This window comes from Vibrio sp. A37, from assembly GCF_059777565.1.
This window is the reverse complement of the sequence record NZ_JBLNLI010000017.1, coordinates 1-57279: the sequence shown is the minus strand read 5'-3', so window position 1 is coordinate 57279 and position 57279 is coordinate 1. Positions and strand designations below refer to the sequence as shown.

Sequence of the window (57279 nt, the reverse complement as noted above, 5' to 3'; positions counted from 1 at the left end):
CAGTAAACTGCGTAGGTACTGACTCTGTAAACGCAGTACTAGAAGCCGCTGCTAAAGTTAAATCACCAGTTATCGTTCAGTTCTCTAACGGTGGTGCAGCATTCTTCGCAGGTAAAGGTCTAAAACTTGAAGGTCAAGGTTCTCAAGTTCTTGGTGCTGTTGCTGGTGCTAAATACGTTCACGCAGTTGCTGAGTCTTACGGTGTACCAGTAATTCTTCACACTGACCACGCTGCTAAGAAACTACTTCCTTGGATCGACGGTCTACTAGACGCAGGTGAAGAGTTCTTCGCTAAAACTGGTAAGCCACTATTCTCTTCTCACATGATAGACCTTTCTGAAGAGTCTCTAGAAGAGAACATCGAAATCTGTGCTAAGTACCTAGAGCGCATGGCTAAAATGAACATGACTCTAGAAATCGAACTAGGTTGTACTGGTGGTGAAGAAGACGGCGTAGATAACTCTGATATGGACGCATCTGAGCTTTACACTTCTCCAGAAGACGTTGCATACGCATACGAGAAACTAAGCGCTGTTAGCCCACGTTTCACTATCGCAGCTTCTTTCGGCAACGTACACGGTGTTTACAAGCCAGGTAACGTTGTCCTAACTCCAACTATTCTGCGTGATTCTCAAGCGTACGTTTCTGAGAAGTTCGGCCTAGAAGCTAACTCTCTAGACTTCGTATTCCACGGCGGTTCTGGTTCTTCCGAAGCAGAAATCCAAGAGTCTATTTCTTACGGTGTTATCAAAATGAACATCGATACTGATACTCAGTGGGCAACTTGGGACGGTATCCGTAGCTACGAAGCTGAAAATCACGATTACCTACAAGGTCAAATCGGTAACCCAACTGGTGAAGATGCGCCAAACAAGAAGTACTACGATCCTCGCGTATGGCTACGTGCTGGTCAAGCTTCAATGGTTACTCGTCTTGAGCAAGCGTTCAAAGACCTTAACGCAATCGACGTTCTTTAATTAAACGTTAATAACTAGATTGTTAAGCCCGCTCAATTGAGCGGGCTTTTTTATATCTTGAAGACAACTATTTAGCTTATGAGAGCAACTTTCACTCGCAATTCGTGGTTTGATTCACAATCCCAACCATCACTCTCTCTTCTAAGTTCCTGTTCATTCTATTATTTCTCATATTGTTTCTTTATCTAGCCCCTAAATCTAATAAGCTCACTCATGGCCAGTAGGTAAGCTGTCTTATGTACGCATGTGAGCCTTACAATATGGAGAGCAAAATCATGTCTACAGAATCGGTTGGCAAAGCCGCAACGCTAGCGGATGGTTTAACGCATGCTGAAAACTGGCTTTTGGATCACTCAGATCTGCTGGTGCAGTATGGCGTGAATATTATTTCCGCAATCCTGATCCTAATCATTGGTAACTTGGTGGTGAAAGCCATTGCGAAAAGTGTTTCCAAAGTTCTCAACAATAAAAATATGGATAAGGCCGTCGTTGAGTTCATTTGTGCGATAGTCAGGTATCTGTTGTTTGTTATTGTATTGATTGCCGCTCTAAGTAGGATTGGCGTTCAGACTGCTTCAGTGGTTGCAGTTATAGGTGCTGCTGGATTAGCGATTGGTTTAGCCTTGCAAGGATCACTCTCTAATTTTGCAGCAGGGGTATTAATCGTAGCCTTTAGGCCATTTAAGTCTGGTGATTATGTTGAAGTCGGTGGTGTAGCGGGTTCCGTAGAAGCGATTCATATTTTCCAAACAATCTTAACGACCCCAGACAACAAAATGGTAGTTGTGCCGAATTCATCTGTGATTGGCGGCCCGATAACCAACTATTCGAAACATGATACTAGGCGGGTTGATCTTACCGTAGGTGTCTCATACAGCTCAGATCTTCAGTTAACTAAGAAAGTGATCAGAGAAACGCTGGAAAAAGATTTGCGGATTTTGAAAGATCCAGACATGACCATTGGCGTACTAGCTTTGGCAGATTCTTCTGTTAATTTTGTCGTGCGCCCATGGTGTAAAACTTCTGACTACTGGGCCGTGTATTACGATTCAATTCAAGCGATTAAAGAAGCCTTGGACGAAAATGGGATCGAAATACCATTTCCTCAAATGGATATTCATATGAGCAAATCTTAACTTAACAGTGGCATTCATCTGAAAGGGTAGTTGTACTGTAAAAGTTTTGTTATCCACGGAAATTATTTCCTATTTTTGTATCTAACTTATACCGAACTCGTCTTTTCACTTTTCAATCTGGAAAGACGAGCAACAAGCATGTATTAAGGTGAAAAAGGATGAAGAAGCTAGTCAGCGTGTTAATTTTTTTATCGGGTTTTATCAGTGCCAACGTTATGGCAGATTCACTCGATTTTCCTCATTTGGTGACCACAGGGTATGGAGAAGTTACAGCTAAGCCAGATATGGCAGAGTTTTCCGTCAAAGTATTGGAAACTGCACTCACTGCAGAGCAGGCAAAACAGGCCGCCGACAAAGTGGTAGAGAAGTATGTTAGTGGCTTAAAGAAAGCGGGTGTGAAAGCGGAAAATATCCATAGCTCAAACCTATATCTTGCACCGCAATATCACTACCCTAAAGACGGTAAACCTGAGCTTACCGGTTATCGGGCAAATAGAACGGTGAATGTTGTCGTCGATGATCTACCTAAGCTAAATAACTATCTGGACTTAGCGTTGAAAGATGGAATAAATCAAGTAAACAACATTCAACTAAAAGTAAAAGACGAAGCCAAGTTCAAGCGACAAGCACGCATGGCAGCGATTCGAGATGCCAACAACAAAGCTAAATCGCTAGCAAAAGGGTTTAAAATGCAGCTTGGAAATGTTTGGCAAATCAGCTACAACGCACCGAATACTCAGCCTGTCGTCATGCGTCCAATGGTATTGGATGCGCGTAAAGAATCAAATAGCTACCAAGATTCGAGCTTGGTCATTCGTGATAGGGTAGATGTCATCTATAAACTAAAAAATTAACACTGCTAGCAGTTTTTGGTAACCTATAGCCCAAAGCTCCTGATCACTTAGTGAGCAGGTTTTAGAGTAGATATAGGTTATCAAACGAGTCAAAAGAAAGCGGATTTCATTTAACTTGATGTTGTGAGGTATAAAATGATTAACCGTTTTCTTGTGCGAGGCTCAGTGGCAGCCTTGGCTGTGTTGAGTATTAAAGTGAGTGCAATTTACTTTTTGCTAATGGTGATATTACTCGTTACACATGGCAAAGATTTTATCGGATAAGTGTCCAGATACAAAAAAGGAGAGCAATTTGCTCTCCTTTTTACTTTGTACAGTAAGAATAATCTTATAGAACGTGTACAGATGCAGTGTTAGTTGTACCTGATGGAACTAGTGCGCCAGATACCATAACCACGATGTCACCTTTCTTGCCTAAGCCTGATTCTAGAGCAAGCTCTTTACCGCTTACGTAGAATGCGTCAGTGTTATCGATAGAATCTACAACAACTGGGCGAACACCTTTAGTCAATACTAGTTGAGCTGCAGTTTTCTTGTTTGTAGTAAGAGCAAGAATGTTTGCAGTCGGGAAGTATTTACGTACTGAACGAGCAGATTTACCACCTTCAGTTGCAACAACGATAAGTGGAGCTGCTAGTTTCTCAGCCGTATCAACCGCACCTTTACATACCGCTTCAGTGATACGTAGGCGTGGGCTGTCTAGACGTGAACCTAGTTCCGCTTTTAGCGCAGAGTCAGTGCGGTTCGCGATTTGAGCCATGATAGTTACTGCTTCAACTGGGTATTTACCTTTAGCAGTTTCGCCAGAAAGCATCACAGCGTCAGTGCCGTCCATGATTGCGTTTGCAACATCACCCGCTTCTGCACGAGTTGGACGTGGATTCTTGATCATAGAATCTAGCATTTGAGTGGCAGTAATAACTACTTTGCGCGCACGGTTACACTTCTCGATCATCATTTTCTGAGCGAAAATAACTTCTTCGGCTGGGATTTCAACACCTAGGTCGCCACGAGCAACCATGATGCCATCAGAAAGCTCTAGGATTTCGTCAAAGTTATCTACACCTTCTTGGTTCTCAATTTTTGAGATGATGTGGATGTCACTGCCGCCGTTAGCGTTTAGAAGCTCACGGATTTCACGAACGTCGTCTGCTTTACGGATGAAAGAAGCCGCAACGAAGTCAACGCCTTGCTCACAGCCAAATTTAAGATCTGCTTTATCTTTTTCAGAAAGTGCAGGTAGGTTTACTGAAACGCCAGGAAGGTTAACACCTTTGTTTTCGCCTAGTGCACCGTTGTTAAGAACTTTACACTTAACTTCAGTTGCAGAAGTCTCTAGTACTTCCATTTCAATAAGACCATCATCAACAAGGATAGTGTTACCAGCAGTTAGGTCGCCAGCAAAACCAGCGTAAGTCACTGCTACACGATCTTTAGTGCCGATAATGCTAGCGTCAGTTGTGAAAGTAAATTCTTGACCAGCAACTAGATCAACGTCTTCACCGCCTTCTAGTTTGATAGTACGGATTTCTGGTCCTTTAGTGTCCAAAAGGATAGCAAGCTCTTTGCCTGTTTCTTCCATAACTTTGCGGAAGTTCGCGATACGAGTACCGTGCTCATCAAAATCTCCGTGAGAGAAGTTAAGACGCATCACGTTCATTCCAGCTTTTACTAGTTCTGATAGTTTTTCTACAGATTCAGTTTTAGGTCCAATCGTACATACGATTTTGGTTTTTTTCATGGAAGATAATCTCCGGTAAATATAGTTACAATTCAAAATTTGGTTGCTGAGATAAAGTTAAAACTTTTGTTGCAGGTTTTTCTCTTCCACAATCGCTCAATTTTAACTCACTCAAAGCTGTAACTCTTTCACAAAATTTAGTCATTTAATAACCAAATGCATTGGCTCAAATGACTAAATTCTGTGAACAAACCCACTTATGTAGGGGTTGAAAAGAAAACTATACGATAAATTCTGTAATTTTTTTTCTTTTCGGGAACGGATTCTACCACCTAATTCACTCAATATCACGGTCTAAGATTTGTTTTAGGACAAGGTTTTGTACCGAATTTTTTATTTTTTGCTTCAAAATAAATTGAACTTAAGTTTCAGTTCGATTAAATTATCTTTCGTTTCGAAATGTCAAAATGAAAGAAAATGTCAAAGCGTAATACGCAATATAGAAGACACGCTATATCAAACCTTGTGAGTGAGCAGGGGGAAGTTAGTGTCGAAAAGCTCGCCTCGTTGTTTGAAACTTCCGAAGTCACTATTAGAAAAGATCTAGCCTCACTAGAGGAAAATGGTCTTTTGCTGCGTCGGTATGGCGGTGCAGTCGCCTTACCTAAAGATGTCGTCAGTGAAGAGCTAGGCCAGAAAGTTTCGTCACGAAAGTTAGCACTCGGTAAAACGGCAGTAAATTTGATCCGAGATCACAATCGCATTGTCATTGATAGTGGCAGTACGACCGGAGCGTTGATCCAGCAACTGAATCATAAACAAGGTTTGGTTGTGATGACTAACTCCTTGAACGTTGCGAACGCCTTAAACGATCTTGAAAACGAGCCAACGATCCTAATGACAGGAGGCACTTGGGACAAGCGTTCAGAAGCTTTTCAAGGCCTTGTCGCAGAGACAGTGCTTCGCTCATACGACTTTGACCAATTGTTTATTGGTGCAGACGGCATCGACCTTGCAAGAGGGACTACGACTTTCAATGAAATGTTAGGGCTGAGCAAAGTGATGGCGGAAGTTTCGAGAGAAGTGATCGTTATGATCGAATCGAAAAAGGTGGGACGTAAAATTCCTAACATGGAGCTTAGCTGGGACAGTATAGATGTTGTGATAACGGATTCTGATCTAGCCCACCAAGATAGAGAATTAATAGAATCGCATGATGTGAAAGTCATTTGCGTTTAGTGAAAAACAAAAAACTCTCGATTCTCAAATTAACATTCAAATCGAGAACGAAAATAGAATTTGAACGGAGTGTAGATTATGTGTGGGATTGTTGGAGCTGTTGCTCAGCGAGATATAGCAGAGATTTTAGTTGAAGGGTTACGCCGCCTTGAATATCGTGGTTATGATTCTGCGGGATTGGCAATTGTAGACTCGAATTGCGAGCTAACGCGCATTCGTCGCTTGGGCAAGGTACAAGAGTTGGCAGATGCAACAGAGCAGCAAGAAGTTGTGGGTGGAACGGGTATTGCTCACACGCGTTGGGCGACGCATGGAGAACCTTCAGAAGTAAATGCTCACCCACATATATCTGGTGATATTTCAGTAGTTCACAACGGTATCATTGAAAACCATGAAGAACTTAGACAGCTTTTAAAAGATAGAGGCTATATTTTTGAGTCGCAAACTGACACAGAAGTCATCGCCCATTTAGTTGAGTGGGAAATGCGTGAAGCGAAGTCATTAGTCAAGGCATTTCAAAATACAGTTAAGCAATTAGAAGGAGCATATGGCACGGTAGTGATGGATCGCAAAGATCCAAGTCGCTTAGTCGTCGCTCGTTCAGGTAGTCCTATCGTAATTGGTTATGGTGTCGGTGAAAACTTCTTGGCATCCGATCAATTAGCGTTGCTTAATGTCACACGTCGCTTTAGCTATTTGGAAGAAGGGGATGTCGCTGAGATCACTCGCCGTAAAGTAAATATTTTTGATCTAACTGGAAATCCAGTCGAGCGTGAAATTGTTGAATCTAACGCAGAGCACGATGCCGGAGATAAAGGTAAATATCGCCACTTCATGCAAAAAGAGATCTTTGAGCAGCCGACAGCGTTAATTAACACAGTAGAAGGGCGTTTAACTAAAGATGCAGTGATTACTGAAAGCATTGGCGTCAATGCCGCTGAGATCCTAGAGAAAGTTGAACATGTTCAGATTGTCGCTTGTGGCACTTCATATAATGCAGGTATGGTTGCGCGTTACTGGTTTGAAAGTCTTGCAGGGGTTAGCTGCGATGTAGAGATAGCCTCTGAGTTTCGTTATCGTAAATTTGTCACTCGACCAAACAGCTTGTTGATCACACTGTCTCAATCCGGTGAAACCGCAGATACACTAGCAGCTTTGAGATTAGCAAAAGAAAAAGGTTACATGTCGGCTATGACTATTTGTAATGTGGCGGGCTCTTCTTTAGTTCGTGAATCCGATTTTGCCTTTATGACTCGCGCAGGTGCTGAAATTGGTGTGGCTTCAACGAAAGCATTTACTACGCAACTTTCTGCTCTTCTTATGTTAGTAACTGCGCTTGGTAAACAAAAGCAGTACATCGACTCAGCGAAAGAAGCAGAGATCGTTCAAGCGCTGCATGAGCTGCCTAAGCAAATTAACTCAGCGCTAAGCTATGACAAACAAATAGAAGCACTAGCGGAAGACTTCGCCGACAAGCACCACACTCTATTTTTAGGCCGTGGTGAGTTTTACCCAATTGCGATGGAAGCATCTCTTAAGCTTAAAGAAATTTCTTACATTCATGCAGAAGCCTATGCCGCTGGTGAGCTAAAGCATGGTCCACTTGCTTTGATTGATGCCGACATGCCAGTTGTTGTGGTTGCACCAAATAATGAGCTGCTAGAAAAGCTAAAATCGAACATTGAAGAGGTACGTGCTCGCGGTGGATTACTTTATGTCTTTGCAGATGAGAACGCTGGTTTTGAAGCTGATGAAAGCATGAAGATCATTACTCTTCCGCACGTCAGTGAGATAACTGCTCCAATTTATTACACCATCCCGATGCAGCTGCTGTCTTACTACGTTGCTCTGATTAAAGGCACTGATGTAGACCAACCAAGGAACCTAGCTAAGTCTGTTACGGTGGAATAAAGGTTCGGTACGGCGACGAAAAATGTGTCGGAGAGAGGTAACGTCTCTCATACTGAACAATGAAAAATGGCAGCGTTGGAATCGAAACGTTGCCATTTTTATTTACTTAGTAAGTCGTTTCTCTTTTAAAGGTTTACTCAGCTGGCATGACTATTTTTCCTTTAAAAGAAACTACCTTCTTTGAGGTTTTCGAGCATTAACTTTAGTTAGTTAGTTGGTGCTTCGCTATTGCATCTGTTTGCATCGTAATTTCGAGCGGACTGACCTTGAGTGTATATGCTAACTACCATGCCACTATCGACAAAATGGCGTAAATCTTGGCAGGAAATTTTATAATCAAGTTGATTGATACTAACCGTTGTCCACCTTATGCCGGGGGGCGTTATAATGGTGTATGAGATGACGCCGTTATCAAGAACTTCGAGATTTCTTATCCCTTTCAACTCTTTTTTGGCTGTATTGATTGTTTCTTTTGATGCCGTTGTATGAATATTGTGAGGATCTAGTGTTTGACAGCCAGATAATAGAGCCACACCACTTGCTAATGCCAAAAGATATTTCAATTTTTTCACTATTATTATTCCAAAACGTTAGAGGCATTCCTTTATCTACATTGTTAGTTGCTACCCTGCGTTCGCGAGGGATTATAAATTACATTACTAGGAGTTCAAGCTTCGATCGCATTGGCAACTTTAGTGACATACCTTACCAAATTAAAGTATGACGTTTGTAATTAACCTCAGGTTTATTAAGCAGGAACAAGCCCTAAGAAGCTTGGACACTGCTTATATCTCTCGTTAAGATGAAGTTAGCTAATCGGCTTTTCTCAGCTGGCGGAAAAGCTCCTGATCAGAGTGCAATCATTGATAATACAAATGTCAGTAATTAAGTGATCAGACATTGCTGGAATTGAAATAAATATAAACCTATTACAGGCGTGACTAACATTGGTTATGTATGGCAACAATTAACGATATTTGCAAAAAAGTGGGAGTGTCAAAAGCGACGGTTTCCCGTGCTATTAGTGGGAAAGGGCTGGTTAAAGACTCAACACGTGAAGCAATCTTTAAAGCGATGGAAGAGCTAAACTTTCGTCCTAACTCTTTTGCTCAAGCTCTTGCAACTAATCGCTCAAACAGTATTGGATTAGTATTACCGGACTTTGATGGACACTATTTTGGTAGCTTGTTAAAACAAGCGACGCTTGCGGCAGAAAAAACGGGTAAGCAGCTTATTGTCACCGATGGGCATGACGACGCAGAACAAGAAAAACAAGCGGTGCATTTCTTATCTGATAGGCGTTGTGATGTCATTATTTTGTATTCGCGCAAATTATCTGTCGAAGACATTATCGCCCTAAAGAATTCAGTGGCACCGCCAATCATTGTTGTGGGGCAGAGCTTGCCAGATGATGCTGGTTACTCCATCTCGTTTGATCATAGCCAAGCTGCAGCACTCGCAGTGGAACATCTGATCTCGCAAGGACATCGACAGATTGCTTATTTAGGCCCGCATAAAAAAACGCCGACAACCCAATTGCGCTGTGCTGCTTACCAAGAAACCCTTGCAAAACATGGCTTAGATTTAAATAAAGATTTGCACTTTTATTGTGAGAATTTCAAATTGGAACATGGCTACCACCGAGCGAAAGATATAGTCGCAGCGAACTTGCCAATTACGGCAGTATTTGCGGCTAGTGATGACATCGCTATTGGCGCAATGAAAGCATTTCGAGAGGCTGGTTATAAGATCCCCGATGATATTTCTATAATAGGGATAGATAATGAGGACGTCAGCACATATGTTGTACCTGCCTTAACAACGGTTGACCTTCCTATTCAAGAGATGACACTTCAAGCGCTCGCATCCGCTCAAGACTTGCTGGAAAAGCGGCAGTTAACACAGAAGTCACAGACATTTTCTGGTCGTTTAATACTGAGAGATTCGGTAAAACCGGTAAATTAAATAATACGGGCGCTGATGGAGACACCCTGTAAGCAATTATGCGGATATATTCTCGGTTTTTATATTTAAATCAATCTTTTAAATAACAATTTCTTTTGCGATCATGGCGGTCACAATATGGTCTTGAGCATTAAGCATGATTAGACGTACAGGCTTTCTTCCCCTTCATCCAAACCAATAACAGAAGTTTTAACATCACGAGCTTTGTTATCCATCTTAAATAGCCACACTGAGTTGTTTCACTTTATATCCAATTGATCTGGGCTCTAGTAGGTTTGCTAACTCTTGAAGTTGATTTCTGTGAAAGTTTACATAATGGTGAAATATTTCCTCTTCATGCATATAACTTGAGCGACTATACGACGAGTTTTTGTGATCGGATTAACCTATCATTACAAAAATGTAACCGGTTTCCTTTCTGGCTTTTGTCTAAATTCTTCGTTTAACTGCATGATAGAGAATGATTTAGCATGAGATAAAAACAGAAACACTTGTTAGTACTGTCTATCAGCTCAATCACGATGTGAATTGCCATAGAACTTTCAGCTCTTTCATTTCTTAGTATGTCTGCGACATAAAAAATACATATTAAGAACTAGGGGCGTAAAAATGAAAAGCTCGAAGCTATTACCAGTGGTGCTGTCGTTATCTACAGCAATCCTTTCTATTCCTTCGTATGCAGATAATGAAGATATTGACGACTTGAGTCGCCGTCTTCAGGAGTTAGAAACCAAGTTTGATAAAGAGTACAGCGAGAAGGAATCACAGCAGCCAGAAGTATTGAGTGATAAATCAGATGATACCTATGGTATTCATTTCAGCGGTTATGCTCGCTATGGTGCCGCATACCAAGCAGGAGACTCGAAGCTTGTTTCTACAAATGGCAGTCTGAACGGCAACGCTACCGGGCGGTTAGGAAATGAGGGGAATGGCGGGGAGTTCCAGTTTGGCAAAACATTCAGTAATGCATCTGGTGCAATCTGGAATATCGACGTGATGTTCAACCATTGGGGAAATAATGTCGAAGTGCCAAAAGCTTATGCTGGTGTCACCAATTTATATGAGTCCCAACGTAACTTATATATTTGGGCGGGTCGCAATTTTAACCAAAGAATACAGACCGATATTAACGACTATTACTGGATGACGACCGATGGTCAAGGCGCTGGTTTTAATAACTTAGAATTGCCTGGCAACCTAAAGTTTGATGCCAGTTTTGTTAGTGCAGTTGATAGTGGCCCTGATGACAGTGCAAATGGCGATTATGCGATAACCACGACTCTTCATGGCATCACTTTTTCTGAAAATAGTGGTGTGACTTTTTATGCCAACTGGGGGTTTGATGATAAATCAACAGCTAACTCTGGCAATCGTATTAACGCGTATCAAGTGGCAGCAAAATTCAATTTCGATAACAACAATGTAGTGGTTCGCTATTCAGACAATGCGAAAGACAAAGTGCTGGATAAAACCGAAGGTCAGAAGGCACTGTTATTGAGTTTTGATGGTAGTTACGACGTTAACCAAAGTATGTCAGTTGCTTATCTAACTGCTTATCAAACCTATAAAGACGGCACTTATTCGCAGTACGACCGTAAGGGATATAATGCAATTGTCCGCCCTATGTATTTCTGGGATGATGTCAACTCGACTTGGTTGGAGTTTGGCTATGATAGAGTCGATTTTGACAACGAAGCGATAACCAACCGCTCTTGGAAAGTCACAGTATCGCAGAATATCTCATTTGGAAAAGGCAGCGATAAACGGCCAATGTTGCGCTTTTATACTACGGTTGGAGATGCAAACGATGACCAATCTATCGGTACAAATGGGGCATTCACCAGTGCAACTAAGCAAGACACCCTGACATTTGGAGCAATGTGGGAAGCATGGTGGTAACGGTAATACGCCTAGATTTGTGTTGATAGCTAACTCAGCCTAACTGTTAGGCTGAGTTAGCTAGAACGCATTGACCTTTTAGGTTGAATATTGCTCGAATTCCAAGCCTTTTTAATCACCCTTGCTATTCCACCTTATCCGTTACATTCGTCACTTTTCTCATCAAATTATGAATTATTCATATTAAAAATGTGATCTCCTCCCATACAAATTGTCCGTTATTCCTTATTATCAGCAAAAATGAAACCGGTTACATTTTGTTTCCAAAGTTTCTAATGGATAAATGGAAGGGGGGTTTGTGACGACAATTAAAGATATATCCGAATTAGCTGGAGTTTCTCAAGCCACCGTGTCTAGGGTGATCAATGGAACTCGTCGCGTTGGATATGACAAAAAGCTTAAAGTCGAGAAAGCCATTGAATCCCTTTGTTATCGAAAGAAAGCAATGAGAACACCCACATCAATCATTGGCAGCGGCTGTATTGGTGTTGTTGTGCCGGATTTTTCTGAGCAGATCTATGCGGAAGCCCTGAAGAATATCGAAGATAAACTGCGCCAGTTTAATTATCATGTACTGGCCTCGGCGGGCTCAATCACAGAAGACAGCCAACGCCGCTCAGTAGAATTTCTGTTGAGTCGTCGTGTGGATGCGTTGATCCTTTACACTCCTCATTTATCTGATGACTATTTAATAGATTTACAAGCGCAGAATATACCTGTTGTGATTATTAATCGTTTTATTCCAGAAATAGAAACGAGTTGTATCAACATTGATAATGAGCTTGGCGGCAAGCTTGCTACTCAATATTTGTTGAAAATGGGTCACAAGAAAATCGCTTGTATCAGTGGACCATTAGATTGCTCTGAATCGAGAGAGCGCTTACAAGGCTATCGAACAGCGATAGAAGAAGTTGGATTGAGTTATAAAGAGTCGCTTGTTTCTCAAGCGCGCTTCAGTTCAGAGTCAGGATCTCGTGCTATGGAAAAGTTGCTCAATCGCAACGAAGGCTTTAGTGCGGTATTCGCGTGTTATGATCAACTGGCGTTTGGTGCTTTGAAGTCGCTTGAAGAAAAGGGCCTCGACGTTCCCGAGCAAATATCCCTAATCGGTTTCAATAACCACATGTTTACGCGATACCTTTCTCGGCCGTTGACGACCGTAAAGTTCCCAGTAGAGCAAATGTGCCTCGAAGCGGTGCAACTTACGTTACAAAAAATAAATAAACAAGAGCAGGATGTGAATTTTAACTTGTCTCCAGCCTTGGTTGTGCGAGAGTCAGTTGAGGCGATTACTCAACTATCTAGACATATCTATTAGGTCAACAGGTTCAAGTTAAGTCATTGGTATAAAAGGCAGTATAGAAATACTGCCTTTGCTATTAATTAAAGGTACTTGTTGAACCAATCAAGCTCTTGCCGCGCGACTGATTCAAATTTCTCACCATGGTAAATTTGGTAGTGAGTCGCATCGGGCTCAATGTACAGCTTTTTAGGCTCGTTCGCTGAATCAAACAGTTTTTGCGACTCACTGACAGGGTTCACGCCATCATTGCTTGCAGCAACGATAAGTAATGGTTTGTCTAATTCCGATAGCGCGTTAATAGGTTTATGGTTTATCGTTTCCCAAACGGTTAGAAATGGAATTTTTATGTTAAGTGCAGGGAAATCAACGCTGTATTGATTGAAAAACTCGATAGACTGAGGATCGCTCAACACTTTAGAAATGGGTACCATCATTTCTTTACCCGTTTTCGCTTTTTTGTCACGCATTCGTTCAAGAGTTGCAAAGAATTTGGTCTTTTCCTCACTCGACATGTCACCAGTAATGACCTCTTCACCGTCTGCAAAGGTAAGTTGAGAGACAACACACTTAACTTGTGATGATTGGCTAGCAGCAATAATAACATTTGCACCGCCAAATGAGCTGCCCCATAGACCGATTCGATTTATATCTAAGTTGGATTGTTTGCTTGCCCAATCAATAGCAGAATGAATATCTTGAATCTGTAGCTCTGGCACCAAGCGTCCTTGCTCTCCCTCACTTTCTCCAAAGCCTCGATAATCAAAGGTTAATGCGGCGTAGCCTTGCTTTGCAAAGTATTCTGCGTATTCGGGCAGCAGGAGCTCTTTCACTCCGCAAAATCCATGACAGAGAATGATTAGTGGTAGTGTTTTATCTGTTGTGTCTGTAGGCAAATAAAGGTGGCCGATGATATTGCTGCCATGAGAGGTAAAGCTGACGTTGTGACGCATAGATCGTTCCTTCTGTTGATATCGAGTTGTTGATTTTAGTGAATTAAAAAATTCATTCTTTGCTAAAGGTGATTTGCAGGATCATTGAAGTAGCTATAGATGCTTTTGTTGTAATAAACCTGCAAATATGTCTTTAAATCTAATCGAGACTCTAGGTTTAGCTTGTTTCGAATCATATTCAAAGCATCATCGATAGTTTTTTCTGTTCGATTCGATGTTTCGGCTATATTTCTACTACCCATTCCTAAGTTGAGTGCTTTAAGGTAATTGGTTTTTTTTGCTGTTAACTCAAGTTTCTTTCCAAGTTCACTGAAAGGAGAGAACTGGCTGCCAGAGCTTTCTAGAAAAGTTTCATCATGCTCAAAGGCAATGCTAAAAAGCTTAAATTCAAACTTAGAGTAAAAATATAAGCATAAACTGTGAAGCAATGGATAGATGGAAGGTAGAAGAACTTTTGAATCAGCTTCTATTAAATATGAAAAGACATCTTTCGAATGACCATTATCGTACTCTAATATGAGCGAGTAGATATGATCGTGATTAATGCCAAAAAATGCTTTCACTGAGCTATATAATGAAGGGTTATAGTCAAACCGATTATATATTGGAATGATAGAATGTGGATTAAAAATATTTTCATCAAATAAATTATTTGTTTCATTAAGACCAATAGCTAAGTCAAGGTTGCTTGCCGTTAAATAAACCGTCTTTTCTATTATTCTTGAGAAAGTAAAGTTCAATAGCCGTATGTCATGAACTAAAGAATGAAATGTATCAGTGATGATATTGGCATGATCGGTAAACCCATGCGGATTCTTTCTAAGAGCTTCCCAAGACTTAGGGTTGAACTCTCCTTTTGAAAAATGGAACCTTCTCAAAACTTATAGCCTCATTTTTATTTGATTTATGAATGGGATGCCTTCTGGTATTGGTGGTATTTATTTTTGGCTTATTATTAATTGTATCGGTATTTTTAATGATAGTAATCTTGTTAAATTAACCAGATAGGTAATTTATCGCCAGATTTTTAGCTTGTGTAATGAATCTTCATACAGAAGATCAATTCTCTCAAATCACTATGAGTTGGATGTATCGAAAATTGATAGTTATGTTAATAGTGTGGCTATTTTTATTTACACGTACCCTCTTGTGAAATAATTCCTAACAGGATTTTTATTGATATTTATTTTTTCTGATAAATAACCGTTTATCTTGAATGATTATTTGTGATCTTGGTTTTTACTTTATGGTGGAATATGTTTTTACTGATAAAAATATATGATTATTTTTGATTTAAATTATACCTTTTAATAATTAAATTTTATTTATATGGTTTGTTTTTATTTACTTATTGTATGTATATTTGTTATTTATTTCCCATTTTTATTATTAGATTTATTAAATAGGAATAGTACCTAATTAATCCAGTTATTTTATGAGCTTATTACTATTGACAACTCATTATAGACTTGTCGCGAGACTGCTTTAGCCTAGCAACTGTTATTAGGAATGTAACGGAATGTTAATAGGAATAACTTTATGAAACATTTAAGAATAAATGTAATCGCAGCTGCAATTGGATTGTCAGTATCAGGGATTTCGCATGCGTCACTACTAGACAGTGACAATGTAAAAGAGCCAATCGTAAGAAAAAGCCACTTTGTGTTATTCGGTGCGGATAAACCTAAGCTCAGCTCTAGCTACGTAGCGGGGCTTGGTGAGGGATATACCAAGCACTATGACACTGCAATCGCCAATAAATGTGTGGCACTCAAAGACTCTTCTGGTGAGTCTCTGATTGAAACTGATTATGGTAATGAGGCTCAACTTACGACTAAGTCTTCAATGAGTAACTCTGAAGTAGCAACAAGCCTAGGTTTAAGTACCGATGTATCTTACTCGGGCGTTATAGGGTCTGCTTCTGCCTCCGCTAGCTATGCAAGGGAAACCGCAAAGTCCAATACTAATCTGTCGTTTACCTCGTCTTACAAGATGTTGATCGGAACACAAAAAGTTGCTGGTATCGCTCACTTAAATAGTGATGCGGAGGCTATTCTAAATCGCCAAAACAATGGTACACAAGATTTTTACTCAACCTGCGGAGACAGTTGGATCAATACCCAAACCGTTGGTGGTGATTTGTATTCTAACGTGAAAATAAAGTTTGGCTCCTCAAGTGAAACAACGGATTTCGAAGCTAAAGTCAAAGTGTCGAAAGGTTCTGTCAGTATGAGCAACTCTCTTAAATATCTAGAAGAACATTCGGAGTCCAATGCAAAAGTAGAGATAACACTGCTTCAACGTGGGGGCGACGTCACGCAGCTCGCAAATGCGATAACAAATGATGATTCATTCACAGGTTGTAACAACGGGAATATAGAAGACTGTCAAACCGTAATTCAAAATGTTCAAAACTATTCTGCTGATTTTCAGGGGCAATTTAAAGACGAAAACGGAGATTATATTCCTTCACGTCTTGCTGTCCTGACTAGTTCAACGGCTCCATATTCTAACGCTTCGGTTCCTACAAGCTTATCGGAAGAAATTACCAAGTTAGGAGATATATCAGACGCGACCCTTGAATCTAGACAGTCTATCGCAGACTTTTACGATACTTATACGTCTTATGCGGAGCGTGCAGATGCGATTCTCAACAACCCGAACTTATATGATAAACAACGAGTCAAAGTTGATAAGGTCAATGATGAAGTAGAATCTGGTTTAGACAACATAAACTCCGCTATAAGTTCATGTTGGGCACAGAATGGAGATTGTGCAGAAGCGGAAAAAACATTAGAAAAAAGGTTGAGTGACTATCCCGTAAACTTAGATGATCTAACTTCTTCATACATGGCAACACACGGTAGTAGCGGTCCGCTTTCTTGGGGGGTATTTAAATACGTAGTAAGTCAAGCTCTGGATGACAAACTCGGGAAACGCGCTAAATTTTCTGTAGAAATCCCTGACGGATGGGTGGTTGTCAACGGAGGCGCTGGTGCTAGTACTTCTAGCACTAATCGAGATAACTACAGGATCTTGGATTCGTACCCAGAGAAGGACCTTTCTTCGTGGAACATAGGGATGCAGAACTATTATCCAAGCGAGGGAAATGAAAATAAAGCTATATTTTCTGGCTATGCGTTCGCAATTAAAATCAACCCAGAGAGCGATGAACTATCTCAAGAGCTAAAAGGTAAATCGAGGGAGGAGTTGAGAAATATATTATTCGACGCAACCAATAATAGCGGTGCGTTACATCTGCATACGACCAAAACAACGGATGTCCTATCAGATTTCCATAGTCCAGAGTCACTAGCTGTGGAAGACCATCAGATAGCCCTCTCATCTGGTATTCGCATTACAGATCCTGAGGGCAGCTATGCTAATAAAAATATACAATCAATTGCTCTTTCCATGAATGGGGTAAATGTTGATGACTACAATAGCGATTTAATTGAGACTAAGTTAGTCAACCATGTTTCTAGTGGAAATAGCCTTAAACTGGATAACTTTTTTGGTACCGATCATCATTCTGCGAAGCGCGATGAGGAAAATGATAATAATCCAATGGAAATGACGCATTACCTTCTAACTATCGATGATTACATAGATGGTCTAGGCAAAGTAAAAGTGAATAGCGTCGTCAATCAAAGTAAGTTTAAAGATACTGAAAAGAAAGATTACACACCGCACTCTATAGAAAGCACAATCGGTTCTGGTGGAGCTTGGATTGGATGCTCAGCTTCAATTGCTGCAGATACCAGTCATGAAATGTTGGCTGGGAATATCACTATCAACAATGATCCCAAGCTAGGCGGTGAATGCGTTAGTATTCCAGAGCAAGGTGAGCCAGCAAAAGTACTGTTGCAATCAGGTGAAAGTAAACTGCTATGGATGAACAATGGAAATTTAAAAATCAAGCGCAATGAGAGTAATAAAGATAAGTGGAATTTAGAAGTCGCTGGCAAAGGTTACAAGTCGATATGTTATAACAGTGATGGACGACTAACTTTGGAAAAGAAAAAAAATCCAGGAGGCACTACTGGTGATGGGTACGAGATCATACCAGAATCTAAAGGGGTAGTAAGACTAGTCCTAGAACCCCAAGGCGACCTCGTTGGTTATGACGAAACAGGCAAAAATGTTTGGTCTAGAGGTAAAAGTGGCGACAATAACGTTAAATATCCAATTGATCAGGTCGGTGTAGCACTGTGGGGTAATCAGCCACAGACTACTAGCTCTAATAGTGGATATCATACTTGTGTTGCAGGAGCTAAAAACGCCACTGGTAAGGTATCGATAGGGTCTGGAAACTCTTATAAACTGACTTCTTCAGCTACATCCATGACTATTGCTCAATAAATAAGTCAACTCTAAAATCGGCCTCGATAGTTTGATATTAAGCTATCGGGGCTTTTTTTTAGCAAAAAAGCAATGAATGATAAGCTGTTGTTTCCAGTATCCACCTCACAGCCTTTTGACATGCCTTTCTATTGCACAGATAATCCCAACGTTTAATCTGTGAGCTTTAAATATTTGGTTTATAAAACAATCGAAATTCTCTGCTTACATTCATGTCTAGCTAAGTGATTACTTCTTTACTATGAAACAAAACAGAATAACCTTACTCGCTTCCAGCGTGGTGTTTATGGAGTGGTTGGAGTATGCACTCTATATGTACCTTGGTGTGGCGATTAGCCATTATTTTTTTCCGGATACCTCTTCAGGTAGTGATCTGCCACTGATTCTGACCTATGCCATTTTTGCCATTAGCTACATCGGTAGGCCGCTAGGTGGGATCATCTTTGGTGTGTATGCCGATAAAAAGGGCAGAAGAAAGCCTCTCATCTTCAGCTCACTTCTTGCGGGTGTGGCTACTGCGGCCATTGGTATTATTCCAAGCTATGGGCAAATCGGGCTGCTAGCTCCGGCTTTGCTGCTTCTGTGTCGCTTAGCGCAAAGCTTTGCCGTATCCGGCGAATTTAATAACTCATCAATTTTCCTTATCGAGCACGCGAGTAAAAACCGTATCCTTGCTGGTGCATGGATTGGCACAGCAGCGTCGGCGGGGATGTTTTTGGGTGGTGGTGTCGCTTATTTGGTGAGCTTAAGCTCTCATCCAAATATGTGGCAATTTGCCTTCATCGCCATTGGTTTGATCTCTATTGCGTTGGCTTGCTTTAGAAAGCAGCTCGCTGAATCGCCAGAATTCGTGCAAATGAAAGCGCAACGCTCTGGGCAAACGACGAAGATATTCAGCCAACTGGCTAAATACAAAGTAGGCGTGCTTAAGATTGCTATCATAGGCGCTTTTCTCTGTGTTTATGTCTACACATCAAACGTTTACTTCGTTAGCTATATGATCACTAAACTTGGCTATAGTCCAAGTTCCGCATCGTTAAATATGACGATTGTGCAAGGCTCAGTCACGGTGCTAATTCCGTTGTTTGCGCTACTTGCTGAAAGGCTAGGCTACATGAAAGTATTGAAGCTGAGCATTCCAACAATAGGTGTGATGGCGCTTATTCAATTTTATGGAGCGAGCGTTCAATCTCACCCAATGATAGTGATAAGTTTTGTTCTCTATGCGTTGGCAAATTCTGGCGTATCGGCTTGTATTTTCAAATATATGTTCGACAACCTTCCTGTAGAAGTGCGTTGTACGGGAGGCAGTTTGGCTTATAGTGTGTCGGCTGCGATATTTGGTGGCACAGCGCCGATTCTGGCTGCAACGTTAATCGATAATGGATATGTGTTGATACCTGCCGTTTATGTCATTGCTTTTTCCGTACTCACTTATGCTTCAGTCAATTTTAAAAAGCATATTACGTATGGACAACAAAACTCAGTAGTTAAATAAGGCGTTTAAATGAAGAAAGTACTAGTAACAGGAGCTAATCGCGGTATTGGGCTTGCTATTGCATTAAAGTTTAAAAGTCTGGGTTATCAGGTTTTAGCGACGGCTCGTAGTGAAGATGGCTTGGCTTTTTTACGCGACAACGGTTTGCAAGCTTATCAATTGGAAGTAACAAACCGTGATGACTTAGATGCATTGTATTCAGAGCTAAAAGATTCGGACTGCTTGCCAGAAATTCTGGTTAACAACGCGGGGATCAGTAGCTTAGAGCTTGTATTTCGATTGAAGGAAGATGAGCTTGATAAAGTGCTCGATGTAAACTTAAAGTCGGCGGTATTTATTAGCCAAAAATTTATTCGCAATATGTCGAAGAATAAGTTCGGCCGAATTATTAATATTTCTTCGGTGTTGAGCTCATTCCCTCAAAAAGGTTTCGCGAGTTACGCAATATCCAAAGCTGGGTTAGAAGCCTTTACACGCGTTGCTGCGCTAGAATATGCAGAAAAAGGAGTGACGATAAATTGTGTCGCACCTGGGTTTGTCAAAACCGATATGATTGAAGAAATCCCAAATTCTGAACTGCTTAAGCAGATGGTTCCGACAAAGGTAATGTCAGACCCAGAAGAAGTGGCCAATGCAGTATTGTTTTTGTCTGAGCAAGCGAATATGACAGGTGAAGTGATGCAAATGAATGGCGGAATGATGATGAAGCCATAGCGCTTTTGTCAGAGCGGTTTTAACGTTTGCCGCTCTGTCATCATTAACATTCAAATAATTCTGATATTTGATCAGTGATTGTTGCCACGCGGCCATCTTTTAAGAAGCAGATTTCATGCGCTGATCTTGCTACTATTTTGTCTCTGACTTTAGCGACGATATTTAAAGTCAGCTTCCTACTTTTAATCTCTGTACTTTCAACTCCGATCACAACTACATCTGATTCAAACACTTCTCTTTTAAACTCGATGTTAATTCGACTAAACAAAATGTTGTAGTCATATACATTGCCCATATCGAGATCAAATTGGTGGAGATATGACGAGACATAATCTGTGATATAGCCAAGCAAGTTATGGTTGGATAGGTGATTGCCGGCATTTAAGTCAGTGAATCGAACATCGAACTCTTTAACAAATTCATTTAGTTTCATTAGGATATCTCAGTGGCTAGTTCGTTTCTGGAGGAGCAAGATCAACGAGAACAATTAGGGGGAAATGAGGTCTTAGGGTTTAAACACTATAAGCTCGTGAAACAAACCCTAATTGAAGTGTATGGTCGGACTGACTGGATTTGAACCAGCGACCCCCGACACCCCATGACGGTGCGCTACCAAGCTGCGCTACAGTCCGATGGGCACTAAGTTTACTAGTCATAAATTGATTGTCAACCTATTGAGTATTAACGGTTAATTCATGAGCAGCCTTTTCACAACGCGAGGGCGTATAGGTTCGGATAATCCTTTAGCTAGACAGGATCGATTGATTCTTTTATAGTCGCGCCAATTTCTAATCATCGACATCTCGACGTTATGCGCAAATCATTCAAGTCTCTTCTATTTCTCACTGGATCTGTGTTGGCACTTTCTGGCTGCCAAGCGCTAAACCCAGCCAACATAAAAACCACCGCATCACCGCAAACTATTGCTCAAGCTAAGAAAGAGTTAGCAGGAATTAAACATCTTAAAGTGTTAGACAATGGTGTGATTTATTATAGTGAAAGTATTGAAGGCGAAGACTATCGTTGGTCTTCAGCATCCACTATGCGCTTTAGCTACAAAGCGGCTTGTGTGGATCTTAGAGATTTTGTCAAACAGGGTATGGTGGTAAGAGTTCAGTTCGAAGGTGTAGGTGGCACGGTTCTGGACTACGACGAGCAGACTTGCCAATCTGAGGCTCCGACAAACAAATAAAAAACAGCGAAGTGACCCTTCGCTGCTTTTTATATTTACAGTCCTATTAAGCGTCGTTTTCGCTCTTGATGACTTTCTTCAGTGTTTTAGCGTATTGATTCGCTTGTTGAAGTTGAGTTTCAGATAGAGTCGGTTTCAGAGATATCACCTCTTTACTCGCTTCTTTGCTTCCTTGCTCAGCGGCAATACTCATCCAAGCGTAGGCTTTCACGTAACTCTGATCGACGGCTGTGCCATCTTCGTACATGTACGCTAGATTTTTTTGCGCAGTTGTATCTCCTTGTACCGCCGCAAGTTTGTATAGAGCTCCTGCGACCTGATCATTTTTCTTGATGCCATGCCCTGAGTTATACATGACACCTAAATTATTAATGGACTGGGCGTTATCAGCAGAAGTTTTTTCATAAAGCTTTTTCGCTTTAGCGTAATCAGTGACGCCTTTTCCACCGTCATAGAGATAAGCTAGTTTGAACTCTGCATCTGAGTTGCCTTGAGCTGCAGATTTTTGATACCAGTGAACAGCCTTAGTGTTGCTTTGCTTTACTCCATGTCCATATTGGTAAGCTCTAGCTAGATCATATTGGCCGCTGTCATCGCCCTGTTTCGCCGATTTTAAGTACCATGCTGCCGCAGTTTTATAATTTTGTTTTACACCAAGACCCTTTTCGTACATCCAACCAAGCATATCTTGCGCGTAACTGTCATTTGATTTCGCTGCTTGGGTAAACATCGCGAGTGCTTTTTTCTCATCTTTTTTAAACCCTTGACCATAAAGGTACATGCTGGCTATATGATCTTTGGCATACTCATCACCATTGGCCAGCGCCTTCTTGTACCAATAAATGGCTTTCTGGTAGTTTTGTGGCACAACAATACCGTATTGATAGAATCGACCGATATTACTTTGGCCATTGGCATTATCACTTTGAGCCGCCAGATCATACCAAGTGAACGCCCAATCTTTACGCTTTCTAGATATCAAGCCATTTTCAAAGAATCGGCCTATTTCAACTTCAGCTTGAACATTACCGTAGAGAGAAGCAATTTGGTAAGCTCCAAAAGCGTCTTTCAGGTTGCGTTTAATGCCGTGTCCGTCCTCCAGCATATACCCTAGGTGAAGCGCAGCACTGGCATAGTGTTGATCGGCAGCTTTTGAATACCATTTCAGCGCCTGTTTGTAGTTTTGTTGAGTGCCTAAGCCTTTACGGTACATGTTACCTAGGTTGTACTCTGCGGTAGCGTCACCTTGTGTTGCGGCCTTCTGATACCAGCTAAATGCTATCTTCTCATTCTTTTCAACACCTAACCCGTAGTCGTAGAGATACCCCATATCAACCTGAGCACTGCTATTACCTTGATCAGCGGCTTGGCTGTACCATTTCTTCGCTAGCTTATAGTCTTTTGGTACACCTTGGCCATATTGGTATAGATGGCCTAAAGCCTCTTGCGCATCTGAGTCACCTTGTAGTGCAGATTTTTTGTACCAAGCTGCGGCTTTTTTCAGGTCAACAGAAACGGCATAACCTTGCTCATAAGCGTAACCAAGGTTGTATTCACCTTCACTGTTGCCTTGCGTCGCGGCTTTAAGGTAAAAGTCGACAGCCTTGGCATTATCGATATTAACTCCGTGTCCATAATAGTAGATATCGCCTAAGCTATTTTGAGCATCGGAGTTATTTTGTTTCGCTGCTTTGCTATACCAGTTGAATGCTTGCTTGTAATCTTTTTTGACGCCATCGCCGTAGTAATACATATCTCCTAGGCTATTTTCAGCGTTAGCATTGCCTTGCTTAGCCGCTTTTTCAAACCAAGTTTTGGCAGTAGAATAGTTTCTGTTTACCTCTTTTCCGTTGTAATACATTTCTCCTAATTTGGCTTGACTGGCGGCGTCACCAGCGTCTGCTTTGCTGATAAGGTTTGAGGTTTCAGGAGACGTTGATGGAATGCTCGAACAAGCGCCTAGCGCAGAAACTGACAGTGCTATTGCAATGCTTTTTAATTTTGGATTCATTTTGAACCTGCAAATGAAGTATGAATGTGAAGATAAGGAACAAACCATAGAATTTTTTGTTTTATGACTCTTTATCTGTGGCAGTCCCTAGACAAACTCTGAAATATGGCGGCTAAGATTATATCTAGGTAGTAAATGTAAGCAATTGTAAATATGGGCCGCAATGAAAAATTTATTCTTTGCAAACCAAGAAAGCCGTTCAAAAAGTACTCTAAAAGGGGACTAAATTTGAAATCGATAATAGGTATTAAAGTTAGGAAAATAGCCGTAGCATCTCTATTATTTTTGTCCTTTGGAACGCTAGCCTCTCAAGTTGAGGGGAGTACAGAAACACAAGTGTGCTCGAATGTGACGGCAACAGCGGATATCCCTTGGATTAATCTGTATGCGAAGTGCATTCATAAAGCGTCGGTAAACTCGGGTCTGGAGTTAAAAAGTGTGTACGAACATAAGAGAGAGTCTTTAGTACGTGCAGAAAAGCAGTACCAGCGATTGAAACTACCAGGCCAGAATATGGTGGCAGCTCTTGATGCGTCGTATCATTCTTTTATCGATTATCGAGATAACAACTGCACATTGCTTTTAGCCACCAACAAAGCGTTATCGAATCACCCTGATGTGAGCAAAGAGAAATGCGATATTGCAATGAATCGACACTATATTATTTGGCTAAAGCAAATTCATGCCAATTTACCAATGAGTTAGGAGTGATCGGAAGGATTACGCGGCTTTATCCACTTGAGTAGTGAAAGGAAAAGTTTATTCGGTTCAATAGGTTTTGGAATATGGTCATCCATCCCAATATCTAAACACTTTTTCTTATCTTCGTTCGTGGCGTTTGCCGTCATGGCCACAATAGGCGTATTTGAATATTGGTGATTTTCTCTGATTTTTTGTGTCGCCTCGTAACCATCCATTTCAGGCATTTGAATATCCATGAGTACAAGATCGAATTCCTCTTGTTCGAGACGTTCAAGGCATTCCAATCCGTTATTGGCAAGTGTGACTGAAAAACCAGTTCGAGTGAGCAACTCATTGGCCAGGTGCTGATTAATTTCATTATCCTCGACGACCAATATTTTTGCGCCTTTGATGGTATCTAATTTACTTGGCTGGCTTGCCCGCTTGTCAGAAGTTTGGCGTGGGTGTTTTTCTTCTTTAGTCTCGAATAGCTGAGCTATTTGCTTAATCAGAGTCGTTGGGGTGAAAGGCTTGACAATTGTCCCAGCTAATTCCATTTTTTCTGATGCTTGTAGTGCCTCCTCTTTAGCGTAATTTGTCACCATTAAAATATTAGGAATTGATGAAATCTGCTGTTTAGATTTGATCTGCTTGATGGTTTCAATACCATCCATCTTAGGCATCTGCCAGTCCATAAGGACTAAGTCGAATGCTTGATTATTTGGGGGAGAGTGAAGGATATTAATTGCTTCCTTGCCAGAGCTTACGGTGTACACATGGAAGCCTAAAGCGCTTAGCTGATCTTCCAACATTCTTCTTGCGCTTTTATTATCGTCGACAACCAGAATATTTAAGTGTTTTAGTTTTGGTAGGTCAGAGTGAAGATGTTTATCTAGTTTATGTCCAGCAATATCATCTTGCTTAAAGTGAGCATTAAATATAATTCTGGTACCTTCGCCCAACTCACTTTTAACTTTAATGTTGCCTCGCATCATTTCAACTAAACGTTTGCAGATCGCTAATCCAAGTCCAGTGCCACCGTATTTTCTTGTTGTTGAAGCATCGGCCTGGGTGAAAGATTGAAAAAGTCGCTCGCTCTGGTCCAAAGACATGCCAATTCCTGTATCTTGGATTTGGAATTCAAGCTCGGTTTCGTTATCGTTTTCATTGAGCAAACGAGCTTGAATGACCACTTCCCCTGACTCAGTAAATTTAATCGCGTTACCAGTCAGGTTAATTAAGACTTGGCCAAGTCGGTGTGGATCTCCGACCAAAGACAAAGGTACGTTGTTGTGGATATCAAAAAGCACCTCTAAGCCTTTTTGTTGGGCTTTAAGGGCAATAATGTTGGAGACATTTTCAAGAACATCGTCCAGCTTGAAGGGGGTTATTTCAAATTCAAGCCGTCCTGCTTCTATCTTGGAGAAATCCAAAATGTCGTTAATAATCACTAATAAAGATTGGGAAGAGGTATGAAGCTTTTCAATGTAATCTCGCTGCTTTTCGTTTAGGTCAGTTCCCAAAGCTAAATATGACATGCCGATAATGGCGTTCATCGGTGTTCTTATCTCATGCGACATATTCGCCAAAAACTCCGATTTAGCCTGAGTTGCCTTTTCAGCAATTTCTTTCGAGTGTTGTAGCTCGATTTCAGTACGTTTTCTGGCTGCGATATCATTTTCTATCGCGCTCGCCATCTTGTTGAAAGTCTGAGCCAGTTCTCCGACTTCGTTATCTATATTGATATTGGCTCTTTCTTTATAATTTCCTTTAAACAGGCTGTTGGCGGTTTTGGTTAGCAATTCTATCGGTGCCACGACTTTTCGCTTGCCCCACATGTACTCAATCATTATCGCTAGGACGATGATAAAAAGCAGCCAACCAAATTTTCTGTACATCGCCGATTTTTTGTCCAAAAGTAATTGTTTTTCTTGCTCTAATCGATGACTGGTTTTCGAGAGAACGTGGTCAAGCCGAACCACTAAATTTTGTAGATGTGACGATAGACTTGCGTTGTTGGAATGGACGCTATCAAACAGTTTTTTCTCTGCATTGAGTATAGAAAGCAATATGCTCAGTTCGGCTTTTTCAAAACCAAATTGATCAAACCAAAACTGATCATTATGCGCTAAAGACGCAAGGCTTCTCCCTTTATAACTCCAGTGAGTCAGTTGCTTAGAAGTATGCTCTTCACTGAGCTTATCCATATCGAGCAGAGTGTGTTTAATATTGCCGATGATAGTTTGGCTGTTATATTTTTTTTGCTCGACTTCTAGTGTGTGGTGAGCAATTTCGTCTTGGATAAATGCCAGTGCAATAAAACCACTTGCGATAAGTAATGAGAGTAGAAAACTTCGGTTGCTCGATTGTCTTATGTGCATTTTCCAGATTCCCTTTACTTAAACCCTGCCACGCCTTTGTGGTAATGGTGCTGCATCAAAAGAGATAAAATGGTGCTCAACACAGGGAAGACGATGAGAAGAGGGCCTAATACGGCCGAGACAACCATTGGTCCTTTGTTGAATGGCATAAAGGTGTACAAGACAATTAATATTGCCACTTCTAAAGAGAAAGCAAAAAAATAGTGTAAGTACCATTTGAACTTCCACTGTTTTAGTATCAGTATCCAGCGCCATAAAAAGCCAGTAAAAACGGCAACAACGACGGTCATAACACCAGGGAAAGCCCCTGCGCCCCCTTGGACGTAGCGATAAGTTGCAGCAATAACGCCACCAAGGACCACGATTCTCCAATTGAGAAAGATCGCGCAACAGCTAAGCCAAACCCAACGTGAATCAACAAAAATTCCCTCACTGATATTCACTGGATTGTTGAGCAGAATAATTGTAACGACGCCAACGCCAAAACCTGATAAAAATTCTTCCTGTCTCTTAGACTCAAATTGGACGTAACTGGTAATAAACTCATAAATACTGACAAGAGCCAGTAGCAAAATTGCACTAAATACGTATTCCCAGTGATTGCTCATTACTGTTCCCCATGTTCAATAGGCTCAATGCACGAGTTAGCAACTCCGGTTATTCCATTAACTATAGAACATGGGGTTAATTTGTTATTTGTGGGATAAGGGGACGGGTGGTGGGTGAGTTTCCTGCGATGTTTCAGTTAAGAATGCTAGAAAATTTGTCCTTGATTCATCGCGGCACTAATCGCTTGAACCATGGTTTTTGCATTGAGCTTATGTAAGATACTTTTTTTGTGGTATTTAACGGTATCTAATGTGATGTACAACCGCTCTGCTATGTCTTGGTTTTGGTAACCTCGGCTTGCCAAAGTCAGTACTTCTCTTTGCCTTGAACTAAGACTTGTTGGTTCATTGTAATGTTTATCTGCGGTCAACCATTGCCTAAGAGTCACTTCATCATCAAATAAACGGCAATACGCTACGTCTGGTAAATAGGCTTCAATATTGGTTCTTGTCTGCTTCAAAAACTCAAACAGAAAAGCTTCAAGTTTATCTTTTGTTTCACTATACAACTGCTTAGGATCAGAAATTGGTTGCTCAGTATTACAACAAAGATAAAAATAATAGGATCGATTTGGATCGTGTCGAACCAAGGTAAATGCTCGGTGTACACCGAACCTAGATAATACCTTTTTGTAGTATGGTAGCGGATATACCACTTCTCTTCTTCTTAGTTCTATATCTTCAATCCATCTCTTTAATAGATATCTTTTACCTAAACTTCCAATCCTATTTATATTTTGAATATTTTCTGTTTGATGAAAACACTGCTGTCCACTGTTAATTAGACCGACTCCAACACTAGAGAAAGGAGTGATGTCTCCAGAGAATCGAGAAGCTTTAATTATGGATGGAATGCAATCTTGGCTTGGCAAAATAAGCTGTGGTGTTTTCATACATTACTCAGAATAATTCATAATATATATGGGAGTATAATGCTCTTTTTTATATGGGTATCAAGATACTGTTATATCTACTAAAAAAACTAAGATGTAAGATTTTGGTATTGATGGCTTAAATTAAATTTATCTTACTTAATTTTATGGTTATCTATGATAAACGCTAATTGTAGATATTATAATTACTCGAAAGGGTAGTTTTTGTTAAACTGTTTTTTGGCGATAAAGAGTGATATATTTCCTCTATGCTATACGATTTATTTTATTTTTTAATGCTTAATTTAGGAAATATATAAGCTAAATAAATAACACACTAATAATGGATTAATATGAAACAAAATAATAACCTTCCCAAATCTAGGCTGATGATTCAATATGACACGAGAGTCGAAGGCCAAACTAAGAAAAAAGAGTTGCCATATAAGGTATTAGTTCTAGGTGACTTTTCCTCTGGGAAGTCTGATGATGCAAAGTTATCTATTGAACACCGAGAGTCAAGGAAGCTAAACAATGGAATAGATGCGACTATGAAGGATATGAATATTTCATTAGGTATTTCAGTCCCAAACGCAATTAATCGTGAAAAATCACCATTGTTAAACCTAAACTTTAATCTAAGCTCTAGAAAAGACTTCAAACCTGAAAACGTGGCTAAAAAAGTTCCTGAGATTAATGCCTTGCTTAAGCTAAGAGAAATGTTATGTAGCTTTGAAAAGGATATTGATAATAATCGCCCTCTTAAAAGGACAATAGATAGAATTTTTTCTGATAAAGAGCAGCTTCAAGAACTAAGAAAAAGTATTCCCGATCTAGATAAGTACTTAATTACCGGTAAAAAATCTGATGCTAATCAATAAGAAATGAAGCCTATAAGTCAATATAATAACGCTTTAAAACGGGAACATCAGAATTCCATTTGACGAGCTAGAACAACGCAGCAGTTATTAGCTCGTCATTATACCTCGCTGTCAGTGTACAGTTTTGGATGTAACAGGGTAGGACTTAAACGATTTATCTGCGTTTTCAGTAGCACGTATAATTTCTTTTTGAACGTTTTCTTGCTTAATTTTCTGAATTAACCCAGCTAAATCGCCGTGATGTGCGACCAAGGCACGGACATTGCTAAACTTAACGGTTTCATCTTTTACATTATTGTCGAAGTGGATTAGGTTTCCAGAAATGGACAGTGAACCTGTCATCGCGACGTCAAGTGATAAGGTGAGCTCTAGTAATTGCTCAAGAGCCAGTTCTAACGCAAATTGATCTGTGATTTTCATATTACACCTTTAAAACAATTGTATCCGCTTCAGCGGTATAGGAAGCATTCTCTGAATACTTACCTACTTGAACACAACAACTGACGATTTAGTTAAGGTATAAAAATCCATTTCCAATCTTATAGTATGCACTAGCGATAATGGCATAGATAAATTTTAAAGTCATGGCCTGTTGCATAGATTCGAATTAATTATGGATAGAAAACATGAGCTAATTTATGAAAGTGGCTGATATTATTAAATAAACAACCTCAGCATTAATTGTTCTAGTTTTAAACAAATATTTCTGCGGCTTTAATAGTTACTTTCGGTGAGGGCTTGTGTGCCTAATGTGGAAAAGGTTAGCTTGATGAGCTAGGCAAATGACTGTGTTTTTTAATAACCACAGCCATTCTTTCACTTTTCCTAGCATGCCACATGGTTAGCCGTCGCTCTTTGCTATTGGAGGTAAGCCGTCATCATCCAAGTTTCTTTCTCTTGCTCACTAATGTAATCACTCATCAGGGACACAGTTCCTTCATCACCAAGATCTGCCGCTGACGATAAAATATCTCGCTGCTGAACAAGTAGCACTTTATAGGATTCAAGCACATGTTTTAAAGCCGTTTTACCTTCCGTAACATTGAGCACTTCATTTAGAGATGATTGCTCTAGGTATTGAGAGTATCCATGCACAGGAGTGCCTTCCAATGTGAGAATCCTTTCCGCAATTTCATCGACTTTATTAATTAAGTTGTTGTAAATGTCCTCGAACTTTTGATGGAGCTCGTAAAAATCACTACCTTTAATATTCCAGTGAAAGCCACGTACGTTCATATAGAGAATTTGGTACTCAGCAAGGAGGCTATTGAGTTTATGAGTCAAATCGAGACTTTTGTTTCTATCTAAACCAATAATATTGTTGTTCATAGTTGTTTCCTTAATCTTTTTTGGGGACAGGTACAGAATAAGAAAAATCATACAGAAAGAATATTTGATTGAAATTATCGTTTTGATAGGCAGTGGCTATCAAAAATACACTGGTGTTCAAGAATGACTTTGAGATCTAGAAAGCTAGGTAGCAAAATCGAAAGAAGTACTTGTTCTATCTCTTATTAAAACAATACTTTTCGATATTGGTTAAAATTTAATTGATCCAGTTTCATACTTCACCCGTATTGACTCTTGCTAAGTAAATATTGAGCAGAGATTTACGGAAAGCTCATAGACCAAATCAAACTTTGCGAACTGAGGGAAACTAACATGGATAAGAAGCTTAAAATCGGAATTAGCGCTTGTGTTATCGGACAAAAAGTCCGCTTCGATAAAGGTCACAAGAAACTCTATTTTTGTAGCGACGAGTTATCTCAATTCGCAGAATTTAAGCCTGTTTGCCCTGAAGTGGGTATTGGCTTACCTGTTCCTAGAGCTACGATTCGTCAGATATCTCAAGGCGATGTTATTAAGGTATCAAGAGCAGATGGAAGTGGAGACGTAACAGAAGCGCTAACCAGCTTCGGTCGGGATTATGCGCTCAATCAATGTGATGAATTAGCGGGGTTTATCGTCTGCGCAAAAAGCCCCAGTTGCGGCATGGAACGTGTGAAAGTGTATCACCATCACGGCAAAGGCTCAGAGTCAAATGGAGTAGGGCTTTTCACCAAACAGCTCATGGAACTTAATCCGCTTCTTCCAATTGAAGAGAATGGTCGATTAAATGATCCTATTATTCGCGAAAACTTTATTACCCGAGTCTTTACTTTTCAGAAATGGTTGGATTTAAAATCAGCAGGTATCACAAAGCACAGTTTGTTAACGTTTCATAGTAACCACAAGTATTTGATCATGAGTCATCACATTGAAAGCTACAAGGAACTTGGAAAGCTATTAGGTCGTTCAGACATAGATCTAGAAGAGCAAGCTGACCAATACATACTCGGGTTAATGAATGCGCTTAAACACCATGCTTCTCGTAAAACTCACACCACCACTTTGCAGCACCTTCAAGGATATTTCAAGAAGCAGCTTAGTAGTGAAAAACGACAAGAACTTGCGCAAGAAATTCTCTCGTTTCGAGATGGACTCACACCACTACTTGTTCCTCTTGCATTGATCAATCATCACTTGCGAGATTATCCGAACAAATATCTTTCAGCGCAAACTTACTTGAACCCCCATCCAAAGGCACTGCGTTTGAGGTACGGATATTGAAAGGTTTAATCTGGTTTAGAAAAGATCTCAGAATTCAAGATAACCCCGCACTTTGTGAAGCAGTTAAGCGTGGGGTCAGTCATGCGGTATTCATTTCGACACCGGTACAGTGGAGAAGGCATGATGTGTCTCCCATACAGGCGAGCTTTATTGAGCGTCACTTAGAGCAACTTAAATGCCAGCTTGAAAGTTATGGTATTAGCTTCACTCACCTAAGAGCAAACAACTATGACGATCAGCTCACTACACTTTCCCAGTACTGTAAATCTCATGACATCGATACAGTTTATGTAAACAAACAGCTTGAGTTAGATGAAAACGTAAGAGATGAACAAACTTCAAGATATGGCGTGAACTTAGTGTCTTTTAGTAGTGAGACCATAGTGCCGTTAGGGGAAGTGAGGAATAAGCAAGGCGAAATGTTTAAAGTGTTTACGCCTTTTAGAAAAGCATGGTTGGCCTATGTTCAGCGTCATGGAGTGAGGGTCGAAAAATTGCCAGAACCTCTCACGCTAAGATGCTCTGAAAAAGACAGTGTTGATGCGATGTTTGACTATCCTAAAGTCGACTCTAGCCATTGGCCGTTAAGCGAAACGGTTATCAAGCAAGTTATACCAACATTCTTTCAAAAGAAACTCCACTGCTATGAGCAACAAAGGGATTTCCCTTCACTGAAAGGCACATCAGGGCTTTCACCGTATCTTGCTATCGGTGCTATCAGCTCTCGCTACCTTGCAAACGAACTCATTCTGCACTCAGCCGATGTTCTGTATGACCACAGTCATTCGCACTTTTCTTGGCTGAACGAATTAGTATGGCGTGACTTCTACAAGCATCTACTATTTCACTATCCCAACCTAATCAAAGGCGACTGCTTTCAAGCAAAATATCAACAACTTGACTGGCCAAACAACCCAGCTCTTTTCCAAGCTTGGTGCGAAGGAAAAACAGGTTACCCTTTAGTTGATGCTGCGATGAGGCAGTTGTTGCAAACGGGATGGATGCACAATCGACTGCGCATGGTCGTTGCCAGCTTTCTTACTAAGCACCTATTGATTGACTGGCGCTGGGGTGAACGCTTCTTCATGCAACATTTAATTGATGGCGATTTCAGTGCGAACAATGGTGGCTGGCAGTGGGCGGCTGGGACAGGCTGTGATGCGCAGCCATACTTTAGAATTTTTAACCCTATTACACAAAGTGAAAAGTTTGATTCGCAAGGTGAATTTATCCGTAAGTTTTTACCTGAACTCAGTGACGTACCAAACAAACACATTCATTTTCCCCATGTTTATTTAGCAAAGACTTCTCAAGAGGAGAAATATTGGCCTGCTATCGTCGAACACAAACAAGCGAGGCAGGATGCGTTGGCATTCTATCAAGTGGTATCAGTTTGATCTTAAAGGAGAAGGGAGTGAAAAAGTTCATTGTATTCTGTGCAGGTCTTATATCGTTATTTGGATGTGTCAGTAAACCCGACTCGGTGGAGCCTGTGCAGCCATTCAACGTGACTCAATACCTTGGAAAATGGTACGAAGTTGCGAGGCTAGACAACAGTTTTGAACGGGGATTAAGTCATGTGACCGCCAACTACTCTTTGAATTCAGATGGTACTGTGCAAGTGGTGAATCGCGGCTGGGACAACAGTACATTAGAGTGGAAAGAGGCAATAGGGAAAGCGAAATTTGTGGAAACGCCAAACCAAGCCTATCTCAAGGTTTCGTTTTGGGGGCCTTTTTACAGCAGCTACATCGTATTTTATCTCAGTTCAGATTATTCGACCGCCTTGGTGAGTGGCTATGATAAATCTTACTTCTGGATCCTGTCTCGCCATAAGACTTTACCTAAACCTGAGTTGGATAAGCTTTTAACAATTGCTAAGCAAGCAGGATTTGATACGGGAAAATTAGTCTATCCAGAGCAAGGTAAGTTAATCGATACACAAAGTGCAACACCGATTGAAGCAAAAGGTTGAGGTGCAAGTAGCCTTGTAAGTGATTAGCGAAATCACTTCGGGATAAGATCGAAAAAGGCCTGACGCGACTTTCTCTCCTTTCACAAGAAAGAGAGAAGGATACATCCTTTGAACCTAAATCTGTAAAGAAAGCACACCGAACTATATATCTACAATTTTACCTTTGTCTATTTTGAAAAATATCCCTACAACTTTTACTTTTAGCCATAGTTGCAAAAAGGGTATTCAAGAGTGAGTAAATGACTTTACCGATTGTCTAGAAAAGGTTAAGTCTGAGAATGATTCGATGCCCATCACTAAATTTTCTGAAAAATGTAAGTAAAGTGTTGCTAGTGAAGGTTATCGTCACACCAAACGACATACCACTAAAAGTGGTACGTCGTCAGCTTACTTCATTGGTACACTTCTTTTATAAATAGGCTCTACTTTATCCTCAGTGTGTTTCTATTAAAAATAATAGGTAAAGCTTTACTGACCAGAAGTTAGAACCAGCTTTCGTAGTTTCCTTTAGTAGACTTAATCGTATTCATATTACAGTTATCATATGCAATACATAGCACTAAAGAGTCTATTAGGTAATGTATCCATTCATACGTCAGTCGACCATTACTTCCAGTTAAACGGTTCGCAAATTGCGGAGCTACAGGATAGTTACTAGACACTTGAGATTGCTTTATTTTGAACTTATCTGAATTTAGTGTTCTCGATGTACAAGAAAATTTGTACATCATTTTGTCAAACACTTTTGTTACACTAAATCCGATACAGTCACGCATATGAAAACCGTGGTACTTTACTAGTTTCCAATGTCCAGAGGTTTGTGATGCAGTTTGTTGTTTTCTATTTGTATGTTGGAGAGATACAGGCAACTTGCCCGATAAAAGTCCTGCGCTACCACTGAGTTCGGTCGTATTAGTTTCATTTATAGCAACATTACCATAATCACTATTTGGCATTAGCGGGCTTAGGTATATTTTCTTTTTACGTAGGTGAAAGATGGCTACAAATGCAGTATCGTCATTTGCTTTGTTAAGAATCTCAAAACTAGTTTTATCTATACAACAATATTGCCTTGGAACTACTGGATGGTTTAATAATTTGGGTGGTGGGTGATGATCAGTATTACTTGATTCTGTATATTCAACTATAATGCAATTTTCAAATCCATTCGGATCATTACTTTTGGTTTTACGACCTATGAGTTTTTTTCCCCACATCACTTTCTTATACGGCATACAATAACCTTCTGAAATTTATATTTATATTTATATTTTATGTATAAAAGCTTGGGAAGCTTATCTGAACACTTAAATTCACTCTAGTAATAAATAGTGGTTTTTTTTGTTATAAATGTTTTTTTTAATAATACTAGTTATTGGTTTTTATTATATTTATTATTAAATCATTCTAAAAGTGAATTTTTATTATGTTAGATTCTCGAGAAGATCCTTCGGGTATATAGGTGTTTAATATCAACGAATAGGTTTAGGTTTTTATAAGTCTCGTTCTGTATTGTAGTCTCTATTAAAATCGACCCTAACAAAGGCAGTGCAACAGGTTATATCGCTAAGTATGTCTCTAAGAATATTGATGGCAGTGACTTAGAATCTGGCGTTTATGGTGAAGACCCAAAAGATGCTGCATACAGAGTGGATGCATGGGCGGCCTGCTGGGGTATTCGTCAGTTTCAACAATTAGGTGGTTGCTCGGTCACTGTATGGCGTGAGCTACGTAGACTCAAGAATGCTATGCAGTTACCGGAAAAGCTGAAAGATATCTTCAAGGCGGCAGACAAAGGTGATTGGAAAAATTTCATTGAGAAAATGGGTGGCGTGTTCTGTGGCAGAAAAGAACACGCCATCCCATACTACGAGCTCTCAGTAGACCAAAGCACAGGCGAGGTGAAAACAACGCTTTATTGTGAAACTGAACTAACAAAAGTACTGAAGGGGGTCACTGCAATGGGTAAAGCGATTGTGACTCGTTTTATGCAATGGCGCTTTGAATCAAAGCTCGCGCCACCTTTTAACTTGGAGTTCTGTGAATAAGTGTATTTTTTGATTTAAACCGATTGATTAATAGACCAGTTTAAAATGTACTCAGGAGCGATTTTATTCTCTTTTAAAAACGAGCAGTGCAGGTTTATAAGATCACTGATTTTATTGAATATCGGTGATAGCAATTCGTTGTCTTGAATGTATGGTTTATTGTGGGTGAAGTAGGAATAAACGCGAGAAATATCAGAGAGTGTAAACTTGTCTATAGCATCATAAGACTCTTCGCAATTTTTAATATATAAACCTAGTTCGTCTTGTACTTTATGTAGCAAATCAGCATCAGCTAGCTGAGCACAAGCCAGCCTGTCAAAGAAGTAGCCAAAACAAGTTAAAAAAGTACCTCGATTCATAGTGTTTATCTTCTTACGCTTATATAGAGTGTTTGATGCAGTTTTCGTTGCAGTTAGCCTGAGTAACCAATAAAACGTAACCCCGTCGCTGTATCATACAATGGAAAGTGTCCTTTTTCTTTGAGTTTCAAGCGGAGCTCGTCTAGTTTCGAGTTCTCACTATCAGGAAATTCAAGCCATTCAATTTCTTTGTAGAGAATAGGCTCTCGAAAAAAATGTTCATCTACGTGTTCTTCAAACTCTTCCACGAAAGTCCTTCGTACTTCTTCGCTGTTGACCAACTTGAAGTCTATGGTGTTGATATCGGGGTATAGTTGGCTAGCAATTCTTAGTAGTTTTATCCACTTTGAATCACTCATATTGGATACTGAGAATTTACGGCGAATTAACTGGTCACAGCGTTGATATTGTTTGTTTTGTTTTTCTCTTGTAGCTCTTATGTTAGTCAAGTTCGAAAAACTCCCAATCATGCTGTACTGATTCTCTCTCAGCACCTGTTCCCGGCTCTAAATTCGCAAATTGTTCGAGAGCTGGTTCGTTATCTAAGAAATAACTGACACAAACCAAGTGAGGACGTTCTAGCTCTGAGACGTCACAACCACACAAAAACTGGTAGTCACCATCTTCAGGATCGCGAACAACGAGCAAGATTGGTTCTTTCTGTTTAAAGATATGTGGACAACAATATACGCCGTAGTCTCTTCTGAACTTTCTATTCATATATGGTCGAGAGTATACTTCTGTAAGTTTGAGGTAATTGTACATTGGTTTGCGGTGAGGGCGATATGAGCGGTGATTTAAATAATAATTCTCGAATGGAATGCTCTATTCATGGTATTCAAAAACCTGCATTTGTTTGTCGGCACTTGCTCACTGGTTCGGGGCTAGGCTTTTTTCAGCCTTAAGAGTCTATAGAGGAGTGTGATTTTCAAAATGCTTGGTGTGGACAGTGTGAAGATGTGGCTATTAGAGAGGGTGGGTGGACTGATAGATCCGAAGAGTTTGCTCAAATTACTACTGTTTGCGAAGGGTGCTTGGAAGATATTAAATCTAGGAATATATAGTACTTAGAAGGTTGAAATCGATTACGCAGTTAGGCGTGAACTTTTTCGACATTGGTTAAAGCGTAAAAGTATTGCGTTTTGTTTGCTGGGGCTCGATAAACACCTTCATAACTTAATAAGCTCAAAGCCATACTAGAAATCTCCCAAGCCATGTCTTGATCAACTTCAGCCATTTCATTGTGAAAAATATCGAAGCCAGTAATTTCTGCAAGTTGTTTTAATTGGGCTGACTTAGTTCGTAGGCTTTCTGGGAATGCCTCATTTGCCCAAGCCCACATCCATGTACTGCTCTTAGAGTTAAAGCTGCCTATTGGTACTATCTTGGCAATCACTTCTACTTCGTCATTTTTGACAAAGTGGAGTTCTTCTTTCTCGAACTCACATTTGAAGCTATCAAATGAACCAAAACCAAATTGGCCGATAAGGTTTTGCTGTTTTCGTTGTAGCTCATCAAAACAAGCATCAATGTATTGCTCAAACTGTTCATCATTCATCGTTGTTCAGAACTCGTGTTAAGCCGCAAAGGCAATTTAAACTGCTATAAATATGCTATAAATACATTTTAACGAAAAAGGCCTGAGAAGCGAAAATGCTCTCAGGCCTTATTGTATATGGTGGCCCCTCGCAGATTTGAACTGCGGACCAATCGATTATGAGTCCTAAAAATACTGTTTTCATTTATTCTCAGTAAATCACAGATTAGTTAATTTTATGACTTGTATCAGTGTGTTACACTCTTATTTAGCTCTCATCTATTCTTAGCAAATGACATTAAGGTACACTCTAACTACACCCACAACTACACCCAGAATCACGCGAGGTGTAGTTAATAAGAGATGGTTAGAATGGCACTGACTCAAAAAGAGATCACAGGCTTAAAGCCTAAAAAGTCCGCTTATTATGTTTGGGATGATAGCGGCACTCGTGGCGTTGGCACACTAGGTATTAAAGTAAACCCAAGTAAGAGCAAGACGTTTTACTTTCGTTATTATCAAAACCAAAAGCGAAAGTTTATTCCATTAGGTCAATTTCCGACCTTAAGCCTTTCAGATGCGCGTGAACAAGCCAAAGAATACGGTCTACTTCTAAAGCAAGGTATCGACCCTAAAGAACACTTAGAAATCACCAGCCAAGCTATAGAACAAGCCAAGCGCGAGGAAGCGAGAAAAGGAACTATTGAACAGCTTTTCAAAGCCTACACCGAGCAGATGAAGAAAGACGGCAAGCGTACTTACAGAGAAGTGCTGGTGGCGCTAGAGAAAGCAGTTTATCCATGTATCGACAAATACACAAAGGCGAAAGACGCGACAACACATGATTTTATGCTGGTGCTTGCTGCTATGATTCGTCGTGGTGCGGTGACTCAATCAAACCGAGTTCGCTCGTATTTAATGGCAGCATATAACTACGGGCTATTTCACGATAATGACCCTGCAAACTTTATTGATGAAGCCAAGTTTGGTTTAACCATAAACCCAATAGCTGCCATACCTAAACAGAGACATGCTGAGCGAGTAGGAGATCACTATCTAAGTCATACAGAAGTTAAACAGCTACTTGATGACCTAGAGAATGTTTATGACCGCTTTAAGATGGGACACTCAATTCGAAACCTTATAGCATTATGTTTTTACACCGGAGGCCAGCGCCCGTATGAGTTGATCTCTAGTCGTTGGGATGCGATAGAGTGGGAACAGAAAACGCTACTTATTACGGCTGAATTGTCGAAGAACAAGCGACCGCATCTATTACCACTTACTGAGTCAGCATTATTCATACTAAAACGGCAAAGAGAGCAAACACCAGAAAGCCCGTTTATTTTTCCTCATCGTTTTAATGATAAGCCAATGCGCACAGATTCTCTGTCCCAAGGCATAGCTCGTTATCGCGAAGTCACGCCACTGATTCGTTCATTTGTGGCGCGTGATATTCGAAGAACATGTAAAACCCTAATGGGTGAATTGGGTATCAGCAAAGAATTACGAGATAGACTTCAAAACCATGCTCTTAATGATGTATCTAGTAAGCACTACGATAGGTATGAATATTTGCCAGAAAAGCGCAGAGCATTAGAGTCTTGGGAGAGGAAGTTATTGGAAGTCGATACAGTAAACGTAATATCTATTGGAAATTATTAAATGACTAAAGATTTTGAAGTCGGATTGAGTGATGAACGATTGGCTCTTGTAAAGATGACATTGGAGTCTAGCATGCGGAAGCTTGATGAAGTTGAAGCCAATAATATTCAGAAACTACTTCAAGGGCTTCCCACTAAATTCAAGGCCAATGGTCAAGCAAACCTTAAAGCAATTAGCCACTCGATTAAGGCTCAGTTATCTCAACTTAGAGATAAATTAATAGAAGTTCAGGAATTAACCGCATCTATAAAAGAACTTGATTTGTCTGGAGAGGTCGCATGTGCCTATCATCCCTTAGAGGATATAGCTAGGTTGGCACAATTTAGTTTTGAACTAAAAGATGAATCTCAGGACGCATATTTGGATCAGTTATTACGAGCTGGTGGTTTTGAACGACAGCTCGAAGTTCGGATTGAATCAATAAATCAGAAGTTAATAAGTTCTAAAAGCTTTTATTATCTTCCAGCTTATAAAGAAGTTCATTTTAAAACAGTTTATATATGTGTGCATTGGTGGATACAGACCTTCAAAAAGTCTCCAACCAAATCGGATTCGAGTCCCTTTATAGAGTTTTTATCCCTAATTCTATTTGATGGCGAAGTACGAACATCTAGAACTAGAAGCTTATTGAGAAAAGTGTTGGAAGAAAAAGCCGCTTTGGAAACTATAAGTAAGATACAAGTAAAAGACTCAAATAACGAACACTTTAAAAATGAAATGCTCAAGTTCTTTGGTGAAAAAATATAAATTTTCAATGTGATTTTTCACCACATGCAGAAAAAGAATCACTTAGTCTATTGCCATACCTGAGACAAATTAAGGAGGTTTAAGGTATGACAAGACTATCATCGGATTCACCTTACCATTTTGACCGTGTGCTAAGCCCTGATGAAGTGGCCTACATAATGGGCAAGTCCAAGAAAACTCTTTGGCGTCTTTGGCGCAAACAAAACGCTTTCCCAAAACCAGTGCTTGTTTCTGGCCGTTGTATTGGGTGGCGTGAAAGTACCATTAATAAATTCTTAGAAAACGGAGAGGTAGCGTGATGCTAGAGAACAATGTACGTAAGACTGAAAAAGAAATTGTTAAAGGTGAGTTGCTAAGTGGTAATCGCTTAAACTGTGATGATGTTTATCGTCGCTTTGGTATTGCACATTTGCACGATCATATTAGTGACTTGAGCAACGACTTTCCAATAGAAAGGAGGCGAATTAAGCGACCTCATCGAGTTACGGAAAAACTAAGGGATATAAAGGAATATTGGCTTAATTCCAAGACTATAAAGGAACTACAAGAGGGAGAGGACAAAGGTGTTAAGCAGCAAGCTACGCAGCGAAAAATCCAATCTAAGCATAAGCGTCTTATCTCGACCATTGATGATTGTCTAAAGTATTGGCCCGCAAAAACAGTCATTCGTATGGTTCAGCTTAGAGCAAAAGAAAAGGCTCAAAGCGTATAACTAAGAGCCTATCCGTTGTGTTTTGCTGGTGGTCATAGTCGCCACAACTCCACCACCAGCAAGATAAGGATATGCCAGAGTAGAACTAAAAGCCACTAGCAAAAATGGTGGCTTTTTATGTGTCTTAAGTTGAGAACTCATTTCTAGGTTTTTGTATAGCGATTTTCTGCTGTGGTCTAAAGCAAAAGAATAACAAGGCTGTGGAGTTATATATCCAGAGAGTGAAAGTGTTCACTAACAAACACGGAACTTAGAAAGGGGGTTTTCATAATATCCTTATAGAGTTTATGAAGTACTTAACCAATTCACCCTACATCAATTTAGATGGTCAAATATGGGCTGTGAATGTAGGTGATAAAAGGCAATACAAAATATGTCCTAAGCACATTAAACAGATAATTCAGCAACTCAATGTGATGTGTTTGAAGTACAGGAGAGCATTTTGTTTGGTGTTTGATTTGCACGTAGAGCACTACAGTGACAACAATCGAATTATTAGCGCATTCCAAAGGAAGTTATTTAAACGGATTAAAGGAAAATATGGTGTCAATGATATTGGCTTTTGTTGGGTAAGAGAAATGGAAACAGCCAAGCACCAGCACTACCACTACGCGCTTTTTCTTGATGGCAAACAAATCTGTTACCCAAACGCTTTACTCGACTTAATTCAAGAAAAGTGGATGTTGGCTGGAGGTGGTCATGTCCATACACCCAAGCACTGTTACTACATGATTGAGAAAAATGACTTTCAAATTAAGCAGCAAGTTATTTATCGGCTTTCATACCAAGCCAAGGAGCGAGGCAAGGGATACAGGGGGAAGCAGGCAAAAGACTATGGAACATCAAGACTAACAATGAGGCAAGAATGAGCAAGCGAAAAATATTACTTATTTGCGTATGCACTTTAACTATGGGCGCTATTGCTCAGGGAACGATATGGAAGCTATCAAGTATTTTGGCAAGTTATTACGTAAAACAAGCGCATCTGCCACCAGCTCATATCCCTAAGTATTTAGTCAGACAAACAGACTAAAACTGCACTAGTAGTTAAACACTAAGTTAACCAAATTATTTGGGTATGTTTTTATGGCCTATCTAGTAGAAAATCATCGACAGATTCAGATCAATGAAGTACGGCAGTTCCTTAAAGCTAGGCAGGCTTTTAAGAGTACATTCTCACATCGTGGTGAACAAACTCAGGTATTAAATGTTAGTTGGAGGAGTAATAGTTTACTTTTTAGCTGGTTTAGAAAAGGTGAGACTATTACACAATTAACCGACTTAAGCCAAACGACAACAAACTTTGACAGTGTTCGCTTATGGTGGTGTTGTCCAAACTGCCAAAGAAACTGTGGAGCTTTATTTGATTATGGTGGCGCTTGGTGGTGTCGCCAGTGCGGAGATCTTAAATACACAACAGCGAGTGGTAGTAAATCTGAGCGTGTATGGATTGCTGTGAACAAAGTAAAAGATAAATGCGAGTACAACGATTTTTTTGATAGTCGTTTAAGCCTATTACATGACTACAACAAGCCAAAGTGGATGCGTTGGAAAACATGGCAGGTGATGAAGAACAAGCACAATGAGCGCGTTCAGAGAGAGTTGGAACTAATAGCTAAGCGCTACTCAAACATTTTTTCAGATGATTTATTTTCATCCACTTTCTAGTTTAAGCAACTTGCTAACTACACCCATAACTACACCCATATGTAGCAGGCACAAAAAAAGGTTAGTAACCACTATCGGCACTAACCTTTATAGAATATGGTGGCCCCTCGCAGATTTGAACTGCGGACCAATCGATTATGAGTCGACTGCTCTAACCACTGAGCTAAGGGGCCAATCTAGGTGGATGATTATAGGGGATGCGTATGGTGGTGTCTAGGTGTTGAGGGGGCTAATTTCGCTTAGTTTCTGCCCACTTAAACTGTTTGGTTAAAAAAAAAGCAAGCCGAAGCTCGCTTTTTTCAAACAGAGTCTAAAAACTACTCATCCAAGAAGCTGCGCAGAGTTTCTGAGCGGCTAGGGTGGCGTAGTTTTCTTAGTGCTTTCGCTTCGATCTGACGAATACGCTCACGGGTTACGTCGAACTGCTTACCCACTTCTTCTAGAGTGTGGTCAGTATTCATGTCGATACCAAAGCGCATGCGAAGTACTTTGGCTTCACGGGGTGTTAGACCTGCTAGAACGTCTTTTGTTGCGACTTTCAAGCTACCAGAGGTAGCAGAGTCTAGTGGAAGTTCTAGAGTCGTATCCTCGATGAAATCACCTAAGTGCGAATCTTCGTCGTCACCGATTGGTGTTTCCATTGAGATTGGCTCTTTAGCTATTTTTAGCACTTTGCGGATCTTGTCTTCTGGCATTTGCATGCGCTCTGCCAATTCTTCCGGTAGTGGCTCACGCCCCATTTCTTGCAGCATTTGGCGAGAGATGCGGTTAAGCTTGTTGATCGTTTCGATCATGTGTACCGGAATACGGATAGTACGCGCTTGGTCTGCAATCGAGCGAGTGATCGCCTGACGAATCCACCATGTTGCATAAGTCGAGAACTTATAACCACGGCGGTATTCGAACTTATCTACCGCTTTCATCAAGCCGATGTTACCTTCTTGGATAAGATCCAAGAACTGTAGACCACGGTTGGTGTATTTCTTCGCGATAGAGATAACCAAACGTAAGTTCGCTTCAACCATCTCTTTCTTCGCACGGCGAGCTTTTGCTTCACCGATAGACATGCGACGGCTGATGTCTTTGATGCTTTGTACTGTCAAAGACGTTTCTTCTTCGATAGTTTTTAGCTTTTGAACTGAGCGACGAATTTCGTCTTCAAAGCCTTTTAGTTTTTCAACGTAAGGTTTGTCAGAAGCCAACACTTCATCTAACCATGCTTCATCAGACTCATTGCCTGTAAAGATGGCAATAAAAGACTTCTTAGGCATTTTGCTGTATTCAACAGCTTGGCGCATGATCAAACGCTCTTGAGTACGAACGCGATCCATTGAAGTGCGCAGTTCGTTCACTAGGTGATCAAATTGCTTCGGTGTCAAACGGAACTCAGCAAAAACTTCTTGAACTAGCCCTTGCGCTTCTGATGCTTGGCCACTTTCTGTGCCATGCTCATTAACTGCAAGCTGGTAGTCCTGGTAAGAGTTGCGAAGAGCAGTAAACTTCTCCAGAGCTAGCTCTGGATCGATACCTGTATCTTCTTCCTCTTCCTCATCATCTTCGCGATCTTCTTCGTCGACATCTTCTTCATCTTCGTCTTCAAGATCTTGCTCTGAAAGCTCAGAGCCGATGTGAGTTGCTGTCGGTGCAGTTGTCTCATCATCGTTAGGATCAACAAAACCTGAGATAAGATCTGTTAAACGCAGCTCTTCAGTTTGAACTTTGTCAAACTGCTCAAGAATATAAGGGATGGTTCCTGGGTATTCAGCAACGGAATTTTGTACTTGGTTGATGCCATCTTCAATGCGCTTAGCAATGTCGATTTCGCCTTCACGAGTCAGTAGCTCAACTGTACCCATTTCACGCATGTACATGCGGACAGGGTCAGTGGTGCGGCCAATCTCGTTTTCTACACTTGAAAGTGCAGCAGCGGCGGCTTCAGCAGCGTCTTCATCAGTGATGGTATTGTCATCATTCAATGCTAGATCATCGGCATCAGGAGCAGTTTCCACTACTTTGATACCCATGTCGTTAATCATCTGAATAATGTCTTCAACCTGTTCAGAGTCGACGATCTCTGCTGGTAGGTGGTCGTTAACTTCGGCGTAGGTCAGATAGCCCTGTTCCTTGCCTTTTATAACAAGTATTTTGAGCTGTGACTGCGGATTTTGATCCATAGACGGTATCCAACTTCGTATCTGGTGAAGGAATTAGTATGCGAAATGCAAACCACGTATACTAACAAATTTTTTCATTGCTGACTAATCAAACAGGGTTACGCTTTTAAATCAAGCATTAAAGCTTGCAGCTCCCTCTTTTCTTCGGTTGATAAACCGACACTTCTTGCTTTGGCCTGCAGGTTCTCAATTTGTTTCTCGACGCATTGGGCAAGTATGTTGTCCAATGAGTCCAAAAAAATATCTTCTTGATTGTCTTCGTTGAGCGGGATATTCCAACTCGCAAGACGAGACAGAAGGGTCTCATTTTCTGTGTTTCGCCACTGTTCTAGCAGCTGGCCCGTTTTGATATGGGGATGAGTACTACAATATTCAAGCATCTCCATAAACAAACTTAATCCCGGTATGGCTAACTCTTTAATACTTGAGAGGTCGGGTACCATTTCAGCATAGCTCGGATTTTGAATTAGCAAAGCAATTACTTCGCGCATGGGGGTGCGCTTGATTTCTTTTCTAGGATTATGAGTTACTTGCCTTGCGGGCTTTTTTTTCTGCCTAAGCTGATTATCAAATCCAGTCCGTTCATCGAGTATTTTTTCTAATAGTTCTTGGAAATAAGGATCTGGAATTTTATTGATTAAATTCGAAGCCAGAGCCCGAAGTGCAGATTTACCTTCGTTATTCCCCAAGTTAATTTGGTGCAGCTCAATTAAGTTATCGAACAAGTAGCTTGAAAGAGGCGTTGCTTCTTCGACTTGCTGTTCAAACGCTTCACGGCCATGTTGGCGAATATAGCTGTCAGGGTCTTCACCATCTGGCAAAAACAGGAATTTTAATGTGTGTCCACTTTTTAAATAGGTCAGGGCATTTTCTAATGCTCGCCATGCTGCCTCTTTACCTGCACGGTCACCATCGTAACAACAAACAACCGTATTGGTCTGTCTGAACAATACTTGCAGATGGTCACCAGTGGTTGAGGTGCCAAGTGAGGCAACAGAATAATCGACGCCATATTGTGCTAACGCCACGACATCCATATAGCCTTCAACCACTAATATTTGCTCAGGTTCGCGATGAGCTTGCAACACTTCATAAAGGCCGTAAAGCTCTTTGCCTTTATGAAAGATAGGTGTTTCTGGTGAGTTGAGGTATTTGGGTGTGCCGTCACCTAATGTACGTCCACCAAAGCCAATAACTCGCCCACGCCTATCACGAATTGGAAACATCACACGACCACGGAAGCGGTCATAGCGGTTGCCTTTGTCGTTTTCAATCAGCATGCCGCCAGAGACCAACATATCTTGTGTCTCTTGAGTCTGGCCAAAGTTCTTGCGGATTAAGTCCCATTCGTCAGCGATATAACCAATACCAAACTTCTGCACGATTTCGCCAGAAAGCCCACGCTGTTTTAGATAATCGATAGCAGAATGGTTTTGCGACTGTTTAAGCTGTTGTCGGTAGAATTGGCCGATACTGCTCATCAAGTCGTACAGATTTCTTTTCTGTTCGCTGTTGGCGCGTGGTTGATTCGATTGAGGCGCATTTGGGTTGCGCTGTTCTCTTGGTACTTCTGCACCCACTAAGGCAGCGAGCTCTTCGATGGTTTCCACAAAATCAAGACGTTCGTATTCCATCAAGAAATCGATGGCATTACCGTGCACGCCACAACCAAAGCAGTGGTAGAACTGCTTTTCTTGGCTAACACTAAATGAAGGGGTCTTTTCGTTGTGGAAAGGGCAGCAAGCGCCGTAATTTTTTCCTTGTTTTTTAAGTTTTACTCGCGCGTCAATAACGTCGACGATATCAAGACGAGCAAGGAGGTCATCAATAAATTGTCTGGGGATGTGTCCTGCCATAAAACCTAATAAATAAGGAAACTATTTAAACAAGAGAAATTGTCTTTAGTCTGTATAGCCTAGAGACAAACAAACCGCGCGTCCCAAAGGATAGCACGGTTTGCTGAAAATTTACTTGAGCTTAAGCGAGCTTAGAACGAACTAAACCACTGACTTTGCCCATGTCTGCTCGGCCTTGAATCTTTGGCTTAAGCACACCCATGACTTTACCCATGTCTTGCATGCCGGCAGCACCAGAATCAGTAATAGCACTTTCTATCAGTGCTGCGACTTCTTCTTCACTAAGTGGTTGAGGCATAAATTCCTCAAGCACGGCAATTTCTGCAGTTTCGACATCGGCAAGGTCTTGGCGACCAGCTGATTCATATTGAGAGACAGAATCGCGACGTTGTTTAACCATTTTAGTCAGCACAGCAATGATGTCTTCATCACCTAGGGTGATTTTTTCGTCGACTTCACGTTGTTTAATTGCTGATAGGGCTAAACGAATAGTGCCAAGGCGCGGTTTGTCCTTGGCTTTCATCGCTAATTTTTGCTCTTCTTTGAGTTGTTCAATAAGAGCCATAGCTAAATTCCCTTTCGAACCTAGCTATTAGTACAGACGTACACGACGTGCGTTTTCGCGAGCTAGCTTCTTAGCGTGACGCTTTTGAGCTGCTGCTTTAGCGCGTTTACGAACTGTTGTTGGTTTTTCATAGTGCTCGCGACGACGTACTTCAGATAGGATACCTGCTTTTTCGCAAGAGCGCTTGAAACGACGTAGTGCAACGTCGAACGGTTCGTTTTCACGTACTTTAACTACTGGCATATGCCTTTCACCTCAGGGGTTATTCGTTAATGCTGGCATCTTTTGACTCAACTCAAAGGATGTTTCGCTTTGATTGGTCGTTAACCAGCTAGATCAAAAATGGTGCGGAATTTTAATCCGATCTGTGTGGCTTTGTAAAGCCTTTTGTCGATTATAGTCTGTACAAAATTTGTTTGATGGCGAAAGGCGAGGTAAGATTGCGCCAATTTTGAAATTTTGACACTGCTTTCCGAGAAAACTATGCGCATTATCGGCATTGAAACTTCCTGTGATGAAACAGGTATTGCAATTTATGATGACGAAAAGGGATTACTTTCACATCAACTTTATAGCCAAGTGGATCTGCACGTCGATTACGGCGGTGTTGTCCCAGAACTTGCCTCGCGCGATCATGTAAAAAAGACCATACCTCTAATTAAAGCGGCTTTGGCTGATGCCAAGCTCACCTCAAAAGATATTGATGGAGTAGCTTATACAGCAGGTCCTGGCTTAGTCGGAGCTTTGATGGTGGGAGCATCAATTGGGCACAGTCTCGCTTATTCTTGGGGTGTTCCAGCGGTACCTGTCCACCATATGGAAGGGCACTTGCTTGCGCCTATGTTAGAAGAGACGCCCCCACCTTTTCCATTTATTGCTTTGTTAGTCTCTGGTGGGCACACCATGCTGGTGGAAGTGAACGGTATTGGCGATTATGCCATTCTTGGTGAGTCGATAGATGATGCAGCGGGTGAAGCGTTCGATAAGACAGCTAAGTTGATGGGCTTAGATTATCCGGGTGGTCCAATTTTGTCTCGATTGGCAGAAAAAGGCACGCCGGGCAGGTTTAAGTTCCCACGCCCAATGACAGACCGTCCTGGGCTTGATATGAGCTTCTCAGGTTTGAAGACTTTTACTGCCAATACAATCGCTGCCAATGACAGCGATGAGCAGACTCGCGCCGATATCGCTTATGCTTTCCAAGAAGCGGTGTGCGATACGTTAGTGATCAAATGCAAGCGCGCATTAAAGCAGACAGGCATGAAGCGTATAGTGATTGCTGGCGGAGTAAGTGCTAACAAACAGTTACGCAAATCGCTCGAAGCGTTGGCTGAAAATATTGGTGGCGAAGTGTATTACCCACGCACTGAGTTTTGTACAGACAATGGAGCAATGATCGCATACGCAGGAATGCAAAGGTTGAAGAACGGTGAAGTGGCGGATCTGTCTATTCATGTTCGTCCACGTTGGCCTATTGACGAGTTAGAACCGATCAAAAGCTAACGTTTAATAAGCTGATGCTGAAAAAATTGATGGAAACGGTCGCTACTTTGCGGCCGTTTTTTCTTTCTCACCAATTTTAGGTTCGGTACCTTCGTATAATCGACGAATGTTTTGGTGGTGACGCAGCACAATCAGACAACACAGCATAGCAACAGGTAAGGTGAACTCAGGCCTAACCATCCAAGTGTAAAATGGCGTGAGCAACACGGTGATGATGGCAGCGAGAGAGGAATAACGAAATACAACCACAATTGCCAACCAAGTTGCGACGATGAGTCCAGTTAATCCTAGACCAATCGGAGCGACAGAGCCCAAAGCAGTCGCGACGCCTTTGCCACCTTTAAAGTGGAAGAAAATTGGATACATGTGTCCGAGGCAGGCCGCAATGGCAATCACGCCAAGTATGATTGGGTCAACGCCTAAGTAATAGCTTCCCCAAACGGGGATAGTGCCTTTCAACATGTCACTGAGTAAGACCGCAAGGGCTGCTTTTTTGCCACCAATACGCAGTACATTAGTGGCTCCTGGGTTGTGAGAGCCTGAGTCTCTAGGGTCAGGTAATTTTAGTAGGCGGCAAATTAACACCGCGCTCGATATCGAGCCGAGCAGATAAGCAAATATGATTATCGCGAGTGTTAATGGGGTCATGTCTTTCTTATTACCTGAAAATAATGCTCTGGGTCCAACTAGTTGGTATGATATCGCGAATCTCTAAATTTAGTACGATTTTTTTCTCAAACTTCGGCTATGTGCTGTATAGGATGCGATTTACCATGGATAAAGTTTTTATCGAGCAGTTAGAAGCAATCACAACCATTGGCGTTTACGATTGGGAACAGGAAATAAAACAGAAGTTAGTGCTAGATATCGAAATGGCTCACGAAAATCGTCCAGCCGGATTGAGCGATGATGTGGAAGATGCCTTGGATTATGCCAAAGTGAGTGAAGCTATTTTAACTCATATTGAATCTGGGCGTTTTTTGCTAGTAGAAAGAGTCGCGGAGGAAATTGCCGAGCTCATCATGTCCCAGTTTTCGGTGCCATGGATAAAGATTCGTCTCACCAAACCTGGGGCAGTTCCTCAAGCGAAAGGAGTGGGAGTTGTCATTGAGCGAGGTCGCCTATGATTTTAGCCTATGTCGGCGTAGGCTCAAATATAGAACCTTGTAAGCACTCTGAAGTCGCGGTAAATGAATTATCGAAACTTGGAAGTCACTTAAAAGTCTCTACGATTTATGAATGTGACGCGCTTGGGTTTGATGGCCAGCCTTTTTATAACTTTGTCGTCGAGTTGCAAACAAATTTAGCCTTACCTGAATTTAGTCGTCGATTACGTGAAATCGAATTTGACTGGGGACGAAAGGAAAATAGTGCTAAATATCAAGATCGAACACTCGATTTAGATTTGATTTTATTTGGTGAAGAGGTCTCAGAACAGAACCCTCAGATCCCTCGAGTGGATATTTATAAGTATCCATTTGTCATCCAACCTTTGTATGAACTTTGCCCGGACAGAGTCATTCCGTCTGATAGCAAAAGTATTCGCCAAGTCTGGCAAAACTCAAAACAGCTGGATTCACTCAAACCTGTCGAGCGGTGGTTCGACATCTAACAGGCCAAGGAAAGTATGAGTTACATGGAGTCGTTTTTGTTAGCCCTTATTCAAGGGCTAACAGAGTTTTTACCTATCTCTAGTTCTGCACATTTAATTTTGCCTTCTGCAATTTTAGGCTGGGAAGATCAAGGTTTAGCCTTTGATGTCGCTGTTCATGTGGGCACACTTGCGGCAGTGGTGATCTATTTTCGCCGCGAAGTAATCGACCTTCTTAGTGCGTTTTTTGCCTCCATTTTTAAAGGTGATCGCAGTAAAGAAGCGAAACTTGCGTGGATGATAATTATTGCCACAATCCCCGCAGCACTTTTTGGCTTGCTGATGAAAGACGTTATCGAGCTATACCTTCGCAGTGCTTGGGTTATAGCGACTACCACAATCGTATTTGGTTTATTGCTCTGGTGGACTGACAAGCACTCTTCTCTAACGGATGATGAGTACACGGCGGATTGGAAAAAATCTCTCTTTATAGGTGTGTCACAGGCTCTTGCTATGATCCCTGGTACGTCGAGGTCGGGCATCACTATGACAGCGGCGCTTTATTTGGGGTTTACTCGTGAAGCGGCAGCTCGGTTTTCTTTTTTAATGTCGATACCGATTATTTTACTGGCTGGTGGTTATCTTGGGCTCAAGTTGGTCACGAGCGGTCAACCCATTCACGTTGGTTTCCTGTTAACTGGTGTTGTTACTTCTTTTGTTAGTGCTTACGCCTGTATTTATTATTTTCTTGCGCTCATTAATCGTATCGGCATGCTACCTTTTGTTATCTATCGTTTATTGCTTGGAATAGGATTATTTGCTTTTTTATTACTAAGTTAGGCAGATATCCATTACACTAATTGGAGCTGGCAGCTAACGTCAGCCCCAATGTAAAAGCTGATTTAACTTCCATTTAGGAAACCCAACCCCTTATCGAATGACATGTACGATTATGCTATATATGTGTCCTAACAATACCCTCAATAGATATAATTTTATGCGAATCTTTACCTTAGCCTTAGTTGTATTGCTGGGCTGGTTACAATATGAACTGTGGCTTGGTAAGAATGGTATTGCCGACTACAAACTTGTGAGCAGCGAAATTACAGCTCAACAAAAAGTGAACACAACACTCAAAACTCGTAATGAAGAAATGTTTGCCGAAATTGAAGATTTACGTCAGGGCCTAGATGCCATAGAAGAAAGAGCTCGTCACGAGCTGGGCATGGTTAAAGAAGGCGAAACATTTTATCGTGTGACTAATGGAGCAAAATCTTATGGCAACTAAGCGCTCGATTGTTGCCATCGTGCCAGCAGCGGGCGTTGGTAGTCGTATGCAAGCTGATCGCCCTAAACAGTACTTGAGGATTGGCGATAAAACTATTCTTGAACACACAGTCAACAAGCTATTGTCTCACCCTCAAGTCAGCAAGATCGTAATTGCCATTTCCGAACAAGATCCTTATTACGGCAATCTACCTTTAGCTAATCACACAGAAGTTGTCAGAGTGAATGGTGGTGATGAACGAGCTGACTCTGTTCTATCTGCCTTAGAGCATGTGGTAGATAACAACTTAGCAGAGTGGGTTATGGTCCATGACGCCGCGAGGCCGTGTGTGCGCCTATCTGATTTAGACCAATTAATAGAACGAGCGACGGCTCATCCAGTTGGCGGTATAATGGCAGCGCCAGTCCGAGATACAATGAAAAGATCGGGTGGCGATCTGACGATAGAGAATACCGTCGATCGCACTTCTCTTTGGCATGCACTTACCCCACAAATGTTTCGTGCTGAGCAGTTAAGAGGTTCGCTCGAAAATGCTTTGCAAAGTGGTACTGCTATAACCGATGAAGCGTCTGCCATGGAGTGGGCTGGTTTTAAGCCGTTACTCGTTCAAGGGCGAGCGGATAATATCAAAATTACTCAGCCAGAAGATCTTGAGCTAGCCACTTTTTACTTACATAGAGATTGATAGAGGAAGGACGATGATTCGAATTGGCCACGGTTTTGATGTGCACAAATTTGGTGGAGAAGGACCTGTCATTATTGGTGGTGTTTCTATTCCTTATGAACAAGGCTTGATTGCACACTCCGATGGTGATGTTGCTTTGCATGCGCTATGTGATGCTCTGCTAGGAGCAATAGCTGCAGGGGATATTGGCCGTCACTTCCCTGACACTGATGATCGCTGGAAAGGTGCAAATAGTCGCGATCTACTTAGAGAAGTCTATCGACAAGTTAAAGAGCGAGGTTACGTTATTGGTAATCTTGACATCACCATTTTGGCTCAAGCACCCAAGATGGCTCCACATATCCATGCAATGTGTGCGACAATTGCCGCTGATTTAGAAACGGATATTCGAAATGTAAACGTAAAAGCGACAACAACGGAAAAGTTGGGCTTTACGGGGCGAAAAGAAGGCATTGCAACTGAAGCCGTTGTCCTTCTAAATAAGCGCTAACTGTAATTAGCTATGGCCGCAGAACGCTGCCATGGCGCCACTATTTCGACGGAAAACTCACATGTCAGATCTGTTATCTACTTTGGCCTATCTAAATGGTAAACCCACTGCTACAGCTCAAATTAAAGCACAACCAGACCACTTCCAAGTTATTGAACAACTAGGATTCGAATTTGAAGGCCAGGGTGAACACTTAATGGTGAGAATCCGCAAAACAGGTGAAAATACCACGTTTGTTGCCAATGAGTTAGCGAAGGCCTGTGAGGTTAAATCAAAAGACGTGAGCTGGGCTGGCCTCAAGGACCGCCATGCAGTGACTGAGCAGTGGCTCAGTGTTCGCTTACCTAAAGGAGAGGTACCAGACTTTTCTGCCTTTCTTGCAAAGTATCCTTCAATTGAAATACTGGAAACCCAATGGCATAGCAAAAAACTGCGCCCTGGTGATCTTATTGGTAATGATTTTGTTGTTACTCTATCTGAAGTGAGTGATGTTGAATCCATAGAGAAAAGGTTGCAGAAAATAGCCCAACAAGGGGTGCCAAATTATTTTGGCAGTCAACGATTTGGTCGCGATGGTGCAAACTTGGATGAAGCACGCCGTTGGGGAAGAGACAACGTCCGTACGCGGAACGCGAACAAGCGCAGTATGTACTTATCTTCCGCTAGATCTTGGCTGTTCAATCTGATTTTGTCGGAGCGAATAGAAAAACAGTACTTCAATCAGTTTATTATTGGCGATATTGCCCAAATAGATTCTACACTTTCCGAAGTGACTAAGTCGGATATCGAAAGGTTGAACCAATTACTGATAACAGGTGATGCATCAATAACGGCTGCTCTTCCTGGGGACAATGCTTTGCCAACACAGCATCAAGCGCTCGAATTGGAGCAAGAACATCTAGATGCAGAGCCAGACTTGATGGCTTTGATTCGAGGAAATCGGATGAGTCATGATCGAAGAGCTATCGCATTGCATCCGCAAAACTTGCAATGGCAAGTGGAAAAAGACACTGTCACTCTTTCTTTTTCGCTGAACGCTGGCTGCTTTGCTACTTCAATTGTACGTGAGCTCGCATTGACCAGTGAAGCTGAACGTAGCTATTAAATGGCTGAAAAAAGTAGGTTTAATACAATAAAACAGGGAAAACATTGAAAATACTACTAAGTAATGATGATGGTGTACATGCGAAGGGGATTCGAACTCTCGCACAAGAGCTTACTGATATTGCTGAAATCACCATTGTTGCTCCAGATCGAAATCGCAGTGGTGCATCAAATTCGTTGACACTTGAACAGCCCCTTAGAGTTAATCAAATAGAGCCTAACGTTTATTCAGTTCAGGGAACGCCAACTGATTGCGTGCATTTTGCTTTGAATGAGTTAATGAAAGATGACCTGCCTGACCTGTTACTTTCTGGTATTAATCATGGCGCGAATTTTGGAGATGACGTACTTTATTCGGGTACGGTTGCTGCAGCGATGGAAGGGCATTTTTTAGGTGTTCAATCTATAGCTTTCTCTCTAGTTGGTAAAGTGAACTTTGCTACTGCTGCGAAAATTGCTAAGAGGTTAGTTCTGCAACATCAGAGCTTTCCTGTTCCCACCAACCGACTTCTTAATGTCAACATCCCTGATGTGGCAGATGAACACGCACTCGAATTGGAAGTAACTAGACTTGGCGCAAGGCATCACGCCGAGTCTATGATAAAACAGATAGATCCTAGAGGACATGAGATATATTGGTTAGGTCCTCCCGGTAAAGAGCAAGATGCTGGCATTGGTACTGACTTTTATGCCATTGAGCATGGTCGGGTATCTATTACACCTTTGCAAGTTGACTTGACTGCTCATGAATCTCTCTTAACAATGGAACACTGGTTAAAGGAATCTTAATGACAAACCCGCAAGCAGATAGACTGATGGCGCTTTTAGTCTCTAGCGGTATTCGCGATCAACGAGTATTAGACGCGATATACCGTTTGCCACGCGAAAACTTTGTTTCTCAAGCCATGATGCATCAAGCCTACGATAACAACGCACTTCCTATCGGCCAAGGTCAAACAATATCTCAACCGTACATTGTCGCGAAAATGACGGAAATGTTGAACTTATCCTATAACAGTAAAGTCTTAGAAATTGGTACGGGATCTGGCTATCAAACCGCTGTTTTGTCTCAGCTAGTCGCACATGTCTTTTCTATTGAAAGGATAAAGTCTTTACAGTGGGATGCTAAGCGACGTTTAAAAAAACTGGATATTTACAATATTTCAACAAAACACGGAGATGGATGGCAAGGTTGGGAAGCAAAAGCACCATTTGATGCAATTATTGTTACAGCAGCGGCAGAATCAATACCTAATGCGTTATTAGAGCAGCTCAGTAATGGTGGAGTGATGGTGATTCCAGTCGGTGAGAATGAGCAACAACTGCTAAAAATCACTCGAGATGGTGATGAGTTTGCGACTGATATTGTTGAAATGGTTCGATTTGTTCCGCTAGTCGCGGGAGATTTAGCTTAAGTAACATTTGCCTCGAATAAGAATGAGACATTGGCCCAATAAGACAATATTAATTGGACTTTGCAGTGTTTTAGTTGCATGCACTGCGAGAACTCCTGCCCCTGTGTCTGGGCTGCATAAGGATTATGGCTCCATCCCACGCAGCAGTTACCGTGGTAGCTATTATCAAGTAAAAAAGGGAGATACCCTCTATTTCATCTCCTACATTACAGGCAAAGATGTTAAAGATATCATTCGTTATAACAACTTAAAGAAGCCGTATACTATCCATCCAGGTCAAAAACTTGATTTATGGCGCCCAGCTTATGTTCCTCCTTCTTACGGTGGAACAGGTGCTGGAAAAAATACAACTCCTACCAGTGTTGCTGTTTCTAATAGTACGAAAAAAAATCAACAAGTTATTAGTGACAACGTATCAAAAAATCAACAATTGGATGAAAAATACTCAAAAAATAGGCTTGATCAATCAAAAACAAAAGAGTATGTTGAATCTAAAGGTAAACAAAATGTTAAAAAATCTGTAAATGAGACATCGCCACCAAATAAAAAAATATCTAGGTGGTTATGGCCTACTAAAGGGAGAGTGATTAAAACATATTCTGCAGGAGATCATGGCAATAAAGGGATTGATATCGCCGGTAGGCGCGGTCAATCGATTGTCTCTACTGCCGGAGGAACCGTGGTCTATTCGGGTAACGCACTAAGAGGTTATGGCAATCTAGTGATTGTTAAACATAATGATAATTACCTCAGCGCTTACGCCCACAACGATCGGTTGCTCGTACACGAAGGACAAAGTGTAAAAGCAGGCCAAAAAATTGCAACGATGGGCAGCTCAGGAACCAGCAGCGTTCGTTTGCACTTTGAAATTCGCTATCAGGGTAAGTCGGTGAATCCTAATCGCTACTTACCATAAACTTACTTGCCAAGAGTAAAGATGTAGCGACATTAATAAAGTAGTAATGTCTTGCTAGCTCGCCAGGGGGAGGCACTATGAGTATCAGCAACACAGCAACAAAAGTTGAAGAGTTCGAGATCGATCATGAAGCGATGGATTCGTTAGTGAATGAGGACGAGCTTACTACTACCAACACCACCACTACAGAAACTACCGAAGAAGCAAAAGAAGAGTTTGAGGTATCCACGAAGAGTCTGGATGCAACTCAACTTTATCTCGGCGAAATCGGTTTTTCACCACTATTAACAGCTGAAGAAGAAGTACTTTATGCGCGTCGTGCACTTCGTGGGGATGAAGCTGCTCGTAAACGTATGATTGAAAGTAATCTTCGTTTAGTTGTTAAGATTTCGCGTCGTTATAGTAACCGTGGCCTAGCGTTACTTGATTTGGTTGAAGAGGGTAACTTGGGGTTGATCCGCGCTGTTGAGAAATTTGACCCAGAAAGAGGTTTCCGTTTCTCAACCTATGCGACATGGTGGATTCGCCAAACTATTGAGCGTGCATTGATGAATCAAACTCGTACAATTCGTTTGCCAATTCATGTGGTTAAAGAACTAAACATTTACTTACGCACTGCTAGAGAGCTTTCTCAAAAGCTTGACCATGAACCTACGGCTGAAGAAATTGCGTTGCAGTTGGACAAGCCTGTCGATGATGTAAGCAAAATGTTACGTCTTAATGAGAGAGTAAGCTCGGTTGACACACCAATTGGTGGTGACGGTGAAAAAGCACTACTTGATATCATTCCAGATGCAAATAACTCTGATCCAGAGGTTTCGACTCAAGATGACGACATTAAATCATCTCTAATTCATTGGCTTGATGAGCTAAATCCAAAACAGAAAGAAGTGTTAGCTCGCCGTTTTGGTTTGCTTGGATATGAACCATCGACGTTGGAAGAAGTGGGCCGAGAAATTAACTTAACTCGTGAACGTGTTCGTCAAATTCAAGTGGAAGGCCTTCGTCGCTTAAGAGAAATTCTGGTTAAGCAGGGCTTAAACATGGAGAACTTGTTCAGCGTAGAAGATGAGTAGAGCGCTTTAATTGAAATTATTGTTGAGAAAGGACCACTTCATTGAAGTGGTCCTTTTTATCTCTTGCTCAGCAAGAATGATTAAATCATTACTCAAATCGATATTAAATTGTGACAGATAATTAATTAACCTCAGATCTGCATAAGAGTTTCCTTCTCAAGCCGAGTAATGTTGATACTC

59 protein-coding genes and 2 tRNA genes (1 of these 61 only partly in view) are annotated in these 57279 nt (G+C 41.1%); 38 read left to right on the top strand and 23 right to left on the bottom strand.

Features of this window, described 5'->3' with window-relative positions:
- The 4 genes from fbaA to ACM2FC_RS19965 form a co-directional block, all read left to right on the top strand.
- On the top strand, positions 1-977 hold the 3' portion of the coding sequence (fbaA, locus tag ACM2FC_RS19980; RefSeq protein ID WP_498482796.1) for a class II fructose-bisphosphate aldolase. 100 nt of this gene lie to the left of the window's left edge; 977 of the gene's 1077 nt are visible here — the last part of the coding sequence; its start codon lies off the left edge, out of view; it ends in the stop codon at positions 975-977.
- Positions 978-1252: 275 nt separating this feature from the next.
- Positions 1253-2113 (top strand): mechanosensitive ion channel domain-containing protein, encoded by an 861-nt coding sequence (locus tag ACM2FC_RS19975; protein ID WP_498482795.1) that lies wholly within the window; start codon positions 1253-1255, stop codon positions 2111-2113.
- Between the two features lie 158 nt (positions 2114-2271).
- Positions 2272-2967: an oxidative stress defense protein gene (locus ACM2FC_RS19970; protein WP_498482794.1), complete on the top strand. Its 696-nt coding sequence runs from the start codon at positions 2272-2274 to the stop codon at positions 2965-2967.
- 135 nt (positions 2968-3102) lie between these two features.
- Positions 3103-3231 (top strand): hypothetical protein, encoded by a 129-nt coding sequence (locus ACM2FC_RS19965; RefSeq protein WP_498482793.1) that lies wholly within the window; start codon positions 3103-3105, stop codon positions 3229-3231.
- A 64-nt stretch (positions 3232-3295) separates the two neighbouring features.
- Here ACM2FC_RS19965 and pykF read toward each other — a convergent pair whose 3' ends face one another.
- Positions 3296-4708, bottom strand: coding sequence for a pyruvate kinase PykF (gene pykF, locus ACM2FC_RS19960; RefSeq protein WP_498482792.1), 1413 nt, complete (start codon positions 4706-4708; stop codon positions 3296-3298).
- 417 nt (positions 4709-5125) lie between these two features.
- Between pykF and ACM2FC_RS19955 the strand changes: the two genes are divergently transcribed.
- Complete coding sequence (locus ACM2FC_RS19955) at positions 5126-5887, top strand: DeoR/GlpR family DNA-binding transcription regulator (protein ID WP_498482791.1); 762 nt, start codon at positions 5126-5128, stop codon at positions 5885-5887.
- Between the two features lie 78 nt (positions 5888-5965).
- The gene (gene glmS / locus ACM2FC_RS19950) at positions 5966-7798 is read left to right on the top strand and encodes a glutamine--fructose-6-phosphate transaminase (isomerizing) (protein ID WP_498482790.1); all 1833 of its coding nucleotides are present in this window, start codon (positions 5966-5968) and stop codon (positions 7796-7798) included.
- Positions 7799-8004: 206 nt separating this feature from the next.
- Here glmS and ACM2FC_RS19945 read toward each other — a convergent pair whose 3' ends face one another.
- Complete coding sequence (locus ACM2FC_RS19945) at positions 8005-8370, bottom strand: hypothetical protein (protein WP_498482789.1); 366 nt, start codon at positions 8368-8370, stop codon at positions 8005-8007.
- Between the two features lie 385 nt (positions 8371-8755).
- Between ACM2FC_RS19945 and ACM2FC_RS19940 the strand changes: the two genes are divergently transcribed.
- From ACM2FC_RS19940 to ACM2FC_RS19930, 3 genes are all read left to right on the top strand, one after another.
- Positions 8756-9763 (top strand): LacI family DNA-binding transcriptional regulator, encoded by a 1008-nt coding sequence (locus ACM2FC_RS19940; protein WP_498482788.1) that lies wholly within the window; start codon positions 8756-8758, stop codon positions 9761-9763.
- Between the two features lie 609 nt (positions 9764-10372).
- Positions 10373-11662, top strand: a complete 1290-nt coding sequence (locus tag ACM2FC_RS19935; protein WP_498482787.1) for a carbohydrate porin — start codon at positions 10373-10375, stop codon at positions 11660-11662.
- Positions 11663-11960: 298 nt separating this feature from the next.
- Entirely contained in the window at positions 11961-12980 is a 1020-nt protein-coding gene (locus ACM2FC_RS19930; protein ID WP_498482786.1) for a LacI family DNA-binding transcriptional regulator, read from the top strand.
- Positions 12981-13045: 65 nt separating this feature from the next.
- Here the strand turns inward: ACM2FC_RS19930 and uilS are convergent, their stop codons facing one another.
- On the bottom strand, positions 13046-13915 hold the full coding sequence (uilS, locus tag ACM2FC_RS19925) for a UilS family quorum-quenching N-acyl-homoserine lactonase (RefSeq protein ID WP_498482785.1): 870 nt from the start codon (positions 13913-13915) through the stop codon (positions 13046-13048).
- A gap of 62 nt (positions 13916-13977) precedes the next feature.
- On the bottom strand, positions 13978-14793 hold the full coding sequence (locus ACM2FC_RS19920; protein WP_498482784.1) for a hypothetical protein: 816 nt from the start codon (positions 14791-14793) through the stop codon (positions 13978-13980).
- Positions 14794-15454: 661 nt separating this feature from the next.
- Between ACM2FC_RS19920 and ACM2FC_RS19915 the strand changes: the two genes are divergently transcribed.
- From ACM2FC_RS19915 to ACM2FC_RS19905, 3 genes are all read left to right on the top strand, one after another.
- Positions 15455-18277, top strand: a complete 2823-nt coding sequence (locus ACM2FC_RS19915; protein WP_498482783.1) for a hypothetical protein — start codon at positions 15455-15457, stop codon at positions 18275-18277.
- A 241-nt stretch (positions 18278-18518) separates the two neighbouring features.
- Entirely contained in the window at positions 18519-19775 is a 1257-nt protein-coding gene (locus tag ACM2FC_RS19910) for an MFS transporter (RefSeq protein ID WP_498482781.1), read from the top strand.
- A 9-nt stretch (positions 19776-19784) separates the two neighbouring features.
- Entirely contained in the window at positions 19785-20489 is a 705-nt protein-coding gene (locus ACM2FC_RS19905) for an SDR family oxidoreductase (RefSeq protein WP_498482780.1), read from the top strand.
- Positions 20490-20532: 43 nt separating this feature from the next.
- On the opposite strand, the gene ACM2FC_RS19900 is transcribed toward ACM2FC_RS19905, so the two are convergent.
- Positions 20533-20922 (bottom strand): acyl-CoA thioesterase, encoded by a 390-nt coding sequence (locus ACM2FC_RS19900; RefSeq protein WP_498482778.1) that lies wholly within the window; start codon positions 20920-20922, stop codon positions 20533-20535.
- A gap of 122 nt (positions 20923-21044) precedes the next feature.
- Positions 21045-21121: transfer RNA gene (locus ACM2FC_RS19895), tRNA-Pro, on the bottom strand.
- Between the two features lie 179 nt (positions 21122-21300).
- Here ACM2FC_RS19895 and ACM2FC_RS19890 point away from each other — a divergent pair.
- Positions 21301-21681: a hypothetical protein gene (locus ACM2FC_RS19890; protein ID WP_498482776.1), complete on the top strand. Its 381-nt coding sequence runs from the start codon at positions 21301-21303 to the stop codon at positions 21679-21681.
- A 46-nt stretch (positions 21682-21727) separates the two neighbouring features.
- On the opposite strand, the gene ACM2FC_RS19885 is transcribed toward ACM2FC_RS19890, so the two are convergent.
- Positions 21728-23692 carry a tetratricopeptide repeat protein gene (locus tag ACM2FC_RS19885; protein WP_498482774.1) on the bottom strand — a complete coding sequence of 655 codons (1965 nt, stop codon included), beginning with the start codon at positions 23690-23692 and terminating at the stop codon, positions 21728-21730.
- Positions 23693-23920: 228 nt separating this feature from the next.
- Here ACM2FC_RS19885 and ACM2FC_RS19880 point away from each other — a divergent pair, with 228 nt between their 5' ends.
- On the top strand, positions 23921-24397 hold the full coding sequence (locus tag ACM2FC_RS19880) for a lysozyme inhibitor LprI family protein (protein WP_498482773.1): 477 nt from the start codon (positions 23921-23923) through the stop codon (positions 24395-24397).
- Here the strand turns inward: ACM2FC_RS19880 and ACM2FC_RS19875 are convergent.
- From ACM2FC_RS19875 to ACM2FC_RS19865, 3 genes are all read right to left on the bottom strand, one after another.
- Positions 24394-26754: a response regulator gene (locus ACM2FC_RS19875; protein WP_498482772.1), complete on the bottom strand. Its 2361-nt coding sequence runs from the start codon at positions 26752-26754 to the stop codon at positions 24394-24396. The two genes, ACM2FC_RS19880 and ACM2FC_RS19875, sit on opposite strands and share 4 nt — an antisense overlap.
- A gap of 14 nt (positions 26755-26768) precedes the next feature.
- The gene (locus tag ACM2FC_RS19870; protein WP_498482771.1) at positions 26769-27362 is read right to left on the bottom strand and encodes a LytS/YhcK type 5TM receptor domain-containing protein; all 594 of its coding nucleotides are present in this window, start codon (positions 27360-27362) and stop codon (positions 26769-26771) included.
- A 146-nt stretch (positions 27363-27508) separates the two neighbouring features.
- Positions 27509-28255, bottom strand: a complete 747-nt coding sequence (locus tag ACM2FC_RS19865; protein ID WP_498482770.1) for a response regulator transcription factor — start codon at positions 28253-28255, stop codon at positions 27509-27511.
- A 332-nt stretch (positions 28256-28587) separates the two neighbouring features.
- On the opposite strand from ACM2FC_RS19865, the gene tssB reads away from it, so the two are divergent.
- Positions 28588-29115 carry a type VI secretion system contractile sheath small subunit gene (gene tssB / locus ACM2FC_RS19860; RefSeq protein ID WP_498482769.1) on the top strand — a complete coding sequence of 176 codons (528 nt, stop codon included), beginning with the start codon at positions 28588-28590 and terminating at the stop codon, positions 29113-29115.
- Between the two features lie 111 nt (positions 29116-29226).
- Here tssB and ACM2FC_RS19855 read toward each other — a convergent pair whose 3' ends face one another.
- Positions 29227-29535 (bottom strand): hypothetical protein, encoded by a 309-nt coding sequence (locus tag ACM2FC_RS19855; protein ID WP_498482768.1) that lies wholly within the window; start codon positions 29533-29535, stop codon positions 29227-29229.
- 438 nt (positions 29536-29973) lie between these two features.
- Entirely contained in the window at positions 29974-30444 is a 471-nt protein-coding gene (locus ACM2FC_RS19850; protein WP_498482767.1) for a Dps family protein, read from the bottom strand.
- Between the two features lie 333 nt (positions 30445-30777).
- On the opposite strand from ACM2FC_RS19850, the gene ACM2FC_RS19845 reads away from it, so the two are divergent.
- From ACM2FC_RS19845 to ACM2FC_RS19835, 3 genes are read left to right on the top strand one after another with little or no spacing between them, the layout of a single operon-like run.
- The gene (locus tag ACM2FC_RS19845) at positions 30778-31725 is read left to right on the top strand and encodes a YbgA family protein (protein WP_498482766.1); all 948 of its coding nucleotides are present in this window, start codon (positions 30778-30780) and stop codon (positions 31723-31725) included.
- Positions 31722-33122, top strand: a complete 1401-nt coding sequence (phrB, locus tag ACM2FC_RS19840; RefSeq protein WP_498482765.1) for a deoxyribodipyrimidine photo-lyase — start codon at positions 31722-31724, stop codon at positions 33120-33122. Before ACM2FC_RS19845 ends, phrB begins: the two co-directional genes overlap by 4 nt.
- A 17-nt stretch (positions 33123-33139) precedes the next feature.
- Entirely contained in the window at positions 33140-33700 is a 561-nt protein-coding gene (locus tag ACM2FC_RS19835; RefSeq protein WP_498482764.1) for a lipocalin family protein, read from the top strand.
- 482 nt (positions 33701-34182) lie between these two features.
- On the opposite strand, the gene ACM2FC_RS19830 is transcribed toward ACM2FC_RS19835, so the two are convergent.
- Positions 34183-34935, bottom strand: coding sequence for a hypothetical protein (locus ACM2FC_RS19830; protein ID WP_498482763.1), 753 nt, complete (start codon positions 34933-34935; stop codon positions 34183-34185).
- 414 nt (positions 34936-35349) lie between these two features.
- Here ACM2FC_RS19830 and ACM2FC_RS19825 point away from each other — a divergent pair, with 414 nt between their 5' ends.
- A complete protein-coding gene (locus ACM2FC_RS19825; protein ID WP_498482762.1) occupies positions 35350-35748 on the top strand; it encodes a hypothetical protein in 399 nt (132 codons plus the stop codon).
- A gap of 14 nt (positions 35749-35762) precedes the next feature.
- Here the strand turns inward: ACM2FC_RS19825 and ACM2FC_RS19820 are convergent, their stop codons facing one another.
- The 4 genes from ACM2FC_RS19820 to ACM2FC_RS19805 form a co-directional block, all read right to left on the bottom strand.
- Positions 35763-36107 carry a hypothetical protein gene (locus ACM2FC_RS19820; RefSeq protein ID WP_498482760.1) on the bottom strand — a complete coding sequence of 115 codons (345 nt, stop codon included), beginning with the start codon at positions 36105-36107 and terminating at the stop codon, positions 35763-35765.
- Positions 36108-36160: 53 nt separating this feature from the next.
- Positions 36161-36556, bottom strand: coding sequence for a hypothetical protein (locus ACM2FC_RS19815; protein ID WP_498482759.1), 396 nt, complete (start codon positions 36554-36556; stop codon positions 36161-36163).
- Positions 36549-36827: a hypothetical protein gene (locus ACM2FC_RS19810; protein WP_498482758.1), complete on the bottom strand. Its 279-nt coding sequence runs from the start codon at positions 36825-36827 to the stop codon at positions 36549-36551. The genes ACM2FC_RS19815 and ACM2FC_RS19810 overlap by 8 nt, the downstream gene beginning before the upstream one ends.
- Positions 36828-37200: 373 nt before the next feature.
- On the bottom strand, positions 37201-37665 hold the full coding sequence (locus ACM2FC_RS19805) for a DUF6882 domain-containing protein (protein WP_498482757.1): 465 nt from the start codon (positions 37663-37665) through the stop codon (positions 37201-37203).
- A gap of 351 nt (positions 37666-38016) precedes the next feature.
- On the opposite strand from ACM2FC_RS19805, the gene ACM2FC_RS19800 reads away from it, so the two are divergent.
- The 7 genes from ACM2FC_RS19800 (at position 38017) to ACM2FC_RS19770 (ending at position 42436) form a co-directional block, all read left to right on the top strand.
- Positions 38017-39309 carry a tyrosine-type recombinase/integrase gene (locus ACM2FC_RS19800; RefSeq protein ID WP_498482756.1) on the top strand — a complete coding sequence of 431 codons (1293 nt, stop codon included), beginning with the start codon at positions 38017-38019 and terminating at the stop codon, positions 39307-39309.
- Positions 39310-40056, top strand: coding sequence for a hypothetical protein (locus ACM2FC_RS19795; protein WP_498482755.1), 747 nt, complete (start codon positions 39310-39312; stop codon positions 40054-40056).
- An 86-nt stretch (positions 40057-40142) separates the two neighbouring features.
- Complete coding sequence (locus tag ACM2FC_RS19790; RefSeq protein WP_498482754.1) at positions 40143-40355, top strand: helix-turn-helix transcriptional regulator; 213 nt, start codon at positions 40143-40145, stop codon at positions 40353-40355.
- A complete protein-coding gene (locus ACM2FC_RS19785; RefSeq protein ID WP_498482753.1) occupies positions 40355-40768 on the top strand; it encodes a hypothetical protein in 414 nt (137 codons plus the stop codon). The genes ACM2FC_RS19790 and ACM2FC_RS19785 overlap by 1 nt, the downstream gene beginning before the upstream one ends.
- A 287-nt stretch (positions 40769-41055) precedes the next feature.
- Positions 41056-41637 (top strand): YagK/YfjJ domain-containing protein, encoded by a 582-nt coding sequence (locus ACM2FC_RS19780; RefSeq protein ID WP_498482752.1) that lies wholly within the window; start codon positions 41056-41058, stop codon positions 41635-41637.
- Positions 41634-41801, top strand: a complete 168-nt coding sequence (locus ACM2FC_RS19775) for a hypothetical protein (RefSeq protein WP_498482751.1) — start codon at positions 41634-41636, stop codon at positions 41799-41801. The genes ACM2FC_RS19780 and ACM2FC_RS19775 overlap by 4 nt, the downstream gene beginning before the upstream one ends.
- Before the next feature lie 53 nt (positions 41802-41854).
- Entirely contained in the window at positions 41855-42436 is a 582-nt protein-coding gene (locus ACM2FC_RS19770; RefSeq protein WP_498482750.1) for a hypothetical protein, read from the top strand.
- Positions 42437-42533: 97 nt separating this feature from the next.
- Here ACM2FC_RS19770 and ACM2FC_RS19765 read toward each other — a convergent pair.
- The 5 genes from ACM2FC_RS19765 to rpsU form a co-directional block, all read right to left on the bottom strand.
- A tRNA-Ile gene (locus ACM2FC_RS19765) sits at positions 42534-42609 on the bottom strand.
- Between the two features lie 144 nt (positions 42610-42753).
- Positions 42754-44610 (bottom strand): RNA polymerase sigma factor RpoD, encoded by a 1857-nt coding sequence (rpoD, locus tag ACM2FC_RS19760; protein WP_498482749.1) that lies wholly within the window; start codon positions 44608-44610, stop codon positions 42754-42756.
- Positions 44611-44708: 98 nt separating this feature from the next.
- Positions 44709-46466 (bottom strand): DNA primase, encoded by a 1758-nt coding sequence (gene dnaG / locus ACM2FC_RS19755; protein WP_498482748.1) that lies wholly within the window; start codon positions 46464-46466, stop codon positions 44709-44711.
- Between the two features lie 121 nt (positions 46467-46587).
- The gene (locus ACM2FC_RS19750; protein WP_498482747.1) at positions 46588-47031 is read right to left on the bottom strand and encodes a GatB/YqeY domain-containing protein; all 444 of its coding nucleotides are present in this window, start codon (positions 47029-47031) and stop codon (positions 46588-46590) included.
- 27 nt (positions 47032-47058) lie between these two features.
- The gene (gene rpsU / locus ACM2FC_RS19745; protein ID WP_001145625.1) at positions 47059-47274 is read right to left on the bottom strand and encodes a 30S ribosomal protein S21; all 216 of its coding nucleotides are present in this window, start codon (positions 47272-47274) and stop codon (positions 47059-47061) included.
- A gap of 240 nt (positions 47275-47514) precedes the next feature.
- On the opposite strand from rpsU, the gene tsaD reads away from it, so the two are divergent.
- Positions 47515-48534 (top strand): tRNA (adenosine(37)-N6)-threonylcarbamoyltransferase complex transferase subunit TsaD, encoded by a 1020-nt coding sequence (tsaD, locus tag ACM2FC_RS19740; RefSeq protein WP_498482746.1) that lies wholly within the window; start codon positions 47515-47517, stop codon positions 48532-48534.
- Positions 48535-48576: 42 nt separating this feature from the next.
- Here tsaD and plsY read toward each other — a convergent pair whose 3' ends face one another.
- Complete coding sequence (gene plsY / locus ACM2FC_RS19735) at positions 48577-49182, bottom strand: glycerol-3-phosphate 1-O-acyltransferase PlsY (RefSeq protein WP_498482745.1); 606 nt, start codon at positions 49180-49182, stop codon at positions 48577-48579.
- 125 nt (positions 49183-49307) lie between these two features.
- On the opposite strand from plsY, the gene folB reads away from it, so the two are divergent.
- The 11 genes from folB to rpoS all read left to right on the top strand — a co-directional run bounded on the left by folB (position 49308) and on the right by rpoS (position 57099).
- Positions 49308-49661 (top strand): dihydroneopterin aldolase, encoded by a 354-nt coding sequence (folB, locus tag ACM2FC_RS19730; protein ID WP_498482744.1) that lies wholly within the window; start codon positions 49308-49310, stop codon positions 49659-49661.
- Complete coding sequence (gene folK / locus ACM2FC_RS19725) at positions 49658-50146, top strand: 2-amino-4-hydroxy-6-hydroxymethyldihydropteridine diphosphokinase (RefSeq protein WP_498482743.1); 489 nt, start codon at positions 49658-49660, stop codon at positions 50144-50146. Before folB ends, folK begins: the two co-directional genes overlap by 4 nt.
- A 15-nt stretch (positions 50147-50161) precedes the next feature.
- Positions 50162-50965 carry an undecaprenyl-diphosphate phosphatase gene (locus tag ACM2FC_RS19720; RefSeq protein ID WP_498482742.1) on the top strand — a complete coding sequence of 268 codons (804 nt, stop codon included), beginning with the start codon at positions 50162-50164 and terminating at the stop codon, positions 50963-50965.
- A 157-nt stretch (positions 50966-51122) separates the two neighbouring features.
- A complete protein-coding gene (ftsB, locus tag ACM2FC_RS19715; RefSeq protein ID WP_498482741.1) occupies positions 51123-51413 on the top strand; it encodes a cell division protein FtsB in 291 nt (96 codons plus the stop codon).
- Positions 51403-52098: a 2-C-methyl-D-erythritol 4-phosphate cytidylyltransferase gene (ispD, locus tag ACM2FC_RS19710; protein ID WP_498482740.1), complete on the top strand. Its 696-nt coding sequence runs from the start codon at positions 51403-51405 to the stop codon at positions 52096-52098. Before ftsB ends, ispD begins: the two co-directional genes overlap by 11 nt.
- A 13-nt stretch (positions 52099-52111) precedes the next feature.
- A complete protein-coding gene (gene ispF / locus ACM2FC_RS19705) occupies positions 52112-52588 on the top strand; it encodes a 2-C-methyl-D-erythritol 2,4-cyclodiphosphate synthase (protein ID WP_498482739.1) in 477 nt (158 codons plus the stop codon).
- Positions 52589-52649: 61 nt separating this feature from the next.
- The gene (gene truD, locus ACM2FC_RS19700) at positions 52650-53693 is read left to right on the top strand and encodes a tRNA pseudouridine(13) synthase TruD (protein ID WP_498482738.1); all 1044 of its coding nucleotides are present in this window, start codon (positions 52650-52652) and stop codon (positions 53691-53693) included.
- A gap of 44 nt (positions 53694-53737) precedes the next feature.
- On the top strand, positions 53738-54481 hold the full coding sequence (gene surE / locus ACM2FC_RS19695; protein WP_498482737.1) for a 5'/3'-nucleotidase SurE: 744 nt from the start codon (positions 53738-53740) through the stop codon (positions 54479-54481).
- Positions 54481-55107, top strand: a complete 627-nt coding sequence (locus ACM2FC_RS19690) for a protein-L-isoaspartate(D-aspartate) O-methyltransferase (RefSeq protein WP_498482736.1) — start codon at positions 54481-54483, stop codon at positions 55105-55107. The genes surE and ACM2FC_RS19690 overlap by 1 nt, the downstream gene beginning before the upstream one ends.
- Before the next feature lie 22 nt (positions 55108-55129).
- Positions 55130-56023 carry a murein hydrolase activator NlpD gene (nlpD, locus tag ACM2FC_RS19685; RefSeq protein ID WP_498482735.1) on the top strand — a complete coding sequence of 298 codons (894 nt, stop codon included), beginning with the start codon at positions 55130-55132 and terminating at the stop codon, positions 56021-56023.
- A gap of 77 nt (positions 56024-56100) precedes the next feature.
- The gene (rpoS, locus tag ACM2FC_RS19680) at positions 56101-57099 is read left to right on the top strand and encodes an RNA polymerase sigma factor RpoS (protein WP_498482734.1); all 999 of its coding nucleotides are present in this window, start codon (positions 56101-56103) and stop codon (positions 57097-57099) included.
- The last annotated feature ends 180 nt before the right edge of the window (positions 57100-57279 follow it).

Bases quoted from the DNA above. Each gene is read 5' to 3' on its own strand.
- ACM2FC_RS19975 (WP_498482795.1), top strand. From the start codon at position 1,253: ATGTCTACAGAATCGGTTGGCAAAGCCGCAACGCTAGCGGATGGTTTA.
- ACM2FC_RS19970 (WP_498482794.1), top strand. From the start codon at position 2,272: ATGAAGAAGCTAGTCAGCGTGTTAATTTTTTTATCGGGTTTTATCAGT.
- ACM2FC_RS19965 (WP_498482793.1), top strand. From the start codon at position 3,103: ATGATTAACCGTTTTCTTGTGCGAGGCTCAGTGGCAGCCTTGGCTGTG.
- pykF (WP_498482792.1), bottom strand. From the start codon at position 4,708: ATGAAAAAAACCAAAATCGTATGTACGATTGGACCTAAAACTGAATCT.
- ACM2FC_RS19955 (WP_498482791.1), top strand. From the start codon at position 5,126: ATGTCAAAGCGTAATACGCAATATAGAAGACACGCTATATCAAACCTT.
- glmS (WP_498482790.1), top strand. From the start codon at position 5,966: ATGTGTGGGATTGTTGGAGCTGTTGCTCAGCGAGATATAGCAGAGATT.
- ACM2FC_RS19940 (WP_498482788.1), top strand. From the start codon at position 8,756: ATGGCAACAATTAACGATATTTGCAAAAAAGTGGGAGTGTCAAAAGCG.
- ACM2FC_RS19935 (WP_498482787.1), top strand. From the start codon at position 10,373: ATGAAAAGCTCGAAGCTATTACCAGTGGTGCTGTCGTTATCTACAGCA.
- uilS (WP_498482785.1), bottom strand. From the start codon at position 13,915: ATGCGTCACAACGTCAGCTTTACCTCTCATGGCAGCAATATCATCGGC.
- ACM2FC_RS19915 (WP_498482783.1), top strand. From the start codon at position 15,455: ATGAAACATTTAAGAATAAATGTAATCGCAGCTGCAATTGGATTGTCA.
- ACM2FC_RS19910 (WP_498482781.1), top strand. From the start codon at position 18,519: ATGAAACAAAACAGAATAACCTTACTCGCTTCCAGCGTGGTGTTTATG.
- ACM2FC_RS19905 (WP_498482780.1), top strand. From the start codon at position 19,785: ATGAAGAAAGTACTAGTAACAGGAGCTAATCGCGGTATTGGGCTTGCT.
- ACM2FC_RS19900 (WP_498482778.1), bottom strand. From the start codon at position 20,922: ATGAAACTAAATGAATTTGTTAAAGAGTTCGATGTTCGATTCACTGAC.
- ACM2FC_RS19890 (WP_498482776.1), top strand. From the start codon at position 21,301: ATGCGCAAATCATTCAAGTCTCTTCTATTTCTCACTGGATCTGTGTTG.
- ACM2FC_RS19885 (WP_498482774.1), bottom strand. From the start codon at position 23,692: ATGAATCCAAAATTAAAAAGCATTGCAATAGCACTGTCAGTTTCTGCG.
- ACM2FC_RS19875 (WP_498482772.1), bottom strand. From the start codon at position 26,754: ATGCACATAAGACAATCGAGCAACCGAAGTTTTCTACTCTCATTACTT.
- ACM2FC_RS19870 (WP_498482771.1), bottom strand. From the start codon at position 27,362: ATGAGCAATCACTGGGAATACGTATTTAGTGCAATTTTGCTACTGGCT.
- ACM2FC_RS19865 (WP_498482770.1), bottom strand. From the start codon at position 28,255: ATGAAAACACCACAGCTTATTTTGCCAAGCCAAGATTGCATTCCATCC.
- tssB (WP_498482769.1), top strand. From the start codon at position 28,588: ATGAAACAAAATAATAACCTTCCCAAATCTAGGCTGATGATTCAATAT.
- ACM2FC_RS19855 (WP_498482768.1), bottom strand. From the start codon at position 29,535: ATGAAAATCACAGATCAATTTGCGTTAGAACTGGCTCTTGAGCAATTA.
- ACM2FC_RS19850 (WP_498482767.1), bottom strand. From the start codon at position 30,444: ATGAACAACAATATTATTGGTTTAGATAGAAACAAAAGTCTCGATTTG.
- ACM2FC_RS19845 (WP_498482766.1), top strand. From the start codon at position 30,778: ATGGATAAGAAGCTTAAAATCGGAATTAGCGCTTGTGTTATCGGACAA.
- ACM2FC_RS19830 (WP_498482763.1), bottom strand. From the start codon at position 34,935: ATGCCGTATAAGAAAGTGATGTGGGGAAAAAAACTCATAGGTCGTAAA.
- ACM2FC_RS19820 (WP_498482760.1), bottom strand. From the start codon at position 36,107: ATGAATCGAGGTACTTTTTTAACTTGTTTTGGCTACTTCTTTGACAGG.
- ACM2FC_RS19810 (WP_498482758.1), bottom strand. From the start codon at position 36,827: ATGAATAGAAAGTTCAGAAGAGACTACGGCGTATATTGTTGTCCACAT.
- ACM2FC_RS19805 (WP_498482757.1), bottom strand. From the start codon at position 37,665: ATGAATGATGAACAGTTTGAGCAATACATTGATGCTTGTTTTGATGAG.
- ACM2FC_RS19800 (WP_498482756.1), top strand. From the start codon at position 38,017: ATGGCACTGACTCAAAAAGAGATCACAGGCTTAAAGCCTAAAAAGTCC.
- ACM2FC_RS19795 (WP_498482755.1), top strand. From the start codon at position 39,310: ATGACTAAAGATTTTGAAGTCGGATTGAGTGATGAACGATTGGCTCTT.
- ACM2FC_RS19790 (WP_498482754.1), top strand. From the start codon at position 40,143: ATGACAAGACTATCATCGGATTCACCTTACCATTTTGACCGTGTGCTA.
- ACM2FC_RS19785 (WP_498482753.1), top strand. From the start codon at position 40,355: ATGCTAGAGAACAATGTACGTAAGACTGAAAAAGAAATTGTTAAAGGT.
- ACM2FC_RS19780 (WP_498482752.1), top strand. From the start codon at position 41,056: ATGAAGTACTTAACCAATTCACCCTACATCAATTTAGATGGTCAAATA.
- ACM2FC_RS19775 (WP_498482751.1), top strand. From the start codon at position 41,634: ATGAGCAAGCGAAAAATATTACTTATTTGCGTATGCACTTTAACTATG.
- ACM2FC_RS19770 (WP_498482750.1), top strand. From the start codon at position 41,855: ATGGCCTATCTAGTAGAAAATCATCGACAGATTCAGATCAATGAAGTA.
- rpoD (WP_498482749.1), bottom strand. From the start codon at position 44,610: ATGGATCAAAATCCGCAGTCACAGCTCAAAATACTTGTTATAAAAGGC.
- dnaG (WP_498482748.1), bottom strand. From the start codon at position 46,466: ATGGCAGGACACATCCCCAGACAATTTATTGATGACCTCCTTGCTCGT.
- ACM2FC_RS19750 (WP_498482747.1), bottom strand. From the start codon at position 47,031: ATGGCTCTTATTGAACAACTCAAAGAAGAGCAAAAATTAGCGATGAAA.
- rpsU (WP_001145625.1), bottom strand. From the start codon at position 47,274: ATGCCAGTAGTTAAAGTACGTGAAAACGAACCGTTCGACGTTGCACTA.
- tsaD (WP_498482746.1), top strand. From the start codon at position 47,515: ATGCGCATTATCGGCATTGAAACTTCCTGTGATGAAACAGGTATTGCA.
- plsY (WP_498482745.1), bottom strand. From the start codon at position 49,182: ATGACCCCATTAACACTCGCGATAATCATATTTGCTTATCTGCTCGGC.
- folB (WP_498482744.1), top strand. From the start codon at position 49,308: ATGGATAAAGTTTTTATCGAGCAGTTAGAAGCAATCACAACCATTGGC.
- folK (WP_498482743.1), top strand. From the start codon at position 49,658: ATGATTTTAGCCTATGTCGGCGTAGGCTCAAATATAGAACCTTGTAAG.
- ACM2FC_RS19720 (WP_498482742.1), top strand. From the start codon at position 50,162: ATGAGTTACATGGAGTCGTTTTTGTTAGCCCTTATTCAAGGGCTAACA.
- ftsB (WP_498482741.1), top strand. From the start codon at position 51,123: ATGCGAATCTTTACCTTAGCCTTAGTTGTATTGCTGGGCTGGTTACAA.
- ispD (WP_498482740.1), top strand. From the start codon at position 51,403: ATGGCAACTAAGCGCTCGATTGTTGCCATCGTGCCAGCAGCGGGCGTT.
- ispF (WP_498482739.1), top strand. From the start codon at position 52,112: ATGATTCGAATTGGCCACGGTTTTGATGTGCACAAATTTGGTGGAGAA.
- truD (WP_498482738.1), top strand. From the start codon at position 52,650: ATGTCAGATCTGTTATCTACTTTGGCCTATCTAAATGGTAAACCCACT.
- ACM2FC_RS19690 (WP_498482736.1), top strand. From the start codon at position 54,481: ATGACAAACCCGCAAGCAGATAGACTGATGGCGCTTTTAGTCTCTAGC.
- nlpD (WP_498482735.1), top strand. From the start codon at position 55,130: ATGAGACATTGGCCCAATAAGACAATATTAATTGGACTTTGCAGTGTT.
- rpoS (WP_498482734.1), top strand. From the start codon at position 56,101: ATGAGTATCAGCAACACAGCAACAAAAGTTGAAGAGTTCGAGATCGAT.